Raw genomic sequence first — 57,671 nt, forward strand, 5'->3', positions numbered from 1 at the left:
CCACCATATATACTTTACCCCCAAATATGCATAACTTGACCTTTTTATTAGGTATACTGTGTATTCACAGCATTAACTCTCAGTCAGACTTGTTGGGCTAATGTCGGGCTAATGCCCGAATTGTTAAGACCCTTCTGCCTAGAAACAAGGCAGAAGGGTCTTAATCGGTTTATTTAACTAAACACTAGGAAACTACCGAGAAAAAACTCTGCTTTCCCTAACGCGTCCTCGTAAAACGAGAGAAACCCCCAAAACGGACAGACCCGACGCAATCGCTAGTAACCACCCAGGATTACTACCGGTAGCTGGAAGCGCCGGCTTCATGGTGCCTGGACGCTTTTCAGTTGGCTTTGACATTCCAGGTTTATTTGCACCCGCAGCAGTACCCGGCTTTTGCGGTTTTACAGTTTTATCCGGTGAAGACGGTGAGGGAGTCGAGGTCGCGGGCGGATTGACGGAACCACCCGGCTGGGAAGGATTTGGATTCTCCGGCTTGGGGGCAGCTTTCTGCGCCCATTTCGCATATACCGTCATATCCGTGCCTAGAGTAACCTGGGAAACCTTTTTAGTGAGACCTTGGTCAAGATACCAACCCTCGAAAGTAAAGCCCTCTTTAGTGGGGATATAGTTCTCGTCCTCTAAATCAACAACTGTGTTCTCTGGTTTAGTTACGGATTTAATTTTACTGCCACCATTGGACTCAAAAGTGAGAGTATGATTTGCGACAAGTGGGGGAAGATTAAAAGTTGCCTCGTGTTTGCCGGCATCATATTCGACAGCAGACCCCGCTCCCATGAGGGTAATTTTCTCCTTCGTTAAGCCATCAAAGTCATAACCGGTTTTAGCAGAAAAAGCTATCTTTATACGATATTTAAACTCATTGCTAAAAGTTCCCGAAGCCGCAGACCACGAAGTGCTGTTCTTGTCTTGCTGCTCCAGTTTCCAAGACTCAGCGAACACGTTACTGGTTTGTCCACTTATCTGTATTGAGGTTACTTTGTTGCCGAACTTATATTGTGGCACGCTAAAAGAAACCTCTGTTATATGCTTATCAGCTTGATTATCTACCGGAGCCGCCCAAGCTAATTGCGTAAAGCTAAGCCCTATAACCGCTGGAAGAACTAAGAATGCGGACAGCAGCACAGACAGCAACCGCCCAGATACTTTGGTTTTTTACATCTTTCTCCTTGAAGTGATTTGTAATTACTATTTTAAGATTTTAGGTAAGACTAACTGAATGCTTAATCTACTTATCTCGGCTTAACATTGTCAATTATTAACCTTAAGATAAGCTAGAAAACCCGCGTGGCTCCTTTGAACCGGACAAGCTCACATTTACGTATTAGCGCGAAATGGTGACCTTGCGAACCAATCCTAATACCAGTTTCGCCACTAAAGGCACATAACCTGCACTATCATCAATGACTTGCGCCGCATATAGCCGGGTCACTCGCTAGAGGTATCGCTAGAGAGATCAAAAATCTCGAACAGTAAATCCCCCATATCCACTTGAGTTCCCTCGGAAGTGAGATTCTCCAAATCCTCTGGGGTTGAATCCAAAACCACCACTGGACATAACGAAGAATGCTTAGCTTTCTCAATCTGGGTAACCGAAAAAGTTGTTACCGGATCGCCAACATTTAGTTTCTCATTTTCGATGGCATGACAAGTAAAACCTTCACCGCGCATTTTGACAGTATCGACCCCTAAATGAACAAGCACTATCTGTTCCCCACTGGAAACCATAAAAGCGTGTGGGAACAGTTTAATGAGCCTACCGGAGACGGGAGACACGGCAGTAATCTCGGTTGCCCCCGGATTGGGTTTCACCGCAACCCCAGCACCAACAATCATGCCGGAGAAAACCAAATCCGGTACTTGACTTAAACCAACGACACGTCCCGGAATCGGCGAACATATCTGTAAGGACTCTCCCGTCATTGCTTCACCCCGAATCCAGACCAATACTAACTTCTCTAACTAGCCTAGTCCGCCCTAGCCCTCGAGAAAAGCCAATTATTTCCCGAGGGAAAGGACGAAACCTACCTTAAAAGCGAAGCTAAACACCCCTTGACGGTCTACCTAGTAAATATCTAACTACCAGGCAGGCAACCATGAGAGCTGTCTTAGCTACGTTTTTGCGCGCGACGCTTCACCGTCACCCCGCAAGCGCCCAACAGTAGCGATACCATTACCATTTCCGGCACTCCAGCACCGGTTTGACCTAGCCCCTGTCTTCTAACCCTTGGGGCAGATTCCTTACCCTTGTCTGACGGTTTGTTCCCTGTTTGAGATGGAGAGCTGCTTTCCGAAGGACGAGGATTTGGCTGCTTGGAATTAGGGTTGGGGTTTTGGGGACTAGGGTTTCCCTCCCCTCCCGGATTCGGATTAGGATTAGGTTCACTCCCTGGATTCGCCTCTCCTCCCGGATTCGGGTTCGGCTCAACCCCAGGATTCGGATTTGGATTAGGATTTGGTTCCGGTTCCGGCTCTGGCTGTGGATTTGGATTTGGGTTCGGGTCTGGTTCTGGCTCCGGTTCCGGATTTGGTTCCGGCTCAGGCGCCGCCGCCTCCCTAAGCAACAAAATGCTTAAAGGTGGAACCGTTACCTTACCGTTTGAAGTGAGAGCAACCGGGTTCTGATAAACATCCAACCCCTTAATCATCACCTCATATTCTCCAGCTGGCAAAGGCGCCTCCCAAGCCTGGTTTCCAGCATTCACAAAAGCGAACGCATCGGCATTATCTTTACCGCTTTTAGTTTTTACCGGGAAAGCACTCTTTACGGTATACCCCACATGATTAGTAGCGATGCTTTCTTCACCAGGAATAATTTCATGCGTGTACTTCTGGTTTACAGCTTCGTAACTGCCCTGGCGCATAAAGTCATATTGCTTACGGAACTTGTTTAAATCCCGGAAGAACTTTACTTCCTTTTCATATTGCTTAGCCCGGTCATAGTCGAAAACATTAACCGAGTCCGGGGATTTATAGGAATTATGATCTCCCGCTTTAGTTCGTAAAAACTCCTGTCCTGCATGGATAAATACCGCCCCATTAGCTAAATACTGAGTACCGGTTCCTAGGGCGTGCCGCTGAGCTAGCTCACTGTCAGAGGTCGTTGCTGGCAAACTACCTTTCAATTTATCGAACATAGTGTAGTTGTCATGGGCTTCGTTATATACCACCGATTGATTCGGACTCAGGTAGTCTCGAACATATTGCGCGCCCTTGATATTGTTTAACAAATCCCACGAGCGTTGCACCTGATTTGCACCACTAATAAATCCCTTGTGCTTAAGCTCGAAGTTATCGCCTTTTACGGTGTCACGATACTGGTCATTAAAAAATGATATTCCGGGTAACTTCTTGGCATTTTCCTGATTAGCTGCTGCTACCCCTGCGGGATGGTTACCCATCTTCCAGCCTTCGCCAAGAATCACAATCGAAGGATCAATCTTATTGAGAGCTTCCCGTACCGCTTTCATAGTTTCCACGTCATGAATCCCCATAAGATCGAAACGGAAACCATCAATATCGTAGTTCTTTGCCCAATAGGTAACTGAATCAACAATATATTTACGCATCATCAGTTGCTCAGATGCAGTTTCATTCCCAACTCCGGTGCCATCTTGGAACTTACAGTTAGCATCCATCCGGAAATAATAGTTAGGAACAGTTTGCTGCAATGGGGACATTTCCGGTTTATGTACATGGTTATAAACCACATCCATAATCACCCGCATATCGTTAGCATGCATCGTCTCCACCATGGACTTTAGCTCCAAGATACGCGAGGTAGGATCGACCGGCTTGGTTGCATACGACCCTTCCGGAACGTTGTAGTTTTGAGGATCATATCCCCAGTTATATTGGGAATTAAACGAAAGGTCACCCTGCTCATCTACGGAACCGAAATCAAAAACCGGTAACAATTGAACGTGGGTAATACCTAAAGATTTTAGATAATCCAGTCCAGAAAGATTGCCGACCTTGGTTTTAGTGCCCGCTTCGGTTAGCCCCAAAAACTTTCCTTTATTGGTAATGCCGTTATCCGGGCCGATGGTTAAATCACGCACATGGGCTTCATAAATAATCGCATCTTTCATCGAGGTAAATGCGGGCATACGTTTACCGTCCCAGTTACGGGGGACAGTTTTTTCTGGGTCTATCACCACGGTGCGAGTACTATTTGCGGTAACTGCCCGAGCATAGGGGTCAATCGCTTCGTTAATTTTTCCGCCGTCAAAATGGAGACGATAACGATATTGCACACCCTTTTGGTCACCATTAAAAGTAATTTCCCAGGTTCCCTTTTCCCCTTTGGTCATGGCAGTAACTTTTCCGTCCTGGGAATAATTTACGAACTCAACCGCTTGGGCAGTGGGAGCCCACAGCCTAAAAGTGGTTTTTTCGGGGCTGTAAATCGCCCCTAACTCGCCCTCGTAATAGTACTTTTTATTGAATTCGGCAGAATGTAATTCTGTACAGTTATTTGTCGAATCTGGTTTGGGGATATCGGCTTGCGAATAATAGACTTTGGGGTCACCTTGGACAATCCAAACTTCCGCTTTACCCTGGGGGAACTTGGTAATAAAGAGGTCGTCAGGAGTGTTTTTCTCTGCCCATTCGTTTCCTGATTCCGAACGGCGTACAATCAGACCAACTTTTTCAATCCCATTTACATCTTTATGAGTAATCGTGGCGGTATGATTTCCATCGAAATTAACCCGGCTACCGTCTTTTCCGGGAACCCAAGTCCACACATTCCAGTTGTCATACTTATTGTCAGAGCGTAGATAGTGGACGGTAACAGTAACCTCTTTCGGGAGGGTATTCGGGTTTTCGGCAGGTTTTAGCTTGAAGCTGCTGTCTGTTTTTATCTCAATGCCACCGGGAACCGGGATATCTTTCAAATCAGAAGTCTGCCAAGCCCATTCCTTGGTCGCGGTTGAGCGACGCACAATTAGATTTACTTTCTTATTTGGCGCAGGTAGCGTCACTTCGGCGGTCAACCTGCCAGCTGCGTCCTTCCCAGTGAAAGGGGTGGAGTATCCGGCGGCTCCATCGGTCCACACCCACAGGTTATATTCCGATTCTGGCACATTAGGGTCAGGGGTGAAGCTAACTGCTAATTTGCAGTCCCGAACCGCTTTGAAAACATCACCTGGTTTGTAACTGTAGCTGCATACATCCCACTTTGTGTAAAGAGAATTACCGGGTTTTACACCGGAATAGGCAGGAGACTCCCACACCCGGTTTTCGCTCTGTCCCGGTTGTAAAGAGGTGGTGTCTGTGCGGTAAACCCGGAAATTCATAGGGTTGCCCGCTGCCAAAATATTGGTATTCAAATATCCGTCAGCTTGCTGACCGGAAAACATTTGAGTTTGTTTGGGCTGCCCGTCAGCCCAGTATTCAACGCGATAGACAGTCAAGGGTTTTTCAACCGTTGGGTCTGGTTTGAAGTTCAGATACATCACCTGATTATTGGAGCCAGCATGAGCTAGCGGGGTAACGCTACCTGCTATTACCAACAGAAAGGCAATAAAAAACCCAAATACTTTTCTACTTACTATTGATTTCACTGGTCCTCCTCGACCAATAGCGAATGTGGCGACCTCGCCGGAAACGTTTCCGAAACCATGATAGCCCACTCCAAATAAGATATGAAGATTGCTAAAATGCGAGCTTCCTCACGAAGCAGCTCTTCCACGAGCGGAGTTCCGAACCGTCCTAGCTATAAGTACCCCACCGGGCAGATAGCTTTCCCTTAAAAGGAAGTTCTCTCTGGCACGCAGACACGCTATTTTCACGAGTGAGTAACTGCTTTAAGCCCCCCAAGAACCCGACAGCTCAACCGGGAATAAGCACACACATCTACTTAATCGTGGGTATATCGCTTTCTGAGCCCTTCAAAACGGAAATTTGGAGTTACCGAGGAAAAATTAATCTAGATTGGCGGTAGCGGCCAACATTTTTTCCACTGCAGGGCGATATTTTCCGTCTGCGTTCCGGATTTCTCCGCTATCTGCTAGGTAGGTTTTCAAGAATTTTTCTAGAGGACGCGCCAAACCCTGCCCGACAAGGCTGCCGGTACTAGCCTCGATCCCGGCGTGAGCGCGTCCTCCGAAACTGAGAAGCCACATATCCTCCCCCACCGGCACGTCCGCACTCAGGCGCGGCATTGTAAAAGGAAAGTCCAGGTGCTTAGCGCCCAAGCGCCGGTAGAAATCCCAACGCCGCTGCGGATCCCCTCTATCTTCCGAGGGCGCATGGAGCTGCGGATCCTCAATCTCTCCCAGAATCAACAAGGGATTAACGGTAGCTTCCAGAGCAGAAATCGTTTCACGGAAAAGCTTAGAGCCCACCCCGTGACCGCGAGTGCGGGGACTGACCGCCAGCCAACTCAGCAAAGTCACTTCCCTAGTTGCCGGCCAGGCTATAGCTGCCCCTAACGGGCGCGCCCCCTCCCAAGCAGAAAAAACCTGGAACTGCCCTGCCTGCAGCTGAGTGATTAAATCTTCCGGCTCCCCCAGTTCTTCAAGGCCAAAAGCCTGTTCCAAAAGTTCACGAACCAGGATTTCTGACTGCCCCGGTTCCAAGTAGTTTTGATACTCAATTTGCACCCTTCAACCCTAGCCGAATCCTCTAGATAGCCATAGCTGCGGCGGTTATTGGTCGCTGAATCACCTTACAGTTCCCAAGGGTTGTTCCTAGGGATTTTTCTTATTTTTCATATAGGTCGTGTAGGGGGTATCTAAATCAAGAAATGCCACCTCGTGGGCAGGTTTTTGTTTGCTAGGAGGGGGAGGAGTTAGGTAGTCTCCGAACGCCATACGTAAATAAGAGTCGTATCCAATCGGAACTTTAATACTAGATTGACCGAAGGGCTTGCTAATAGCCTTAGAAAACCATTCCTGCCGGTATTCATTCTGCATATAGCCGGGACCAGAAGCTAGTTCAGTCGTATATTCAGAGGTATAAAAATTCCAACTAGCCATTTTCTTTTCACACCAGCGCCAGATTCTATATCTGAGCGCCGACCAAGGAACGACAGTCAGTAATAATTTACTGCCCAAAGCTACCATTCCCCCATGTTTTTCAGGTACGGACTGAGCACAAAACAGAGAAAATACCAGTGCCAAGAGCTTTTGTATCCGTCGAGCAAATGAACCGGGAGGGGGACAGCCATCAAGGGGAAGGATATCCATAGTGAGCCCTTGCGGCATTTTTTTATCAACTTGATAGGTGGTTACCAACGTAGTGTGAGCATCACAAATCTTAGCCATAAGATCACCGGTGACCATGTTCTTGTGCGAGCGAACATAAAGATATTGTTTATTAGCTGAATCTTTACACCACAAGCGGGCAAGTTTTTCATAATCTGGGCGTGGCATAAACACATCGATATCATCGTCCCAAGGCACAAAACCGCCATCACGGATAGCCCCAATACAACAACCACCACAGGCGTAATAAAGCAGACCATGGCGGTCACAAAAGTCGGCAAAATGCTGATACATCTGCCAAGACTTAAGCTGCATTTGCCGCAATTCGTCTTCCGTTAGCTCATGTGCCATAAAAGCCCCCAAAATACGAAAAAATCTAAACTATCACATCCGTCATTGCGACTGTTTAGCGGCTATCACCATATAGAACAGTATCTTCAGCTACCACATCGGCGTGTTCCTCTTCTAAAGCAGCTGGATCTACCTGGGGAACACTGGTGTGGGAAATAAGCGGGTGGAACGGACGTTCGTCCTTTTCGCCCTCGAAATGTAGTACTTCAGTGAGTTTCTCACCTGGGCGCATACCGGTAATTTCAATTGAAATCTGTTTACCGCTCATCTGAATCATCCGTTTTGCAACATCCATAATCTTCACCGGTTGCCCCATGTCAAGCACGAGCACTTCGCCCGCCCGTCCGATAGCTCCCGCCTGAATAACCAGAGCACAAGCCTCCGGAATCGTCATAAAGAAACGTTCCACATCGGGATGGGTGATAGTAATCGGACCGCCATGTTCAATCTGGGAGGTAAAAGTCCAAAGCACCGAGCCACGCGAACCTAAAACATTACCGAAACGCACGCTGACGTAACGCCACCCCCTTTCGGCAACCTGTTGGGAATAGTGAGCCACAATCCTCTCAGCTACCCGTTTAGACCGACCCAGCACGGTAGTTGGTTCAGCCGCCTTGTCAGTAGAGATATTAACTAGATTCTTTACCCCGTATTCGACCGCTAGTTCTACCACGTTCTTTGTACCTAAGACATTGGTTTTCCATCCCTCTTCTGGATACTGCTCCAACATTGGCAAATGCTTAAGTGCGGCTGCATGGAAAACAACTTCCGGGCGATGGGCTGCGAAAATAGCTCGCAACGCTTCCCTATCGCGAATATCGCATAATGCAAAGTCAGGGGTGTCCAACATTCCAGTGCCATACAAATCGAGTTGCATCGCGTGTAACTCGGACTCATCCCTATCGAGTAAGACCAGCTCTGCTGGACGCAGCATCTTTACCTGGCGACAAATCTCGGATCCGATTGATCCACCAGCTCCGGTAACTAGAACTCGTTTCCCCTCGATATATCCAGATATTTCTTGAAAATTAGTTTTGATTTCCCTGCGGCCTAACAGGTCAGTCACGTTAATTTGGCGGATATTATTCAAATCGACTTTTCCACCCAAAATGTCTCCCACTTGAGGAGCAACCAGCAGCTTAATACCCGCTTCCTTTGCAACCTGTGAATAGGCGGTTTTAACCTCACGTAGCTCTACCTCGGGACTTAGCGGGTTAGGGTGTTCATTGTTAATAGAGAAAATAGCGGTAGTAACCCCAAGTTTTTTAGCTACCTGCGGCAAATCTTTCATTTTCCCCCGTACGGGAACTCCCCGCAGTCGGAGATTCTTTTTCGCCGCGGCATCATCAATCAAGGCCACCGGCATATAGGGCGTTTTCGTATCAACCTGCATCTGATGAATCAACTGCTCACCGGCGATACCAGCTCCAATCACAATCACTGGTTCCGGATCGTCAGCCCCATGACGGCTAATCTTCTTTAAAACTCGCCAGCATACTCGAGCAGCCCCCATGATTAATAGGGCTAAGGCAGGGCTAGCAACCGCGACTACGATACTAACGAAACGCCCTGGATAAAGCAGGGTGAATAGGGCAGCAACTATCCCAGAACAGATAACCAAAGCTCCCAAGCTCACAGCTTCTTCAAACGAAGCAATCCAATAGCGATTTCTGTAGTGTTTTGAGACCAGTCCCACACTAATCTGCACAAAGATTGCTATCAGCACAAAAGTAACTATCGCGCACGAATCCAAGTCGCTAAGCACAAAGTTAAATCGAATCCAGGAAATAACTGCTACCGCTATAATCCAGCTAAAAATATCTGTAGCAAGTAAAATACCCCGTCGTAGCCAAGTCGGAATAAACACATATCCTCTTTTCTGCTCACTTAGAAAACCTAGCGCTATTTTACCCCGCAAATCCTAAAAATCTGAGGACAATACTCAACCTAAAAGGATAAAAAGGATTAGTGAGATAATGAAAGTAGAATTTTTAGCTACCAGAAAGGCAAGCATATGAAGGTGCCATTTTCTCCTCCTGATATTCGCCCTGAAGATATTGAGGAAGTAGTTCAGGTATTACGTTCTGGCTGGATTACCAGCGGCCCGGTCGGCGAGGAATTTCGTAAGGCACTAACAAGTTTTTCTGGTACCAGTGACACTATGTTGGTAAATTCGGCAACTGCCGGTTTAAAAAACGCCCTCCGCTTCTTAGGGGTGGGTTCCGGTGATGAAGTAATCGTCCCTGCCTATACTTATACCGCTTCCGCATCAGTGATTGCGCACGTGGGAGCGAAAATTGTAATGGTAGCCACCGCGAACGCTGACTATTTCCCCACCGCCGAGAGGATTGTGGCGGCCATTACTCCGCGTACTAAAGCCATTATTTTGGTTGATTTAGCCGGAAAGATGGTAGACACCAAGCCGATATATCAAGCTATTGCAGCAGCTCAAAGCGGTTTTTGCCCGGGCACTCCACAACAGGAACATTTAGGACGCATTGCCCTAATTATTGATGGAGCTCACAGCCTGGGAGCAACTGGATACGGAATGCGCGCAGGGCAGGCGGGCGATTTCACGGCGTTTTCTTTCCATGCTGTAAAAAACCTGACCACAGCGGAAGGAGGGGCGCTAACCTGGCGTAAAGAAAACCCTCTAGCTGAACAGATTAAACCGTTCATAAAACTGAACACTTTACACGGACAGTCTAAATCCGCTCTAGAAAAAACCAATACCTCTGGCTGGGAATATGACGTCATGTTTACCGGGTACAAAGAAAATATGCCAGATATTTTGGCTGCTCTAGGTTACTCACAGTTACAACGCTACCCGCAGACCATGAAGCGCCGTCACCAGATTATTGACTATTACAACCAGGAGTTAGCTCAACTGCCGGTAACACCGCTAACTCACCGCGGCCTAGACCAAGATGGTCAGCCTTTTTCCAGCAGTGGACACCTTTACCTACTTTCTTTAGACACCCTAGAACTTAATGAAAGAAATGATTTTATTGAACGTATGTTTGATAAAGGTATTTCTTGCAATGTTCATTACAAGCCCTTACCGATGCTAACTGCCTACAAGAATCTTGGGTTTAATCTACAGGATTACCCAAATGCCTACGCTGCCTATTGCCACGAAGTTACCCTACCTCTGCATACGGTATTGACTGATGAACAGGTAACTTTCGTTGCGGAAACTGCCCGCGACACCCTCCAGGAAATGACAAAATGACACTATCACCATCCCGGTTAGCCTATAGGTACTCCTTATGAACAGTAAAGAAATAATCGACCGCTGCCTATCGACTCTCGCTTTAGTTTTATTGAGTCCACTCTTCCTAATCATTGCAGTCGCAATAAAACTTGATTCTCCCGGTCCGGTTTTCTTTCGTCAAAAACGCATAGGACGCGGTGGGGTTCCGTTCAGAATTCACAAATTCCGCACTATGGCTAACAAAATTCCCAAAGTTAATATTTCTGCCACCGGTGATCCGCGAGTAACCAGGGTCGGTCGGATTCTCAGGAAAACTAAGCTCGATGAACTCGCGCAGCTTATAGATGTTTCCCGAGGATGTATGGCATTGGTAGGACCTCGTCCTGAAGTACCCGAATACGTTGCAGAATGGCCGGAGGAACTTCGCAATCTTATCCTCTCGGTTCGCCCGGGGATTACCGATCCCGCTTCGATTGTTTACCGTAACGAAGCAGACGAGTTGGCTCAAGCCCCGGATCCGGAACGCTACTATATAGAGGTTCTGATTCCGAAAAAGACTGCTATGTACGCTGATTATGTTCGCAACCGCAGTCTGTTAAAAGACGCGAAAATAATTCTTCGTACCATCACCACGGTGGTTAGCAAGTAGCCAATTCCTGATACTCTTTCGCATTAAGCTACCGGCAGGTAAGTTTTCTGTCTCCTCTACCCTGCGATGTGATTATTCCTCCTGGATAGGGCGCTTAAAAATTACCCCGGGGCGGGGAGATTTTAGGGTTATCCAAAATCTGGGTTAATCCTCAAAATCTCCCCGCCCCGGGATTTTTAGTCGCTATTCCGCCTCACGTACCATCAGAGTCGCAAGGTACTATTGGCTACTGCTTCCAGTAGTGACGCTGTTCGGATATTCCAACAACATATTCTTCACGAGCCTGCTGAGTGGATTCGATGCGAGAAACTTCCGGCACTACCACGTCCCAGTAGGAACAGTTCGGCGGGTTAGGTCCAAACAGATTGGTTTCAATATGAATCATCACTGCCTGCTCAGATTTCTCTGCCTGGCGATAGGCATCCCGGAACTCTGCGATAGTGTGCACCTTTAGCACCTTAATTCCCCAAGATTCCGCATTCTTGGCGATATCTACCGGCAGCAGCTCCCCGTCCTCGTTATGGGGGTTGCCATCACCCATCCGGTAGCGAGTACCGAAACGCTGGGAGCCGCGTGACTCCGAAAGCGCGCCAATCGACGAGAACCCGTAGTTTTGCAGCAAAACATAGATAACCTTGATGTTTTCTTGCACCACGGTGGCCAGTTCCATCGGTAGCATCTGGTAGGTGCCGTCACCGACAATCGCCACCACTTCCGAATCCGGCAACGCCATCTTGACTCCCATAGCTGCCGGGATTTCGTATCCCATACAGCTAAAGGCGTACTCTACGTGGTATTGTACCGGGGTCTTTGCCTGCCATAGGCACTGTAAATCACCTGGCATCGACCCGGCGGCGTTAATCAACACATCATTATCGCCCATCATGTCGTTAAGCGCGCCGAACACTTCGGTTTGCGCCGGTAGCTCTTGGTCATGGGCACCGTAGCATTCCGCGGTCTTTTCGAACCAGTCTTCGCGTTCGCTGGCAATTTCGCGGCTATATTCTGCGGATACCCGGTAATCCCCGAGTACCTCTTTCAAGGCAGCTAGTGCCAACTTGGCGTCAGCTACCACCATTTCACCGGCGTGTTTCGCCGCATCGAACGCTTTCACGTTGATGTTTATGAACCGCACATCCGGGTTCTTGAACTGGGTGTGGGATGCGGTAGTGAAGTCCGAGTAACGAGTACCCACCCCAATCACCACATCGGCTTTATCTGCCAAATGGTTCGCGCTATTGGCTCCGGTAGAGCCGACGCCCCCTACGGCGCATTCATGATCAAAGTTAATAGCGCCCTTACCCGCCTGAGTATCAGAGACCGGGATTCCGGTAGCAGTCGCCAAATCACGCAATTCCTGGGAGGCTTCCGCATAAATCGTGCCGCCACCGGAAATAATCAAGGGACGCTTCGCCGACTTTATAATCGCGGCTGCCCGCTCCATCTCGGTTTCAGATACTGCCGGACGGCGCACATGCCAAACCCGCTTTTCAAACATTTCTACCGGCCAATCGAAGGCCTCGGCCTGTACGTCTTGTGGCATTGCCAGCACTACGGCTCCGGTTTCTGCCGGGTCGGTGAGGACGCGCATGGCGTTCATCAAAGAGGGCATTAGCTGTTCGGGACGGTTAATCCGGTCGAAGAAACGCGAGACGCAGCGGAAAGCATCATTAACACTCACGTCCAAAGAACGTGGATCCTCTAACTGTTGGAGCACCGGATCTGGGTAGCGGGTAGCGAACTGGTCAGAGGGCAACAGCAATACCGGCACCCGGTTAGTGGTGGCCAGCGCCGCGCCAGTCACCATATTCAAGGCTCCCGGCCCAATCGAAGTGGTAACCGCGAGCGTCTGCAAGCGATTCTTGGCTTTCGCGTAGGCCGCGGCTGCGTGGACTGCACCCTGCTCGTTGCGCGGCATATAGTATTCCATTACTCCCCCATCTGGGGTGGAATCTAGTTCGTTTTGCAGCAGCGCCTGCCCGATACCGCACACGTTTCCGTGTCCGAAAATCCCGAAAGTGGCGGGGATTAGCCGGTATTCTTTGCCGTCGCGCTCGGAATACTGGTTGATTAAGAAGCGGATTGTCGCCTGCGCGGTCGTTAGGCGAACGGTCTCAAATTTTGCCATCTTTAGTCCTCCTTGATGGTGGCGTTGGTCATGGGCAGACGGGGGTCGGCTTCGCCGCCACCCCAATCTTCGGTGAGCCAGACATAGTCGGGATCAATGGTTACTAGCCAGGTCGCGTCCTCGGCTGGACCAGCCATTACGTTCAAATAGTACAGGTGGTATCCGGGGGCAGCCACGGACGGACCGTGCCAACCGTGCGGCATTACTACTACATCCCCGCTGTGCACCTCGGCGCACACATCAATAGTGTGTCCTTTAGAGGGGTAGATCCGCTGCAGAGCCATTCCGGTAGTGCCGTTAGCGGCTGGTTTTACCTGGTAGTAATAGATTTCTTCCAAAATCCGTTCAGTTTCGGAATGTTCATCATGTTTATGGGGAGGATAGGACGACCAGTTGCCACCGGGGGTAATCACTTCGGTGACTAGCACGTGGTCTACGTCTACCGGATTGCCCATCGTGTAGTTGTGGACTTCCCGGGTACAGTCACCTTTGCCCCGAATCATAGAGATGACTTCATGCTTGGGGCAGTAGCGCAGCGGTTTTTCGTTCTTGGCTACCGAGCTGGGAAGCGCAAACCGCCCGCCTTTTTCACTGCTCACCGTAAAGGTGGTGTTAATCGGTACGTACAGGTAATCGGTGATTTCTCTCCAAACATCTTTGCGACCTTTGATTTCGAAAGTTTCGCTGCCAACCGTAACCGTGCAGCCGCCCTCGAGCGGTAAAACCAGCAGTTCCGAGCTTGACGAGGTAACCTCCTGGCTAGCTCCGGCAGGCAGATTCAAGACCTTCAGTCCCGAGAACTCCCAACCAGCTTTTTCGGGGGTCAAATCTAGCTCAAACTGAGCGTTTTTTAACTGACCGTCGCGGAATAAATAGTTTTTATTATCGCTCATAGTAAACCTACCGTCTCGTCTACAGCCTGCGCCACGTCGTCGCCGACCGGGAATAATAGTGAACGTCCGATAACCAAGCCTAAGACATTTGGTAAGCGTAAAGCGTTACCCCATGACTGCAAGGCCGCGTCAGGATCGTTTGATACTTCTCCCCCTAGAATCAAAGAGGGAAGGGTGGTGGCTTCCATCACGCGTTCCATTTCGGCAACGCAAGGAAGTTTTAGCCAGGTATATGCACTGGTACGCCCGAGTCCGGAAGCGATAGTGATTGATTTTATTACCGCATCGGCGGTGAGGACGTTGCGTACGTTTTCGGCTGAACCAACCGAAATAAATGGCTCGACCATGGCCATGAGTTTGCGCTCTGCCAGTTCGTCTATGGCGCGGGCGCTCGCCTGCAAGGTGGCGACTGTACCCGCGTCTGCATAGTTAATCCGGGTTAGCATTTTCCCCCCGGCTAGACCGGCTTGTTCAATTCCTTGCGCATCATAGCAGTTGAAGCGGTCATCCATTCCGAAAGTGGCTCCCGCAAGTCCGGCGCGGTTCATCGAGCCGAACACTATTTTATTATCGAGCGCCCCTAGTAGGGTTAAGTCCTCAATCATGTCGGAAGTGCCCAAGAACCCGTTTACTCCGGGGCGGGCAAGTGCCTCACAACAGCGTGAGAGCAGTTCTTCTCTATCTGCCATTGCGGCCAGGTCACTTCCAGCCCCGAGTGCTCCGCGCGCGGGATGGTCACAGGCGATAACCATTAGTTTGCCTGAACAACCATCTTTTCCTTGCAGCACTTCTTTTAGCCTGGGGCGAGGACGGTCTTTTAGGGCTTGGCTGATTCGTTCCGGCTCAAAGGCGCGGATTTTAGCGAGTTTGGATATTAGTTGTCCCACGATATTACCTCTTTGTAACGATTGGCGCGGAACGCGGGTTTTTGGCAATCATGTTTAGGATTTCCGGTTCGGAGGGCATGGCGGTGGAGCATTCTAGTCGGGAGCTTACGATTGCTCCGGCGGTGGAGGCGGCGGAAATAATTTGGGGTAAATCCCAGCCGGAGAGTAGCCCGTGACATAGCGAGCCTCCAAATGAATCGCCCGCGCCCAGACCGTTGGTGACTTTTACCGGGGTGACTGGGACTTCGATACGTTCTTCCCGGGTTTTGCACAGGGTTCCTAGCGGACCTTGTTTTACGACTGCGATTTCGATTCCTCGCTCTAGGAGGGCGTCGGCGGCGCGGTCAGGTTCGGTTTCTCCCACTGCGATTCGACATTCTTCTTTGTTTCCGACGGCTACCGATACTTTTTCTAGTATTCGGTCTACTTCACGGTGAGCGGTTTCTTCATCGGTCCAAAAGTTTTCTCGGTAGTCTAAATCGACGATTGTCCATTTTCCGACTTCCCCTAAATCTCGCAGGTCGAGGGCGTGATGGTGGGCGCTGCGAGAGGGATCTTCGGATAGTCCGGTCACGGATATCCAAAATATCTTGGCGGCTTTTACTGCGTCCTCGGGAATATCTTCTTTCGTTAGCTCCAGGTCGGGGGTGGAGGGCTCACGGTAAAAGTAGAGGGGGAAAGTGTCGGGAGGGAAGATTTCACAGAAGGTGACCGGGGTGGCCAAGGCCGGGTTTTCTACCACGTAGGTGTCGTAGACTCCCAGGGAGCGCATCTCGGAGCGCACGAATTTTCCGAAAGGGTCTTTTCCTACTCCGGTAATAATTGCGGAGGAGTGGCGCAGTTTAGCGGCTGCTACTGCCACATTCATGGGGCTGCCACCGAGGAATTTTCCGAATTGTTCTACCTTTTCTAGTCCTACTCCGGTCTGTAGGGGGTAGATATCTATTCCTGAACGTCCGATGGTGAGCACATCCACGACTGGCATCTTGAAAGTGTTCATATCAGCTTTCCCTTTGTTGTTTATATAGACTGCACTGTCTGGGTCTGCCTGAAGCTAAAACACAAACCCTTTATTTGTACTAACATTCTAGCAAAGATTTCAGGGCAGGAAAAGCCTCTACTCATAAACCATAAACACAAAGTGTGCTCCCCGGCGACTATCCCGCGAGAACCCCAGTTAGAGGCAAAAATCTCCCGAAATTATTAACTTTAGGTGTATTCTGCTTAATGTCAGGCTTAATTAACATTACGCGTTAAAATCATCTGGTAATGCAGATTGGAAAAGGAGATTGCGATGGCAACCCCTAAGACCTACATAACAAACATTGACCTTGACCATAACTCCCCGATTCCTCTGTACCACCAGATTTCCGAACCGATAAAAGAACTCATTTTGAACGGAACGATTCCGGCAGGAGCCAAGCTAGAGGACGAGCTTTCTATGGCTTCCCGCCTGGGAGTTTCCCGCCCTACCGCCCGTCGCGCTCTGCAAACCTTGGTGGATTTGCGCCTGGTGGTGCGCAAACGCGCGGTTGGCACTATAGTTGCCCCCAAGGAAATTCATCGACAAGTTAAACTGTCTTCCCTGTATGACGATTTAAAAGAGTCTGGCCAAAAACCCACTACCCAGGTTATTTCTTATACGGAAGTCCCTGCCGACGAGGACGTGGCCAGAGATTTACACCTTAACAAAGGTCAGAGCGTAATCCAGGTAGTCCGTTTACGCCTGGCAAATAACGAGCCTTTGGCAATCATGACTAACCATCTGCCAATCGATACTGCCCCCAGCGAAAAGGAACTACGCTCCGGTGGTCTCTACGAGACTATGCATAAACATGGGCATGAAGTATTTTCGGCACAACAAACGATTTCAGCCCGTAAAGCCAGCCTTGAGGAGGCAGAGACTCTGCAAGAGCCACGCGGAGCAGCTATTTTGAATATGCGTCGCATCTCTTATAACCAGTCAGGCAGACCAATTGAGCTTGGCGATCATGTCTACCGAGCCTCTCGCTACAAGTTCACTATTAGCCTGTAGTTTTTCGCATTTCTCCAATTATCAGGACGAGACCGCGGGGACTCCACCCCCGCCACAGCACTCCTTCCTTAGGGACACCGGGAGTTTGTCAGGTCTAACCAACAAGGCTATCAACCCCTTTGATTACCGACCCTTACTCGCATCAGTCCAGATAAAAGCAGATTTAATGCCCTAAATATGATTACTGCCACCAAATTCTTTGCTCTATTGTTATATCAAAGTCTTGACGCTTAATAGTTTTTCCCTTACCCTGGAAGATAGCAGCACCGATGGCGGTGTCAAGCAGTTTCAAGGAGACAAAATGAGCGAGATTAAACCAGTATCCGGTCCGTTATTAGATGCAGCCAAGAATTCTAAAACTGCGCTATGGAACGATTCTTCCGACCTAGAAGAACTACGGCAGTCAATTTCTTGGGGCGGGGTAGGCGCAACCTGCAACCCCACTATCGCTTACACCACCATTTCTAAACATTTAGATATTTGGGCTCCCCGGATTAAAAAGATTGCCGAAGATATGCCCACCGCCACCGAGTCCGAAATCGGTTGGCAAGCAGTAAAAGATATGTCTATCGAAGCCGCAAAACTGCTGGAACCGGCATTCAAAGCCTCCAATGGTCGTAACGGTCGCCTCTCGGTACAAACCGATCCGGCGAACTACCGCAACGCCCAGGCATTAGCCGACCAGGCAGTAGAGTTCTCTGAAATGGCTCCCAACATTGTGGTAAAAGTACCTGCCACCAAGACCGGGATTGAAGCTATTGAGGACGCCACCTACCGCGGCGTATCCATAAACGTGACCGTCTCTTTCTCGGTAGCGCAAGCGGTTCGTTCCGGCGAAGCCATCGAGCGCGGTCTACAGCGGCGCGAAGCCGAAGGCAAAGACGTTTCCCAGATGGGACCGGTAGTTACCTTGATGGTTGGTCGCCTGGACGACTGGCTGAAGATTTGCGCTAATCGCGACAAACTGGTGCTAAATCCCGGACACCTGGAATGGGGCGGAATCGCTGCCGTAAAGAAAGCGGTCGCCGAATTTGAAAAGCGCGGTCTTAGAGCCCGAATGCTAGTAGCCGCCTTCCGTAACACTATGCAGTACACCGAGCTAGTTGGGGGAGATATCGTGATTTCTCCGCCTTTTGCTTGGGCAAAGCGTATTCAAGAATCAGATTACAGCTATGAAGACCGGTTTGAACAGCCAGTATCAGAAGAAATTATGGAAACCTTGATGAAGGTGGAAGATTTCCGCCGCGCCTACGAGGTAGACGGCATGAGTGTAGACGAGTTCGCTACTTTCGGTCCCACCGTGCGGACGCTGCGCGGATTCCTCAAATCGAACACCGATTTACAAGAACTGGTGCGGGATGTGATTTTGCCTGCGCCAAAAGAAAAGTAGTTCAGCGTAGTTAAATAACAGCAAAATAGTTTTAAGGTCGGGGGCGAGTTTTCTCGCCCCCGACGTCGCATATCCGCCACAGTTTCCAGTTAGCTACTGCGATTACAGTTGTACCAAAACACCGGGCACCCTTAATAGAGCCACGAAGGCGACGTTAAGGGGCTAATTGCCAAAAACATGAATCGGCGGGGTCGGATTTCTCCAACCCCGCCGATTATTTAACAGCTATTGTTTACGCGGCAAACCCCGCATAAACGAGGCTAATAACTAGCGCTCTACCTTTGCCAAAATATCTCGAGCAGAAAGAATCAAGTATTCTTCGCCACCGTATTTAACTTCGGTGCCGCCGTACTTGGAGTAAATAACGCTGTCGCCCTCGGCAACATCCATCGGAACCCGGTTACCCTGGTCGTCGATGCGACCTGGGCCTACGGCGATTACTTTACCTTCCTGCGGTTTTTCTTTGGCAGCATCGGGAAGAACCAGACCGGAAGCGGTCTTTTGTTCCGCCTCTGCCTGCTGAATCACGACGCGATCTTCTAATGGTTTAATGGAGACTGACACTGCAGACCTCCCTTTCTTTATCCAAAAAACTTTCGGTTGTTGTATCGGAGCGTTGGCGTCGCGGGTGCCATCTTTCCGATACTGTTTCAGAGTCTCGCAACTCCAAATGCACTATTTAGCTTAAGTGCATTCTGGCACTCAATCAAGCTGAGTGCCAGTTTATGCTTACGCCCTGCGCGAATATGCGGCTGCCGAGGTAGCTTCGCCAATACCTAAGTTCCTAAATCCTCAGTTAGACTAAAAACAATAGAGGGAGAAAAGATGTTAGCAGCCAAAACGCCACTTAGCTTTCGCGAAATGAAACAGCTAACCTCCCACTTGCCACCTTGCGAAGATTCGATGATTTCCACGCTAACTACCCAAGAAGGATGGGAGTTACTCCAAAAGTATCCTCACCCTTGCCAACTAGAAGCCCCAATGATTGCGAAACAGCTACGTAAACGCTACCCCGCCGCCCTGGTTGCCTCTTTACAAACCCAATGGATATTGCGGGAAAAAGCCCAAATAAAGCTCGGTGACGAAGCCAAAAATAAACTATTTACCCGCGAAGGTCTAGAACAAGCTAGCAGAAAAATAGTATCTATACAGCGGGCAAAACGCTTTACTGATGCCGGTATCGACACCCTAATCGATGTCGGGTGTGGAATCGGCGCGGACTCGATGCAATTAGCATCTAGCTGCCAACAATTGCGGGCAGTAGATATTAGCCCCACTGCCGCCACCTGCGCAGCACTTAACCTTTCTGAGATACCTTCCGCGCAAGTCTATTGCGAGAGCGCACAGCAGGTAACCATCCAAAACCCCCTGCCCGCCCTATTTTTTGATCCTGCCCGCCGCCTCCCAACCGGACGCGCCCTCTCCCCTGATTCCTGGTCACCCCCACTTTCAAAAGTCCTTGCCTGGGGAGGACGCGCATCGCATTTAGCGGTAAAAATGGCGCCCGGAATCGACCTTAGCTATTTACCAGATAATTACCATGCGCAATGGGTTAGCGTAGATGGGGACTTGGTTGAATGCGCCCTCTATTCCCTGAATTTAGCCCCCGAAGGCGCGGGACGCTCTGCGCTGATTATTCAGGGTAATCAGGTAAAAGAGTATTTATGCGCTAGCGCTTCCCGCCCGGGAGATAACCATGTGCAAGTTCCGCCCGCATCCGGCTTAGGAGATTACCTGTTCGACCCTAATCCCGCGATTATTCGCGCCGGAATTATTCCCGACCTTTGCGAAAAAATACTGGCAGCGCCCATAGCTAACGGGATTGCCTATCTGAGCGGGAACAGTATGCCCCTTCCCGAGGATTCGTTAGCCACAACTTGTTACCGCATAGTTGAGGATTTACCGCTGAAAACAAAAACCGTCAGTTCCTATCTACGCACCATCCAGGCAACCCGCCTGGACGTGCTAAAACGTGGGGTCATCCTCGATATTGCGAGCTGGCGCAAAAAAGTAATGCCCAAGAAAACCAGAGGATTCTCGCCGCGAACCGTGACCGTAGCACTCACCCGGGTAGGCGCAGGTCATCGTTGCTTAGTATTGGAGCCCTGTAAATAGCCGCTTATCCTAGCTTGTTTTACCTATCACCAGGAGTGAGCGGTGATAGGTAAAACACCCTGGTTAGCGCAGGGCTAGGATTTAGGCTCCACATCGTCAGGCGGTTCTACCGTTACCGATGGCTCATTGGAATCGGTTTTCCGCGCTTGTGAGCGTTCCTGCAAACGCTGCTGAGCCTGTTTAGCGTATTCACGCCCTTTCTCAACCGCCTGTTCGGCATATTCTTTGCTTTTTGACGCGGCTTGCTCCATGTAGGGGCGCGCCTTTTCCATGGTTTCTTCCGCGTACTCTTTACCCTTCTCAGCGGCCTGTTCCATATAGGGGCGCGCCTTAAGCACATAGGGGCGTGCCTTTTCTGCCACCTGTTCCACATATTCTTTGCTTTTTTCAGCTGCCTGATCCATATAGGGGCGCGCTTTCTCTAGGGTTTCTTCCGCATATTCGCGTCCCTGTTCTACTAAAGGTTTAATCCGGTCAGCGGCTTTTTCAGCAGCTTTTTCAAATTCCGGGCGCATCTGGTCAAATGATTTCGCCATGTTTTCTTTCACCTTTCGATAGATGCTTTCCGTTTCTGCCCTTTTTCCTTGGGCATTATTGCTTGCGGTCTGGGATTTTTCCGTATCGTTGTGGCTAGGAGCCATATAAATCTGGGTGAGCGCCATCTGAGAGTCAGGGCCAAAATCTGTCGGCGAGGGCGGCATTCCCGCTTTCACTAGCGCCTCGCCTAGGGCAGCAATTTGAGCGCCATTGTCGGTACAGAACCGAATCGGAGGAATCCGCACGGTTATCCCCGCCGATTCGGCGCGCTGGGCGAGGAGTTCGCGCAGACGCGAGTTAGCGGAAAAACCGCCCCCCACCACGATCTCGCGGCAATCAAAATCCTGAGCCGCCTGGACTGCTTTCTTGGTCAGGGAATCATTTACTGCTTCGGAGAATCCGGCGCAAATGTTTTCCCGGTTAATGCTTTCCCCGGCCGCCTCTAGACCCTCGATATAGCGGGCGACCGCAGTTTTTAGACCTGAGAAAGAGAAATCATAGCGGTGACGCTCTTTGTCTTTACCGGCCGCCAGTCCCCGCGGGAAACGGATAGCTTCCTTATCCCCCGCCTGCGCCAAGCGGTCTACATGCGGACCTCCTGGATAGGGCGTATTCAGCAGACGCCCTACTTTATCGAAGGCTTCCCCGGCGGCGTCATCCAAGGTACCGCCAAGTTCGGTAATATCGCGAGCCAGATCGCGCACCAGCACCAGATTCGAGTGTCCACCCGAGCAAATCAGCCCAATAAAAGGAGGATTAAACTCCCCTTCTACCAGGGCATCTACCGCCAGGTGTCCGATTACGTGGTTTACGCCGTACAGCGGTTTATCTAAGGCGAGTGCCAAGGCTTTAGCCGCCGAAATACCTACGGTCAGCGAGCCTACTAATCCCGGGCCTGCCGCGCAAGCAATCGCGTCTACCTCGCTTAACGCCACCCCGGCCTGTTCACAGGCAGCCTGTAAGGTGGGCAGGAAGGATTCCAGGTGCGCCCGGGAAGCAATTTCGGGGATGATTCCGCCGTAACGAGCATGTTCATCCATCGAGGTGGCAGTACAATCTGCCAATAGTTTCCCCCCGCGCACCAGCGCCACGCCAGTCTCGTCGCAGGTAGACTCGATTCCCAATATTAACGGCTCACTCATACTCCCATTTTACCCACACCTAGATTTGCGACCTAACGATATCGCCTCTAGCTGTAATAACTCTCTTGGAATATGATTCGGACATTGCCTCCGCTGACAATGAGACTTTGCCAAAAAACAGGACATTGGGTCTAAAAACCAGGACATTGAATGGGCAGGAATACGCAAACCTCAGCTAAAATGACACTAGCAGCAGGAGGTGTGATGACAGATAGAGGCGGGATTGGGGAACCCAAAGAGGATCCATTTGCCCATTATGTACGCCAGGGATCCCCGTCTCAACGCGCTCTGACTGCTGCTTGGCAGGCAGGAATTGGTTTACAAGCTGTAGATGGTTTAGCGCCCTCACCGTATCTAATAACTACCGCTAGGAGCTCCATCGAAGGCGAAATCACTTTAGATGAAGTTCAATGCCTGGTTAATTCCTACTATCAGCAAAACCCTCAGCGAGGCGTAAACCGAGTAGAGGAGGCCGATAAGGTAGCTACCCGGGTTGCGCAAGTATTATCTGAGGACGGATTCGTCTTCTCGGCTGCGCAGTATCTGGCGATACACCGCCGGCTTTTTGCAGGAATCTATCCTCAGGCCGGAAAAGTTCGCACCTACAATATCTCCAAGCAAGAATGGGTGCTGGACGCAGATACTGTCACCTATGGGAATGCTGCCGATTTAATGGTTACCCTGGAATACGATTTAGCTTTAGAGCGCGCTTTTAGTTACCGAGGGCTGAGTACCGCCGAAATTATTGGACACCTAGCTTCCTTTGTGGCTAGATTGTGGCAAATCCACCTATTCGATGAGGGAAATACCCGCACGACCGCCGTATTTTTCATCAAGTATCTCCGTACTTTGGGTTTCACTGTCGATAACACCGCTTTTTCGAAACATGCCTGGTATTTTCGAAACGCTCTGGTGCGCGCGAACTACGAAAACCTGACTGCTGGGATTCACGAAACTAACGAATACCTAGTCAAGTTCTTGCAAAACTTGCTGCTAGGAGAAGAAAATGAGTTGAAAAATCGGTATCTGCATATCAGCGGTTTAGTTAGTACTGCAGAGAATCAGGCTTTTGAGTCTGACAGGCAGGAAGTTTCCCCGGAAACTCAGGACATTACTTCCGCTGACGATGGGACTTTATCGAAAAAACAGGATATTGGGGCTAAAAACCAGGATATTAGACTAGAAAATCAGGATATTGCCTGGAAAGGTCTTAGTCCAGTCTCGGCTCGGCACGCCCAAAAACTCTACGATTTCTTCGGGAATGAGGGCGTTTTCTCGCGTTCGCAGGTAACAGAGATATTGGGGATAACCCCCTCCCCGGCCTCTGAACTTTTGCGGAAACTCCTGGCTGCCTCCCTGATTAGTAAAGTTAAAGGCAAAGGAAAAGGCAAGTACCGTTTCACTCCCCTTCAGCCCGAGGGCGGGGCTAACTAACTATTTCTCCCACCGAAGTAGCGCGGGATTCCAGGTCATTTTCCCTAAGCGCATCTTAACTGCTGGACTAAGTAAAGCTTCAGCGAGCTTTACTGCTCCCCTAACCGTTTTCAGAGACTCAGGTAGACCAGTTTGTAACCACATTTTTTCGTACTGCTTTTCTTGTGGCTGTCCCCACTCTTCTGGAATCTGAAAGCTTTCAGGCAAGGCGATATGGCGTACGGAGCTTGTCCACCTTTTAAGACAAAGGTGGTATTTTCCGATGAAAACACGCGACAGAGAAGCCGATGGAAATAGAAAGACGTGATTGCACGTCCAGTCTCGACTGGCGACAGTGCCGCGGCAGCTTTAACCGCCATTTCGAGGGCGGCGGAAGTGCTATATCTGGTCACGTTCCACCTTTTCAAGAAGCCCCGCTTCGGAAAGTAGATTTATATAAATCTGACTCGCTTTATCTTCCCCATATTCCTTTATCAGCAGCTGCTCAAGTCTGCTAAAGCTAAATCCTCGATTGGCATACCAGGCATCGTAAAAGGCATTCCCTATTAAAGAAAAGTCTTCATTATCGAGTATTAGGTCAAAAATAGTGCGTTCGGGGCGAGTAACCGGAATGCCCTTTACGAACGCGACCTGGCTGCGGGAAACATTTCGTCTACCGAAGTTTGCAGCGCGATTTCTGGTGTTAAATCTTTTTGGCGAATACAACCGATACGTAGACAAATGAAAATCACCGACTTCTAGCAATGACGCCGCCGTAGAGCCCCCCACTACCACGCCATCCCAAGTCGATGTTTTCATGCGCTCATAGGTGAATTTTGCGGGATTAGTCAGTTTCCATACTGCTATTAGCTCATCCACATAAGTTACCCCCGCTCCCACCATGCGATAGGCGCCGCGCATAATTCTTTCAAGCCGCCCCGCCTTCACCGCGTCATGTAGCGCGTCCCGAGGTATCCCGGTACGCTCGGCTTGCGCAGTGGTGAATACCCCCTCAGATTCTGATAGCTGCGCAATAGATGCGACCCAATTTGAAACTTGCATGTTGCAATTGTAGGCTATTTCCCGACATTTGCAACAGGTTATCGCTATTTCTTGGAATTATTTACGAGGGCGAGGGTGGGGTTTAGCGTTTATCGGTAAATAACGGGCTAAGTAACCTTACGGTAAGAGGGCGACCATCATTCTGGAAAGCGCAAAGGCGGGCTCGGAGATTTTTCTCCGAGCCCGCCTTGAAGTTTTAGCGAACCGCTAATTCTTTTCAGTGCTCGCAGCTGTTAGCTGCCATGAAACCTCTGAAAAGAACTGTTTGGTATCGCTTTAGCTTCTCCGGCGTCTGGCGGTCAAAGTACCCATACCGGCGAGGGTTAACGCCAATGCCAGCAGGGACAATCCCAGGATGGGAGCACCAGTCTTTGGTAGACGAGAACCGGGCACCACATCTTGCGACTCACGAGCAGCCGACTTGATAGTCACCATGGTTTCAACCTTGGTGCTACCGGGCTTCTTGGCTCCATCAGGCGCAGTGTAGTCAATCGAAATAGTTACCTTTTGACCAGTTACTATCTCGGTTGGAGTACCACTAATCACGCAAGCGGAGCGTTTTTCGTCCCACTTAATGCTCAAACCTTTAGGTAGCCCCTCGGCTTTGCAGCTAGTAATTGTGGCTTTACCAGGATTATCTACCGGAACAACCACCGGGGTTAGCGGTTTATCTTTCTGCCCCTCGATGTTGGGAATAACCGGGACGCTGGGCGCTAGAGCGCAACCGTTCTTATCGACTGTGGCACCTTTCGGGGTGTTAGCACATTTATCCTGGTCGTCAGCTACTCCGTCACCGTCACCGTCTTTTGCAGGATCGGTAATAGTAACGGTGGTTTCGCCACTTGCTTTCCCACCGGGGTGCTCATCGGTCTTATCTTGCGGAGTGTAGTCGACAGTAATCGTAACTTTCCCGTCGGTTACCTCTTCAGTGGGGGTACCACTGATTACGCAGGCTTGTTTGCCCTCGTTCCATTCGATAGTTAGACCGGCAGGTAATCCGGTGGCCTGGCAAGCGGTGACCTTGGTTTTACCGGGATTCTTTACCGGCACATCAACCGGGTCGATCGCTTTGCCTTTTTCACCGGTAATCTTAGGCACGTCCGGCAAGCTGGGAGCCACTGAGCATCCATTCTCGTCCACCTTGGCACCTTGCGGGGTTCCGGCGCATTTGTCTTTATCGTCGGCAACACCGTCACCATCATCATCACCTGGTAGGGCAATCATGAACTTGGCATTCACCTTATCGATAGTGCCATCCTTATAGGTCACTTCCACCGGGATCTCGGTGTTTCCTTGAGCTGGTTTATTCCAGGTAATAACCCCGGTCTTAGCATCAATGGAGACTCCCGCCGGTGCGTCCTTACCCAAAGCAAACACGGTTCCCTCGGGAGCCGCAGCTTTCTCGTCCTTATCTTTGGTAGTTACCTCATCAAAGAGCGGAGCCGTAGAAACCGCTGGCTTCCCTACCTGACCATTAACATCAGCATAGGACGGATCCCAACGATCAGCCAGAGTGCAACCGAACTCGTCTACCTTATCTTTATCGGCAGCCGGAGTTCCTGGACACAAATCATCCCCGGCTTGCGGGTTCTCCGGATCAACCGGATCTGGCTTACCGTCACTGTCTTTATCGGTGCGAACCTTAACGGTCACGGTAGCGTTATCTGCCGAGTTATCCGCATAGTTCACCTTTACCGGAACAGTAATTTCCTCACCATTCTTAGCGGTATCAGGAATGTTCAACGTAACCTGCCCAGTTTCAGCGTCAATGCTTGCCCCTTCAGGAGCATTATCGCCAAGGACGTACCGAGCGGTGTCGGGAACGTTCTTATCTCCCGTTTGCGAGGCTTTAACGCTTTCGCCTGGTTTCCCAGTTACTGCCGGGTATGCCGGGTTGTAGCGATCAGCATCAGTCAGGTTGTCTTTGATAGTTACGCTGGTCTTACCTTGAATATCACCACCAGGGTGGTCGGCTGATTTATCTACCGGTTCAAAGCTGACCGTGACGTTCACGTCCTTACCAGGATCCACTATCTCGGTGGGGGTACCGCTGATTACGCATGCTGTCCTCTCTTTGTTAAGGGCAATGGTTAGCCCTGCCGGCAGCCCTTCGGCTTTGCAAGCAGTAAGTTTGCTCTTTCCGGGGTTATCTACCGGGACAGTAACCGAGGCAATCGGGCTATCCTTTTCACCTACAATCGGGTCAATCTTGCCTACTGTAGGCGGTACAGAGCACCCGTCGTTGTCTACCGTTGCGCCTTTAGGAGTTCCCGGACACTTGTCCTCGCCAGCAACCGGGTTGGCCGGATCCTTCGGATCAGCAACCCCATCACCATCATCATCCTTAGCCACATAGGCACTACCGCTCTTCTTAACCGTACCAGTATCTTTAGCCCCATCAGGATGCTTAAAGCCGACAGTTAAATCCACCTGCTTATCAATACTCTTTGTAGGAGTACCACTAATAACACAAGCAGAAGACGCAGCATCGAACTTAACAGTCAAACCAACAGCCGTCAGCTCATCAGCTAAGCAAGACAAATCAATAGCCTTACCATCATTAGTAACCTTCACACTCACAGGAGAAATAGCCTTACCAACCATCCCCTTAACCGCGAAATCACCAACAACCGGAACTACCGCACAACCATCAGCATCAACCTTCGCGCCCGCAGGCGTACCAGCACACTTATCAGAAGCATCCGGGACACCATCACCATCAGAATCCTTATTAGGATCAGTAATAGTAGCAGTAGTATTCACCGGGATACTACCAGCAGGATTACTAGTATCATCACCATCTTGCGGATCATAATTCACATTAATAGTAACCGCTTTGTCCTTAACTTCCTCACTAGGAGTACCACTAACAACACAAGCCTTCTTCTCCGAAGAATACTTAACACTCAAACCAGCAGGCAAAGAATCAGAACTACAAGTAACAGCAGCCATACCCGGATTATCAACCGGAACCACCACTACCTCAGTAATCTCCTTACCCTTCTGCCCACTAATAGCAACCGGTGTACCAACCGTCGGCTTCACCGCACAACCATTAGCATCAGCCTTCGCGCCCGCAGGAGTACCAGCACACTTATCCTTCGAATCAGGAACAGTATCACCGTCACCATCGGCTTCAGCGCTAATAGTTGCTTTAGCAGTGCCGGTAACATCTCCGCCCTTATGCTGATCAGTCTTATCAACCGGCTCGAAACTGACTTTAACAGTGACCGCTTTATCCTTGGCTTCCTCACTAGGAGTACCAGAAATCACGCAACCATCTTTTTGCTCATTCAAAGCAATAGCCAAACCAGCCGGCAAACCCTCAGCCTTACAAGCAGTCAGCTTAGCTTTACCAGGATTATCAACCGGAACATTCACCGGAGTAATTTCCTTATTAACCTGACCAGCAATATCCGGAACCTTACCCACAGAAGGCGCAACCGAGCAGCCGTCGTTGTCTACCTGCGCGCCCACAGGAGTACCAGCACACTTATCCTTCGAATCAGGAACAGTATCACCGTCTTCATCGGTATCGACTTTCTGGGTTACTTCCAGCTCAACAGTGTCGATAACGGTGCGGGTAACAGCTTTACCGTCAACTTGCTCTTCAACCTGGTATTGAACTTCCAGAGTATGTTTACCAATTGCAGCCTGTTTGGTGACAGTTACCGTCCCGTCTTGTGCGAGAGTTATCCCGTCTACCGCTGTCTTAAGCGTAAAGTCTTTCGTTTTAGCTCCGTCTGGCATTCCTGCCACGCTCAAATTGGTAGTTTGATCAGCGCTGTTAGCATCCACCGCGAATTTGTCTTTTTCAATGGACAAATCCAGGATAGACAAAGTGTCCTCGAACGGGATTGTCAATGGCTGGAACTGTTGATCTTTAGCCTCACTGTTATCGGCTTTAATCGTGCCGGTGGCAGTAGCTAAAATGCGTACATCATAATTGCCGGCCTTAGTGGGAGTACCCACCAGTTTCCAACCGTCAACCACTCCATCTTTATTGGTGGTGGTTTCAACCTTCCAGCCTTCCGGTAGCGGTTTGCCATCCGCAGTGGTGAAATTCCACTGGACATCGACCTTCTTCGAGTCAAAAATCGGCAGGGAACCGGTTGCTTTTTCGCCCTCGATAACGGTCACGTCAGTATCATCCGGATACGGCTTTCCAACCTGCCCCCACGGGAAAGTCGGCTGGTCGGTAACGTAGGCGGTAAACCCGTCAATGCCGATGGGTTGCGAAACCGCAACTCCATCCGGGTTGATTTTAGTCATCACCGCAATATAGGTAGTGGTTTCCTTTAAATCACTAGGCACGGTGAAAGGACAATCTGGAATTTGGCCTTTAACATCGGCTGCGGAAAGTTCACATTCTTTTAGAACCTCTCCGACCGTGTTCGTACCGGCGTTGTAATCCGTAGTCCACACAATCTTGTATTTACCGGAAGTAGCTAAAGCCCCTTCGTAGGGCAGTCCCCCGGTATTGGTATGCGCAGTATCTCCTGGTTTCGCCCAGTTAGAGGTGGCGTCGTAGGGGGTAACGTCGAAAGTAATCATGTTGGCACTGATACCAAAATTAGTATTCGTCTGGTTGCTGTAAAGCGTAGTGCCATGGGTATCCCAGCCACCGGAGCTGTTGGGAACCCAGCCACCACCTTGGTTAGCCATATCAACCTGACCCCAACCGGTGAAGTTGTTGTACATATAGGGACCGACCGCTATCGCGCCCTCTGGTACATCCTGTACGGATACGTACAGCCAGTCGCGGTTAATATGCTTCGGGTTTTTCTTGTCCCCAATATGAACAACATGGGTATTAACCCAGGAGCCTTTTTCATAGGTGGGAGCCAGGGTATGCCAACCATATTCGCTGGCTTTATCGTGGTTTACTTCTCCTTCACCCTGAAAACAGGTGTTGTCAGGAGTTACTTTCGAATCGTATCCGCATTTGTCCCAGGATTCACCCCAGGTCCCCCGGAACTGAATCGCATATTCCCCATCGCTATTGGTTTTAGCCCAAGCAGTCTCGGCATACCATTTTTCTGCGCCCTCAGCTTGTATTTGCTCTTTAATCCATTCTTGTAAAGCCGCTTCTTTCTGCCAGTCCCAGCCAGCTCCGCGGACTTTTCCGCTACCATCGGCTTTCATTCCAGCGTTCTTCATTTTTTCGCTCTTCGGAGCATCGCTGTGAATCTTGGCAACCGCGTAATCGGATAGATAGGTGGCTTTCACCACCATATTGGGAGCCGGATTATCACCCTTCTTTGGATCATATCCCAGCCACGCCCCAACGCCCGGAGCTTCCCAGTTAGTACCGGTATCCCGGAAGTTATTCCAGATTACCCGGCCATCTACAGTTCCGCTGGGAGTAGGAGACGTTATTTTTACCCCCTCAGAAGAGCTGTAGCCCTCCTGTCCCTCTTTGAGGTGCATGAAATCGTTTTTAGGCTTTTCTTGATACCAGATTTTAGCGGTTTCGACTACGTTAGGATCGATCCCGATATTAGTTCCCGCTTGGATTTCATAGGTGACCGACTGCGGGTAAATTGAAGCGTTCCCGTAAGTATAGGCGACCGCTAAATCTGGGTAACAAGCGGTGTCCCGACCGTCTCCGAAGAAATCAGTTTTCTGGGGACAGTTATCGGACCAAACCCGCCATTTTTCACCCTCGGGAAGATTGGGGTCAGCATCAAACTTGGCTACTTTACCGTCGGGCATGAGGAACGGCTGCATGGATATGCCCCACTTGCCGTCATCACCAGAGGTAGTGGTATACACCGGGGAGGCAACGTAGGTTTTGCCGTTCTTTTCGTACCATTGCGCATAGACCCGGATACCTTTTAGTGGCTTATATTTACTGATACCGACGATGTTATCCCCATAGGGAACGCCGGTGAGACCCACTATGGAGTCACCTTTCTTGGCCGAACCTGGAGATTCAATTGCCTCGCGGGTGGCAATACCGCCTGGAGCTTTAGCGCCCCCCCCTGCCGGATTATTAGCCTCTTCAGCCCATGCACTTACCCCCAGGGACACTCCGGTGATAGCAACCGCAAATCCTGCCAAAGTTGCTAAAACAGAGCGCATCCACTGGGGAATCCTCTTAAAATACGTTTTCATATATCCCTCATCAAAACCTTGCCATTAGCGCCTTTTCTCTGCTCGAGGTTTCGGGCGCAAACCTGCCTGCAAGAAGAAAAAAGGAACAGCTATTACTTTAACGTTCCTATAATACAACTATGCATTTATCGTTTTAAAGGTATCGGTAAGGAAACACTGCTGGTTGTCCCAGAAAATAACCGCAGTAGCTGGACTTTAATTCTCTTAAGCCCCCTAGGCTTTAAGAATCATCACACCAGATAATGACAAACAGAGTGCGGCATAAGAACTCACAGAAAAAAGCAAGACAAATATCAGCCCAGAAGATGTGAAGAGTATGGATTCGCGCTGGCGCGCGCAGCCAACCGGAAAGAAGACCGCTTTTTATTTATACCCCAGCAGGCACCGCACATATGGAAGGCGGGCTCGGAGATTTTTCTCCGAGCCCGCCTTGGCCATGCAAAAGAACGGCTATTTAACTGTTAGCTGCAGATTTAAACTCCAGACAGAACAGCTTTTCCGAGCTGTCGGTTTAGTACCGCGATAAAGTCCAGCGGAACCTGCTTGGGGCATACCGCCGCACATTCACCAAAGTTGGTGCATCCACCGAATCCTTCAGCACCCATCCGGTTAAGCATCTGGGTAACCCGCCGGAGATTCTCCGGTTTACCTTGCGGCAAAAGACCCAGGTGAGTCACTTTCGCAGCAGTAAATAGCATCGCCGAACCATTCGGGCAAGCAGCCACACACGCTCCACAACCGATACAGGCCGCGGCCTCGAAAGCCCGATCCGCATCTTTCTTGGGAACCGGAGTGGAATGTGCATCCGGAGCGGCGCCGGTATTAACCGAAATGTATCCGCCCGCCTGAATAATACGATCCAAAGCGTTCCGGTTAACCACCAGATCCTTAATGATCGGGAATGCTTTTGAACGCCAAGGCTCAATGGTGATAGTGTCCCCATCCTTGAAGGAACGCATATGCAGCTGGCAGGTGGTGGTGTTATCTTTCGGATCCGGGGAATGGTTTCCATGCGGAACCCCGTTAATCACCAGGCCGCACATACCACAAATTCCCTCGCGGCAGTCCGAGTCAAACGCGACCGGCTCTTCCCCGCGAGCAAATAGATCCTCATTGAGGATGTCCAGCATTTCCAGGAAAGAGGAATCCTCGCTAACTCCGTGGAGCTGATATTCGTGGATAGCTCCCTCGGCGTCTGGGCCAGCCTGACGCCAGATTCGCAAAGTGATGTTCACTTGTAGCTCCTTGTCTTGACCTCGATATTGTTGTAAATCAGATCCTCCTTGTGCAGCACAGGGGGCTGATCCTCACCTTTCCATTCCCAAGCGGCTACATACATGAAGTTTTCATCGTCACGCATAGCCTCTCCTTCCGGAGTTTGGTGCTCTTCCCGGAAGTGACCGCCACAGGATTCTTCACGATGCAACGCATCAATACACATCAGCTCACCCAGCTCAAGGAAGTCAGCCAAGCGACCGGCGCGTTCAAGTGACTGGTTCATCTCGCCACTCTTCTTGCCCGGGATTCGCACATTGGTCCAGAACTCGTTACGCAGGTTCCGAATCAAGCCGATAGCTTTCTGCAGCCCCTCGCGGGTACGGGACATGCCGCAGTATTCCCACATAATGTGGCCGAGTTCCTTGTGGATAGAGTCCACCGAGCGGGTACCATCAATCGCCATCAAGCGGTCAATACGCTCTTGCGCCTGGGCTTTGGCAGCTACCACATCAGGATGATCTTGCGGAAGATCTTCCCAATCCAAGGTATGAGCCAGGTAGTCATTTACCGTGTTCGGCAACACGAAATAACCATCAGATAGTCCCTGCATCAAAGCAGACGCACCCAAGCGGTTAGCGCCGTGATCAGAGAAGTTAGCTTCCCCGCCCACGTACAGACCCGGGATAGTGGTCTCTAAGTCATAGTCAACCCAAACCCCGCCCATGGTGTAGTGCACCGCCGGGTAAATCCGCATCGGAACCTCATAAGGATCGTCATCGGTAATCCGCTTATACATATCGAACAAGTTGCCGTACTTGGCAGATACGGCTTCCTTGCCCATACGTTCAATCGCATCCGCGAAATCCAAGTAAACGCCGCGAGCGACACCGTCAATCTCGGGGCCTACCCCGCGACCCTCATCGCACATATTCTTGGCTTGTCGTGAAGCAATATCACGGGGAACCAAGTTGCCGAAAGAGGGATAGATACGCTCTAAGTAGTAGTCGCGATCTTCTTCCGGGATCTCCCGCGGGTCTTTCTTGCAATCCTCTTTCTTCTTGGGAACCCAAATACGTCCATCGTTACGCAAGGATTCACTCATCAAAGTGAGTTTAGATTGCTGATCACCATGCTGCGGAATACAAGTCGGGTGAATCTGGGTGTAGCAAGGGTTAGCAAAATAAGCACCCTTACGGTGAGCACGCCAAGCAGCAGTACCGTTACACCCCATAGCGTTGGTGGACAAGAAGAAAACATTCCCATAGCCACCGGTCGCCAAAATAACAATTGAGGCAGTGAAAGTTTCCAGTTCACCAGTTTCCATATCGCGAGCCACAATCCCGCGCGCCCGACCGTCCGAAACGATAAGTTCCACCATTTCATGACGGGAGTGAGAAACCACGGTTCCCGCGTTGACCTGACGCTGCAGCGCCTGGTAGGCGCCGATCAGCAGCTGCTGCCCCGTCTGACCCCGGGCGTAGAAAGTACGGGAAACCTGCACCCCACCGAAAGAACGGTTATCTAGCAGGCCGCCGTATTCGCGGGCAAAAGGCACGCCCTGCGCTACACACTGGTCAATAATGTTAGCGCTGACCTCGGCCAGGCGGTAAACGTTAGTTTCCCGAGCGCGGTAGTCCCCGCCCTTAACCGTGTCATAGAACAGGCGGTAGTCAGAGTCGTTGTCATTGCGATAATTCTTCGCCGCGTTAATCCCGCCTTGAGCCGCAATCGAGTGTGCCCGACGAGCAGAGTCTTGGTAGAAGAAGGCATCGACGTGGTAGCCCATTTCGCCTAGCGAAGCCGCAGCGGCGCCCCCTGCCAGGCCGGTGCCCACCACGATCACTTTGATTTTGCGGCGGTTAGCCGGGTTAACCAGCGCCGCATTAAACTTGCGTTGCTTCCAGCAGTTTTCAATCGGTACATCTAGCGGGGCTTTCTGGTCAGCAATCGGTTCACCGACAGTGTAGAGACCGTCGACTAGGTTTTGTTGTTCAGTCATCTTACGCATCCTTCCCTAACTAACACGCCACCGGAGCGGGGTTGGTGATTACCAGATACAGCGGTGGGATGGCGAACATGGCGAACAGCAATAGCCCCACGATCCCGGAAATATAAACGGTCGCTTTATGCGTGTTTTCCCGGATCCAACCCATTGTTTGCAGGGCGGACCATACGCCGTGTCCCACGTGCAGTGCCACAATAGCTACCGCACCCAAGTAAATAATCAAGGTCCACCAGTTAGCTGGCGAGAACGTGGTCACCATCATGTTCCATGGTGCTACCGGAATCATCTCTTCGCCAACCTTACAGGTAGCAGAGCTATAGGCTTCCCCTGCGCCAATCTGCACCCACTTCGTGGTGAAGTGGAAAATATGGAAGAAGATGAACAGTGCTAGCAACACGGATCCGACACGCACAGTTCGAGTCGCGTAGTTGTTAACCACGTTCTGTTTGACTACGTACTTCTGAGAGCCTCGTCCCTTGCTGGCGCGATGCCACAGGTGGAAGGCACATACCATATGGATAATCACGCAGGCTAAAAGCAGTACGCGCAAAATCCAAAGCAAGCCTTCATAAGGCAGGATAGGGGCACCGAAGACCCGCAAGTGGTGGGCATAGCCGTTATAGGCATCAGCACCCGCCAGAATCTTCAAGTTGCCGTAGGAATGCATTAACACAAACAGCACAAAAAATACGCCGGTAACGGCCATGCACTGTTTCGCGAAGACCAGGGTGTTCCAGCTTCGCTTCTTCTGAATTTCTTTTGTATTGGCCACGGTCAATAGGCTAACTCACCGGTTTGGACTCACCTAGGAATTAGGGTCTATACGCAGACGACTAAGGAAACCCATTCAGAAATAAAAAACACTAAAACCGGTTTTACCTGCTTCTTTAATCTACTAATTCAGGAGAGGAAACCGAAAACATTTAGGAAAAAAGAGCTCTCTTTCCAAAAAAGAATCAGATAATTGTGTTGCAATTGGGAAAGCGTAAAGTTTCAAAATACCTTCCACCCAAGGTTAAGGGGAGGTCACCTCCGCCCCAATAGGCCCAGGAGAAGGACGTGCCAGGCGTTTTTGCATTACCAAAGCATCTTCGCGGGGATGGGAATAATATCCGCGGCGCACACTCAAAGAAACAAAACCGGCGCGTCCATAAAGCGCAATCGCCGCCTGGTTAGAGCGACGCACTTCCAGAAACATTTCAGTTGCCCCCCGCCTCCGAGCCACGCGCAGGGCAGATTTTAAGAGGACGACTCCTAGCCCTTGGCGACGTTTTCCGGGTAGCACCGCCAGGGAATGTAGCTCAGATTCCGGAACCAGCACCTCCAGCAATGCTGCCCCCAGCAAAAGAGAATCCTCCCAAATCCCAATAGCTACCCCATAACGGGCAGATAGCAATTGCCGCAGCTGCGTGTCCTTAAAAGCCTCTCCCCCAAAACAAGAGCGCTCCAGGGCAAGCAGCGCAGGCACGTCCTCGATACTTAAAGGAACGCAACGAGTCACGAAGCTATTTTACCTGGCTAGGAGGCTGCACATCCGGTCGGCGCAAATACAGCGGAGAAACTGTTTCCAATAAATCCGCAGGTAAAACCCAATTAAGACGAACTTTGGCAATGCGACCCAAGACCGCTGCCTCCACCTGGGTAGGCAGTCCCGACTCCGGAGGTAAATCTTGCGGATAAAGCTCCGCGCCCGCACCAGCCACAATCAAACCTGGTTTAGCTGCCCGATTAGCAAAATCACTGGCTGAACCCACTTCTGGTCCCCAAAGTAGGCAAACATCATCCGGTCCATCCGCGCGATACTGGGCGCAATAAACCTCTTTACGACGCGCATCAGTAGCCACTAAGACCTCTTTATCTGGCGACACCAAATCTAAAACCGCTCGCGCAAGCGCATCCAGCGAACTAATACCAATCACCGGAATTCCCAACGCAAAACCAATCGTGCGGGCAGTTACTAACCCAGAACGCAACCCGGTAAAAGGAGCTGGGCCACGTCCTACCGCCACCGCCTCAATACCAGCTTTCGCGAGGGCGCACCCACAAGCCTCCTGTATAACCTGACTGACCAGGTCAGATAGATGCTCTGCATGAGAACGTGAGTCAGCACTAGAACGGGAAGCCAAAAGCGGAGTAGGCGAACAGTCATCCCAAAGCGCAACCGAAGCCCCTAATGAAGTATCAATACACAATATCCGCATATTTCTAACCTACTTTTCTTAACCCTTAAATAAACTGGTAAAACACCTGTTCCCAATCAGTTTCTTGCCACCGCTCACCAACAGATCTGATAGTGATATCTCGTTTACCATCATCCATTTCCGCGAGGTCAATCACGCCATTATCACTGGTAGCGCTCCCTCCCTGTTGTCGGTTAATTGTAATCTCCAGCCGAGAACCCGACAGCTGCTCGGTTTTACCCTCTCCCCATTCGATAACCGTAATCGCTTCGTCCAAAGTTGAATCTAAATCGAGAGTCTCCAAATCGGTCAAATCCTTGATTCGATAAGCATCGGCATGAATCAGGTCAGCTCCACCCATCAGGGACGGGTGCACCCGCGCCACAATAAAAGTAGGGGACGAAATCCGCCCTTTAACCTGCAAACCAGCACCAATGCCCTGAGTAAAAGTAGTTTTACCAGCTCCCAGACCCCCCGAAAGCATCACTAAATCACCGCGCCGAAGCTGCTTGGCTAATAGCTCTCCGACTGCGCGCGTTGAATCAGGTGAATTGACTCTGATAGTAAAAGGCACGCTTCCTCCTAAATATAAATTCGCGGCACCCGGGAATTAAGGGCAGTAACAATCGTATAGTTTATGGTGTCGGCAGCCCCAGCCCAATCGTCGGCGGTAGGCTCCCCCTGAGAGCCATCCCCCCAAAGCCGTACGGTTTCTCCCGGCTTTAATGGCGGCTGCCCATCCGGAGTGTTACCTAAGTCCACCATAAACTGATCCATGCAAATCCGACCTACCTGCGGATATTTCTGCCCGTTGGCGGCGACCCAGATTTTTCCGGAGGCATGGCGGTCAATTCCATCCGCATATCCCAGCGGCACGATCCCGATATAGGTATCGCGCGGGGCTACCCAAGTTCCCCCATAGGAAACCGGGTGACCAGCTGGGATTCTCTTTACGCTGATAAGGTCAGCTTCCAAACGCATAATTGGGGTGAGCTGCAAACTGGCGGTAGTCGCCCGTGCCGGATTCGGAGTGAGACCATACATGGCGATTCCATACCGCGCCAGGTCAAAATGTGCCTGTGGATACCACAGCAGTCCCGAAGAAGCCGAAAGGTGACGAATCAGCCGGGTAAATCCACGCTGCTCCGCAGCTTTACACGATTGCCCAAAACGCGAAAGCTGCCTTAAAGTAGCATCTTGCCCAGCCCCGACCTCATCTGCACGCGCCAAATGCGACCAGATTCCGACAATCTCTACCGTTCCCTCGTCACTGGCGAGCTGCGCCGCCGACAGCAAGGGAGATAGCTTATCGGGCAGCGCGCCCTCACGCCCCATCCCGGTATCAATCGTTAAATGAACACGCGCTGTTTTACCTACCGCACGAGCAGCACTGACAAGACGGAGTAAAGTTTCAGGATTTGATACTGCAATATCCAAATCAGCTTTGATTGCGGTTTCTAAATCCGCGTCCGGACTGAAAATCCAAGTAAAAATACGGGCTTGTGGAAAACCAGTAAGACCTGCTCGCAACTCGATAGCTTCCGCCAGTTGCGCCACCCCGAACCATTTCACCCCGAACTCCAAGGCGGCGCGAGCAATCTGCACCCCTCCATGCCCATAGGCATTGGCTTTCACAATTGCCATTGCCGAAACATTAGAGTCACATTTGCGCAGCTGATTTAGGTTTTTTTCCAGTGCCGACAGGTCAATAACTGCGCGCGCCGGAAAATCAGTACCCATGACCATGACTATACCGCCCTAAATCCTGGCCAGCGCCCAAGCAATCGCCTGCGGAATCGCCCTAGCAATATCGCTAGCCACAATCGGCGTCCCCAGAGCAGTTAAACCCTTAGCCTCCGGCTCCTCTGATAGGGAAAGCCCCGCCGCATTTCGCGCCGCCATCGCGTGCACCCAAGCAGCAGAGGCAACCGCAAAAGAAACCTGAGAAGCAGACATATGATGACCAGACTGTTCCGCGCGGGCTTGATGCTGAGCCAAAACAGAGGCAACTATCCCCGCAAGCACATCCCCCGAGCCCGCCGTACCCGCCCAAGGCGGGGCTCCCGCCTGACTAAACATAGTTTCATTAGCGCTGGCAATCAGAGTCACCGCCCCCTTAAGCAGCACCGTAGCCTGGGTTTTATCCGCTAAGAACTGTGCCCAGGCAGCCGGAGAAGCCTCCACCTCGGCGCGAGTAACCCCGCCACGTCCTCCCCCAGCGCCAAGCGCTGAAAGTAGGCGCGCCGCCTCCCCCGCGTGAGGAGTAAGTACTGCCCGGTGGCTAAGATGTCCGCCGGGAACTTGCGCCACAATTTCGGGGTAGAAATCAATAGCTCCCGCATCTAACACCAAAGGAATCCCGCTGGTAGCTGCTTGAACAGCCTGATTTACCGCTTCGCGCACCCGAGAAGAATCTTTTGAATCAATACCCGGTCCCACCAGTAGACACTGATGCTTCCCCGCACCTACTACCGCTTCGGGAAAGCGCGAAAGAATCGCGAAAGCCGCCTCCTCGGGGCCCACATAACGCACCATCCCGGCTCCGGTTCGACCCGCGCCTTCCACACACATCACCCCGGTTAAGGGAAAAGAGGACGAACCTGCCACGACCTGCACTACCCCGCGAGTATATTTGTGATCTTGCGCCCGAGGCAGAGCCCAAAACTCACCCACATCCCTAGCCTGTAGGCGAGCAAGCCGGGGTTCACTGAGCTGTAACCCCAAATCCACTAAGCGCACCTGCCCAAATTCATAGGCTGCCGGTGGCAGTAAACTCGCAGACTTGAGCGCCCCCATAGTTACAGTGACATCTGCCCCCAAACATACCCCAGGAAGGCGACCATCATCTGCGAAAACACCAGAGGGAATATCAATAGCAATCCGTAAAAACTGACGAGGATGCGATGCAGAAATCCGGGTAAGCTCCGCAACTACCTGCGATAACGGTTCACGTAGTTTCCCGTTTATCCCGGTTCCTACCAGTCCATCAATCCATACCTTGGCGGCGCGGGCACGCCGGGAAGCCAGGCGCGCAACCTGGCGGGCATTACCAGCTAAATCCACCCGCTCGATGGTTACCTGTGCTTTTTCTGCCGCTGCCAGTGCTTCTAGGTGCGGCTTATCGGAAAGAATCAGCGCTAGACAAGGGTAACCTAGTTTTGCCAGATAGGCCAGGGCGTACAGACAGTCCCCGCCATTATCTCCGCCCCCGACTAACCCCAGAATCGGGCTTTCCGCTACCTTTACTCCGCGAGCAAGCAATAATTCGATAACGGTATCACTGACTTCGCCAGCCGCTTTTTTCATCAAAGTCCCGTGAGGATGCGCAGCCACCACCTGGGCTTCAGCCCTCCTGACTGTTTGTTTCTCGAATGCCTCAATCATGCTGCCCGTCCTTTTACCTGACCTTTATTCTACCGTCACCGATTTAGCAAGGTTACGCGGCTGATCTACGTCGTATCCCTTGCTCTTAGCCACCTCACAGGCAAAGACCTGCAAAGGAATCACGCTGAGCAAGGGCATATATAAGGTAGGAGTAACAGGAACCCGGAAAATATGGTCGGCATATTTATCGACTTTATCGTCGCCCTCTTCCGCTACTACCAAGGTGATTGCGCCGCGAGCGCGTACTTCCTGCAGGTTGGAAATCACTTTTTGATGCAGCTCGGGGCGGCGTGGGGTGGGAACTACCACAAATACGAACTGCCCCGGCTCGATTAGGGCGATAGGACCGTGTTTGAGTTCCCCGGCAGCGAAGCCTTCCGCGTGTGCATAGGCGATTTCTTTAAGTTTCAGCGCCCCCTCCATAGCCACCGGATAGCCCACGTGACGACCTAAGAAAATCGTGGATTTCAGGTTCTTGCCGTAGCGTTTAGCGACCTCTACTACCGGCTGAATTTCGTTTAGGAGCGTCTGCATTTTACGGGGAACTTCCGATAGCTTTTCCAGGTAATCTGCGATTTCATCGATATACTTATTGCCGCGCACCTGTGCTAAATACAGTCCCAACAGGTAGCAAGCAGTGATTTGGGCAGTAAACGCTTTCGTGGAGGCGACCGCGATTTCCGGACCGGCATGGGTTAGCAGTACTGCATCAGATTCGCGCGGAATAGTTGAACCGGGAGTATTCACAATCGCCAGCACTTTCGCCCCCTGTTCACGCGCGTGTCGCACCGCCATAATGGTGTCCATAGTTTCCCCGGACTGGCTAATCGCCACCACTAGGGTGCGCTGATTAACTACCGGGTCACGGTAGCGGAATTCGCTGGCCAGCTCGACTTCTACCGGAATCCGACACCAATGCTCAATCGCATAACGGGCAACCTGTCCAGCATAGGCAGAAGTGCCGCAAGCGATAATCACCATTTTGTTTACTTGCCGCAACACATCTTGACTAATGCGCAGCTCATCTAACGTCAGATACCCTTGCGAATCAGTTCTATCTTGCAAAGTGGCAGTAACTGCCTGAGGTTGTTCATGGATTTCTTTTTCCATGAACGTCCCCCACTCGCCCTTAGAAGTACGATCTACCGAAAAATCTACCGTGAACTGTTTGGGGGTTAAAGCCCGTCCCCGATTGTCAGCTACCTGTACTTGATTAGCGGTCACCATTACCAGTTCATCTTGCCCAATTTCTAGGCACTCCTTGGTGTAATCAGTGAAAGCTAAAACGTCCGAACCAAGGTAGTTGCAATCTTTACCTACCCCGATTACCAGCGGAGAGGAACGCCGTGCGGCAACCACCATTCCGGGGGCATTTCGGTGAATCGCCAAAATCGTGAAAGTACCTTTAAGCTGCGACATCGTAGCCAAAAGCGCTCTCGAAAGACGCGCCGCCGCCCGGTGCACCCCCGCAGCCACTTCGGCACAAACCTGCGCATTATCGAGGACGGGAGCAGGTACCTCAGCTGCGCCCTCCCCCAGAGACGTACCCGCGTCCTCGTCAGCTAAATAGGACGCTGCCAGCAGGTTCGCGATTACTTCCGTATCAGTTTCAGAAACGAAACTGAACCCCTGTTTTTCGAGGACGCGGCGCAAATTATCGGCATTTTCGATAATGCCGTTATGAACTAGCGCGAGTTGCCCATCGGAAGAAACATGGGGATGAGCATTAATATCTGTCGGTCCGCCGTGAGTAGCCCAGCGGGTGTGACCAATCCCTGCAATCGCCTGAGGCAGAGGATTATCCTGCAAATCTGCCCGCAGATTAGCGAGCTTTCCGCTCTTTTTACGGATTTGTATCCCGCCGGGGGTAGAAAGCCCAATCCCCGCTGAGTCGTAGCCTCGATACTCTAGGCGAGCCAAGCCCCCGATAATCACTTTTTCTGTATCTTTAGTGGGCTCTAGCCCAACCATTCCTAAGATTCCACACATGAAATTGATTTTGGCACGACTTCAGCCGCATTGCTATCCAGCCAGTTATCCCGCCTGCATTAGCACCGATAATCAAAAACAGTATCTGGGGGAGATTACCGAAAAGCATTGCTGTCTCTACAGAGAGTCAATCAGGTCATCTCCAATATAAAATATTGGTTAGCCTTACCATTGTTTTTTACCGAAATCGCTGCTAATGTCACCTCAGAAAGATAATACAGTGAGAACGGTGAGGTATCTATATCCCGAAAGGTAATCAACTGGGACGAGTAATCTACAACGGGGAAGGTTAAATCAATGGAAAACATTCTAGAACCAACATGGTTTGAGCTATTACTATTTTTTGGAGGATTTATATTTTTCACACTATTAACCATTGTTTTAATAGCAACACTAATAATAGCATTAAAAACAATTCATTTATGTAACAAAACGATTCATCTGCATAACGAAGAAACAACACCAGCAAAACAACCCCAATAATTCTGCCAGACCACCCAAAAGAAAATAAGCAAAGCTTTCAAGTGGGGTAGGCTGAGAAAGTCAGATTCTGCTAGTTGAAAGACAGGTAAAATGGGCAGACTTTTTGGAACCGATGGAGTACGCGGTCTAGCCAATCAAGAGCTAACCCCCGAATTGGCTTTAGAACTAGGGCGAGCAGCAGCGAAACAAATCCGCAAAGACGCGCCTAAAGGTCGCAAGCTGCGAGCAATCGTTGCCCGCGATACCCGTATGTCCGGCGATTTTCTTGACCACGCGATTTCGGCGGGTCTTGCTTCCGAGGGAGTAGACGTAAACCGTATCGGGGTAGTCACCACCCCCTGCGTCGCCTACTTGACCGCAAAAACCGATGTTGATTTGGGGGTAATGATTTCCGCCTCCCACAATCCCATGCCTGATAATGGCATCAAATTCTTTGCCCGGGGCGGCTATAAACTCCCCGACGCTATCGAAGACCAAATCGAGCAGCTCCTAGGAGATGAAACCGACCGTCCTATAGGTGAAAGCGTAGGTGAAATCAATGCCGAACGTGAAAGTGCGGAAAAGCTCTACATTAAACACCTGGTACGGGCGGCAGGAGACCTATCTGGACTGCGCGTAGCGGTAGATTGCGCCAATGGAGCCGCCAGCCGACTCGGCCCGGAAGCACTCCAAGAAGCCGGGGTAGACACGGTAGTAATAAATGCCTCCCCCGATGGACGCAACATTAACGATAACTGCGGCTCTACCCACCCTCAACAGCTACAAAGCCAAGTAGTGGCTGCCGGATGTGATTTCGGAGTGGCTTTCGACGGAGACGCGGATCGCTGCCTGGCGGTAGATTCCGCCGGTAACTTGATTGACGGCGATAAAATCATGGGAATGCTGGCGGCTTCTTTCAAAGAAAAGGGCGAGCTGACAGGAAATACCCTGGTAATCACGATTATGTCGAACCTGGGTTTAATCTTGGCGATGAAAGAAAAAGGGATTAACACTGTACAGACCGCTGTCGGTGACCGCTACGTCCTCGAAAAAATGCGCGAGCAAGGTTTTGTCCTGGGCGGGGAACAGTCCGGACACGTTATTAACGCCAACCACGCCACTACCGGAGACGGGATTCTGACCGCGCTATGCATTGCCCGCGCAGTTAAAGACGCTGGTCAGCCTCTAGAGAAGATTTGCGAGTTCGTAAAGCGCTTACCGCAAACCCTGATTAATGTACCGAACGTGGACAAGACCCGCACCGATGATGCCGGGTTGCGGGCAGAAATCGCGAAAGCCGAGGAAGAGCTGGGCGATACCGGACGGGTAGTGCTGCGCGCTTCCGGAACCGAACCGCTGGTGCGGGTAATGGTAGAAGCTGCTACCCAAGAACAAGCCGATGCGGTTTGTGAACACCTAGCAAGCGAAGTAAAGAACCGCCTATCGTTATAGGACAATGTCATGCCGCCACTGCCGGGTTCTACCAGGCAGTGGCGGCATAGGGATTAAAACAGCGCGAGAAAGCATTGCGGAGCCAGAAATATGACGGCTAAATCCATTTACGAAGAATTTGACCGAACCTCCTGGCGTGCCCTCGCCACCAAAACCCCAATGCCGCTGACCGAAGCGGATTTGCGTTCCCTGGCAGCGTTGGGTGACCCGATTGATTTAGAGGAGGCAGACGCAGTATATCGCCCCCTGTCAGCGTTGCTGCGTTACCGGGTTTTACATTCTCGCGCCCTCGCTCAAGACCAACAAGATTTTTTTGGTCGCCCCCATAAACGCCGGATTCCCTTCATTATTGGGGTTGCCGGTTCAGTAGCGGTTGGTAAATCAACCACTGCCCGCATTTTGCAGAACCTGCTTAGTCGCTGGCCGGAGACTTCTCGGGTAGCTCTGGTAACTACTGATGGATTCTTGTATCCGAACGCCGAGCTGGAACGAGCAGGATTAATGGCTCGCAAAGGCTTCCCTGAGTCCTATAACCGACGCGCCCTCCTGAATTTTGTCAGCCAGGTGAAAGCGGGAGCAGAAGAGGTAAAAGCCCCGGTTTATTCGCACGTCACCTATGACGTGGTTCCGGGGAAGTTTATCAAAGTTGCCAGTCCTGATGTGTTAATTCTCGAGGGCATAAATGTGTTGCAGCCAGCCTGGGTTTATCGAGGACATCAAGACCTTCCTAACTTGGAAAAACGCCTTGATCAAGAGGACGGGCGAAGCGGGTTAGATGACCACAAATCTTTGGCGGTCAGTGATTTCTTTGATTTTTCAATCTACGTAGATGCCAAAACCTGTGATATTGAGAAATGGTTTATTGAGCGGTTCGTCTCGCTCAAGGAATCTGCTTTCCAAGACCCAGAATCTTATTTCCAGGTTTATGCCGGGATTTCCGATTCGGTAGCCCGCCAGATTGCTCACGATATTTGGACCTCTATAAATCTGCCCAACCTGGAGCAACAGATTCGCCCCACCCGAGGGCGGGCAACTTTGATATTGCGTAAAGACGCTTCGCACCGCCTAGAAAACGTCTACCTCCGCAAAATCTAAACTATCAAGATGACTGCCGAACGTAGCTTTGAACATCTCGCTTGCCGTAGAAGACACGAACTACATTAACTGCGGACGTATCATTGTTGATGGTGTAGAACGCAATAAAGTTATCTACCGGCATTTGTCGCATTTCGAGGCTATGCCAGGGCTCCCATGTCACCACTTTGTTGCGAGCCGGAAATTGCTCAAGGCTGCGTATGCTCTCACGAATCCGGTTCACTTGCCCAACAGCTATCCCCGGTTCTCGTAGCTGGCTAGCAATGTATTCAAAGATATTTTTCAAATCCTGCAGGGCTTCATCTGAATATTTGATGAGGTAGCTACCCATTAGATGCCATACTCTCGGTTCATGATTTCATCGACCTCGTCTACAGAGTACGATTTGCCCGAAAGAATGGAATCGTAACCTTTCTGCAGTTCGGCATTTAGCTGTTCCCTAGTTAGTTCAGCCAGGGAAAGCGGCTCTTTAGCAGGAAGTTTAATCCCGAAGGGAATACTTCTGGTCAGTTTAATCTGACTGTAGAGCATTTGCACCACCGAGGAGGGCGTAACACCCAAGCGAGAAAGAATATCCTCTACGTCTGCTTTGAGCTGTGGATCTATACGTGCATAGACTGCTGCTGTATTTGCCATATATCTACCTTCCTATTCTCGAGTTCAGATTAACACCAGACGAAAGTTTTTGTATAGAGATTAGCAAACAATAGCAAGTGTTATTTATTGCTTATAGCAATCTCCGCCCCTATGGCCGCACCGCATTATTTCGATATAGTTTTGCCCGGTAAGGGCGATATAAACCGCCTTTACCGGGCAAAATATATAAGCGTGAAAGATTAACGCTTGGAGTATTGCGAAGCCTTACGTGCCTTCTTGAGACCGGGCTTCTTACGCTCAACGGCGCGTGAATCGCGGGTTAGGAATCCCGCCTTCTTTAGGGCAGGACGGTTAGCTTCCCGATCGATTTCGTTCAGGGCGCGGGCAATGCCCAGACGAACTGCTCCGGCTTGACCGGAGATTCCGCCGCCAGAGACCCGAGCGATAACGTCGAAACGTCCTTCTAGGTCAAGTAAAGTGAACGGTGCCCGTACTAGCTGCTGATGCAACTTGTTCGGGAAATAGTTCTCGATAGTTCTGCCGTTGATTTTCCATTCGCCGCTGCCCGGCACCAACCGGACACGCGCAATCGCGCTTTTACGGCGTCCCAGCCCAATGCCGGGAGCGGTCACGGACTGTCCGGAGCCGGTCTGCTCCGACTGGGTTTCCGTGGTGTAAGAGCTGGGGGCATTCTCCTCCAACAGCTCTTCATTTTCGGTGGTATCAGCCACAATTCTCCTCAGGGTTTTGGCTCAGGGCTACTGGGCGATTTTTTTAATTTCGTATGGTTCTGGCTGCTGTGCCGCGTGGTTGTGTTCTGAACCAGCGAATACATGCAGCTTCTTCATTTGGGCACGCCCCAACCGAGTGTGGGGAACCATGCCGCGCACAGCCTTTTCTACTGCTACCTCTGGCTTCTTGTCTAGCAAGTCACCATAGGACACAGATTTTAAGCCACCGGGGTAACCAGAGTGGCGGTAGGCGCGTTTCTGCTGGCGTTTGTTGCCAGTAAGTCCGACCTTGGCAGCGTTCACGATAATGACGTGATCGCCCATATCCTCGTTAGGGGTGTAGGTCGGCTTATGTTTGCCACGCAGCAGCTTGGCGGCAACTGCCGCCAGTCGTCCGAGGACGACGTCTTCAGCGTCGATGACATACCATTTCTTGTTTAGGGTGTCACCGGCTTTCGGATTATAAGTTCGCACGGGCTTAAGCCTTCGTTTCTTCTTTGGGGGTAGAAATCCTGCGGGCGCAGCAACAAAACGGCGTAAATACCAAGAGTGTTGCGGACGCTGCCGTAGTGTTTTCCACCCGACTGTTTACTGTCTTCCGTCTAGCGTCCCGTTTTTGCCAATGCTGCAGGTAGATAACCTGCGCCTGGATTGTTCCAGGACACACAACATTTAGTATTTTACGGAACCGTGTCTACCTGGTCAAAGTAATCTCCTGTTGAACTGCCCACATACGCTCGTGATGCCCCCGCAATGCACCATCGCATAATTTGTATTTTTTGGACAACGAGTTTGGAATTCTCTGATAAGCACGAAAGTAATCAATCATACATATTGCGCTCTTTCCCCTAAGGAAGCTGTCGATTTATTGCCAAAACCTATCGGAATCAGCAGCAGGGAAATAGTCAGAGTTCAGGGCATGTACCCTTATTTGATCCAAAACACCATCTAGGGCGTAACGAATTCCCCCAAGAGCTACAGCCCGCCTCCCTAAAGTGGATACCACAATTGAGGGAGGGAATGGACAAAGTTTTCTGATGGTCTGCTCCATTTTTGGCAAAAATAGATTCGCATAGTCACAAAATTGTCCCCCAAGTACCACACACTCAGGGTCAATAACCGCAATCATACTGGCAGTTCCCAGCCCCAATATCTCACCGAATCTCGCTGCGCCGGCAATCGCCAGTTTATTTCCTTCTCGCGCCTGCCTAAACATACTTTCTCGATTGGGGGGTTGGTTAGGACTATAGATACTTTTTGCGAAACTTTCCGCTTCTAACTCCCTCCATCTCAGTTGCGGAATTTCTCCAATTAGACCTGCGGCTCCCCGACTCCCCGCTCGCACCCTTCCGTCAAGAACACTGGCCGCACCAGTGCGAATTCCCGCTAAGATGAAGACAACGTCGTTATGTTTGGAGGCTGCACCAACCCAGGATTCCCCTCTAGCCCCCAGGGCGCAGTCTCCAACAGTAGTCACTTTAACCCCAAGCTCCTCAGAAACCACCTGATCAAGTTGCAGTCCCTGCCAGCCCGGCATACCTTTACCCCCAAAATATGCAACCTTTCCCTGATACTGAACCCCGGGGCTTCCGGTCACACAGACCCAGGTTTTGCCACAATTGGTCTCTTCCAAAGTTTTTTTACTAACAGTTAAGGCAGCTTCTATACGCATTTTTGTAGGTGTATTCTCAGCTAAATCGTCAGTATTTTCAGCGAGAATATTCCCGCTTAAATCTGCTGTGAGCGCACTGACGTGATGAGCTCCGATATCTAAGGAAAGGACATGCCCAGCCTGAGAAGAGAGTTTGTAGTAGGCAGCCGGTCTGCCCATTGCGATTACCCCTTCGGGGGTGGGCACATTCTCAACCCAGCCAAGTTTAACCAGGTCAGCCACAATTGATTCAGCCGCCGGGCGAGTTACCCCAATTTGTTTTGCAACATTGGCAACAGTATCCGAGCAGCCTGTCAGGTAACGTAATGCAGCTTCCATATTGGTGCGCCGCTGAATTCTTCGCTGAGCATTCACACTGGTAAACCCCCATTTACTGAAAACGCTTGACTTACTAAAGAAACTAACGTAATAATTGCTGTGACGCAAGTCTTACTAGCTGAGGAGTCGAAGATGACTGCTATCGGATTTATAAATAGTGAGGACGCTGCTGAGACCAGCACGTCTGAAACTAAAATGACTAATACTCTAGACTTTTCAGGTAGGAAGCCTAGCAAGTTAAAGCTAGCAGAGAAGCGAGCCGGATACCTTTTCATAGCCCCTGCCGTAATCGGATTCCTAGTATTTTATCTGGTTCCCATGATACGAGGTCTAGCTATAAGTTTTACAGATTGGGATTTAATTTCTCCTGCGAAGTTCGTAGGGTTTGCAAACTATCAAAAGCTACTGACCGACCATCATTTCGTTCATGCACTTTTAGTGACCGTCATCTACGTTCTCGTCAATATCACCACCCAAACCATAGCTGGTTTAGGAATAGCCGTGCTAATGCAACGTATCAGCAAATCCAGCTTAGTACGTTCGCTCTTACTTATTCCCTGGCTAGTACCAAACGTCACTATTGCGGTAATCACCTTATTTTTACTAGATCCTAATGTTGGTCTCGTGAACCATTTATTAACTATGATTCATAGCGAACCCATCGCTTTTTATGGCAATCCTGATATTGCTATCTTTACGGTTGCACTCGTGAACTCCTGGCGAAACATGGGGTACACAGCACTACTAATTTTCGCGGGAATGCAAATAGTTCCAAAAATGATTTACGACGCCGCGCAAATAGATGGAGCTAGCACCACTAGAAGCTTCTTCTCTATAACCTTGCCACTGATACGCCCCATCCTAGTGATGGTGATAGTGGTTTCTATGATTGGGTCCTTCCAGATTTTTGACACTGTAGCCGTAGCAACCAAAGGGGGACCGCTGGATTCCACTCGGGTTATTTACTTTTATATCTACGAAAAAGCTTTTCAACAAGGTCAAATGGGATATGCAGCCGCAATGGCTGTCATCTTACTAATCATCATTTTAGTTATGACTATCGTCCAACTGCGTTTAACGAAAGCTAGCGAATCGGACTTGGGATAACTTGAGGAATAACAATGAAAAATAGTAATTTTTTACGCAAGCTAAGCACGGAAAAAATACTCGGATGGACTACCTTAATACTTATTTTGATAGTCACCCTACTCCCCTTCGTATGGGCAATCCGCACAGCGCTAACCCCTAACTCGCAAATTTTTAACGGCGATTATTCTTTAATCCCGACTGATGCCAGCTGGATAAATTTCAAGCGGGTACTCGGATTTGCAACCACCGAAGAAGACTTAGCGGCAGGAGGATCAGGGGCAAAGATTTATTTCTGGCTCTACCTGCGTAACTCTCTAATATTCACTTCGATATTGGTACTTGGACAAGTTGTAACTTCCACGATGTCCGCATACGCTTTCGCCCGTTTACATTTCCCCGGACGAGATAAAATTTTCGCAATCCTCCTCACAGGAATGATGATTCCCCCAATTTTCATCGTGCTACCGAACTTTGTATTAATAAAAAATCTGGGACTTCTAAACACTTTCACCGGCCTCTTAGCACCCTATGTTCTAGTTTCACCTTTCGCCATTTTCTTTTTGCGACAGTTCTTTCTATCGATTCCTCGAGAGGTAGAAGAAGCTGCTCTTTTGGATGGGGCGAACCGATGGACGATATTTAGCAAGGTAATTGTCCCTATCTGCAAATCACCCATCACTACAATTGCAATTATTCAGGCCGTTTTTGCATGGAACGAATACTTATGGCCACAACTGGTCGGTAAAGAACACGCCGTTCGACTACTAAATGTCGCTCTGGCTACCTTTCAACAAGCTTCCCCCTCTACTAAACCAGACTGGGCAGGTCTCATGGCAGCTGCAACCTTGCAGACAATCCCTATGTTGATCTTACTTTTAGTAGTTGGGAAGAAACTAGTTAATTCAATCGGTCTTACTTCGGCGAAGTAGAACCGTCCCTAAGGAGAATGAAATGAAAAAGACAATCGCATTGACCTGCGGTGTGGCTATATTTGCCACAGCCGGTCTAGCGGGGTGTGCCCCACAGGAAACAAAAGGAAGCGACACAGATAATAACAAGGTTACCTACAGTTTATGGGATCCTAATCAGAAACCAGCTTATGAGGCGTGTGCTGCCGAATTTAAAAAGAAAAGTGGGATTAGCGTAGATATTCAACAAACCGGGTGGGACGATTACTGGAAGAATTTGACAGTCCAATTGTCTTCAGACGAGGCTCCGGACGTCATTACCAATCACGTAGCTCAATACCCTGAACTAGCCGCTAAAGGGGTTTTGACCGACCTTAAACCATATATCCAAAAAGATAAGATTGACATGAGTCAATACACTGGCGATTTGGCGTCCCTATGGAATTACGAAGATAAAACTTTTGGGATTCCGCAAGACTGGGACACTATAGCTCTCGTCTATAACGTAAAGGACGTTAAAGACGCCGGAATTGATGAAGCTAGTTTACAGAAATTAGATTGGAATCCCCAAGATGGCGGTAGTTTTGGTAAAGCCATAGCGCACTTGACTATAGATAAGAACGGAAAACGCGGGGACGAGGTCGGGTTCGACAAGAACAATGTTGAGACTTACGGCTGGGGACTGGAAACTAATTCTGGAGTAGTAGGTCAAGGTCCGTGGTCGTGGTTCGCCCTTTCTAATGGTTTCAACTACTTGGATAAAAATCCGTTTGGTCGCCATTACAACTTAGATTCTCCCAAACTGATTGAAGCCATGAAATGGTGGCAGCGACAGATTCAGGCCGGATATGTTACCCCAGTTGAAAAGGCAGGCGACCTTGGTCTAGAACCTATGATGGAACAAAATAAAGCAGCTATAGTACCTGACGGCTCCTGGAGAATTAATACTTGGTCTCAATCAAAGACTCAAAAGTTCAAGTTCGCTCCTCTTCCCAAAGGACCTATGGGACAAAAGACCATAATCAATGGTCTCGCGCCCTCTATAACCAAGAATGCCAAAGATAAAGACAAAGCGTGGCAGTGGGTCAAATTCCTAACATCTACGGAGTGTCAGAGCATCGTTGCGAAGAAAGCAATAGTGTTCCCCTCAATAACCAGTCAATCAGAGGCAGCAGCTAAAGCTCATGAAGCCAACGGAGTCGATGTCAGCGCTTTCTTGAATATCACCAAAGACCCCAAGAATCTGGTCTACTATCCGATCACTTTTAAAGCCGAAGAAATTAACTCTGAAGCTAACAAAGTTTTTGAAGGAATTGAACGCGGAAGCGAAGACCCCGCTAAAGCGCTTCCAGAGTTAAACAAGAAAATAAACGAGCTCCTGGCAGAAAAGTAATACACAACGCCCCCACCACGAGGAACGGGATCATGAAGATAAAATACCAGCACGGAAAGTTTATTTTTCCGGAACAGATTTCTAAATTAGCTGTAAATATCTCTTGCAGACAAGTTGATGATGAGAGTAATCAACAGCCTCCTACCGGCAGAGGTGCCTCAGTAACCTGCTCGGAAATTCAGGTATCCTATCCTGACCTTAAAAATGGTGAATTTTATCGACATGGCTGGAATTCTTGGTCCCCGACCTCGTGGTGGTCGGTTGATAAACCTCCTTACCGGGTTTGGAATAATCCCCCGCGTTCTCTAACAGCCGAGGATGCGTATTCTGATGACCCCGAAGTCCATCAGTCTTATCTATTAACTGCAATCAAGTTAGATTCGGGAAAAGATTTCATCATGCTTATCGGAGCCTTAGGAGGAGAATCTGGATATTTTGAAATTGGAGAACATCTATTAACCGCAAGAAAGTTACCAGATAAAACCGGTTATTCTGCGCATAATGCCCCAGCAAACTGCAATAAAGACAGTGACGTCTCCTGGTGGATTGGGATTGGTAAAGAACTGAGTGTTTTCAGCGCTTATGCCACTGCCCTTAGAAAATCTATAGATAGCAAGGCTAAACGAGCAAACCGTTATCCAGGAGGTATTTGGTCATCATGGTATTCCTGGTTTGAAGAAATCAGCGAAGAAACTATTGAAACCGAAATTATTCCTGCCACACGCAGCGGATATCAGGTACTTGAAATAGATGATGGTTGGGAAAAAGGAATAGGAGATTGGCAACCGAACGCAAAATTTCCCTCCGGCTTAGAAACCTTGGCTAATAAGATAAGAAGTCACGACCTTACACCCGGAATCTGGGTTTCACCTTTTATTGCCTCAGGTAACAGTGCAATTGTCCACGAGCACCCCGAGTATTTCATTCATGATTTTTCCGGAAATTTGGAACCTGCTGGCTATAACTGGGGAGATTTCTATTATGGATTAGACTGCACCCACCCGGGAGCAAAATCTTGGCTCAAAGAAATCCTTACAACTATTTACGGGTGGGGATTCAGGTATTTCAAACTGGATTTTCTCAACGCCGCCGCAATAGTTGGCCGGCGTTATCAAACAGTTTCACGGGAATGCGCCTATCAAGAAGGACTGAAAACAATACGTGAAACACTTCCCAATGCGTATCTAATGGCCTCGGGAGCACTGATTGGGCCGTCTTTAGGTCTAGTCGATGGAATGAGGGTTGGACCTGATACCGCTCCTTATTGGGATAACACTGAACGTAAACGAGACCCCTCCGGTCCTGCTGTCCGCAATGCGGCTTTAAACTCGCTGTCTCGCTATTGGTTAAAGCCCCTTGTAGCGTTAGATCCGGATGTAGCTTTTACTCGCTCACGGGGTTCTCTACTAAGCCCAGAAGCGAATGAGCTTACACAGAATCTAGCGAGAGTATGCGGTATTTTTAGCTGTTCCGATCCGTACACTTGGCTAATTGATTCCGAAAAGCACCAGGTAAAAGAGCTTTGTACGGAATTTAAGATTCCGCCCTCAGTTAATCAGATTTCCCGATTCAGCTTTCGTAGTGGAACTAAAGAGGTTGATTTTACCCCGTGGCTATACCCGACTGGACGAGTATCAGATCGTATTTTAGCAAAGTAAATACGTCTAGCCTCTAGCTGGAATCTTCAGGGTAGTTCGTCAAGGTGCGCACTACTTTTGCTTTTGCGGCTTGGGAGGCGTATTCGTCCTCCGGAGGGTAGGTAACCTCCCAAAGGGTTAATCCCCGCCCAGCGGCAAGCGGAACCCGCTGGTCACGCACACCGGCAGCCAGCAGCTCCCCTATCCAGTCAGGGGAATATTTCCCTCGCCCTATCTCCATTAGCGCCCCCATCATGAAACGAACTTGCGAATGACAAAACGCATCCGCACAAATCATGGCCTGCACGATTCCCGGTTGGGGTCGGGAAACAGTAAACGAATGGAGGGTACGTATGGTAGTCGCGCCCTCCCGCGGCTTCGCGAAAGGCAGAAAATCATGCTCGCCACATAACGCCTGTGCTGCCACCTGCATTTTTTCGGCATTTAACGGAGAGGAGGTGCGGGTAGTATCTAAGCGGCAAGGATTTACCGCGCGGGCATCATCACAAATCAGATAGCGATAGGTGCGAGAAAGAGCCGAAAAACGGGCATCAAAATCCGCCGCTACTACGGTTATCTGTTTGAGCGCCAAAGCTCCGTTCAAACCGCGTCCCGCTAATCCTTCTAGACGAGCCCTCAATCGTTCCCCTCGCGTCTGGTCGCTTTCCTCGCGTCCTCTGGATAGGGAAAGCCAAAACTCTTTCGGCACATCGAGGTGGGCTACCTGTCCGCGGGCGTGCACCCCCGCATCGGTACGTCCCGCCACCGTCAGCTGCGCCACCTGGCGAGTAATTAAAGTCAAGGCTTCCTCAAGGCAGCCCTGCACCGTCAGCAAACCCGGCTGACGCGCCCACCCGTGGAAAGGTGCGCCCCGATAGGCCAGGTCAATACGTAAACGAACCATTTGAGACATTAAGTCATTAATTCCCATGCGCGAACCCCGCCGCGAACCCCGGCATCATTAGGCACTATCACCACTTCATCACCCAAAGTTTTCCTGACCGATTCGGTGATGTGCGCAGAGTTACCTCCCCCCAAATAGAGACGATCCCACATGATGGCTTCGCGCAGTACCCCTACCACGCGGCGAACTCGCCGCGACCAGTGCGCATCTCCCATACGAATCCGTTCCGGCTCACCCACATAGTCATCAAATAGCAACCCCCAACGAGCAACCATATGAGAAAGCTCCATATGTGGAGCCAGGCGACCACCGTCCCAAATCGAGTTACCTAGACCAGTGCCTAAAGTAATTATCATTTCCATACAACTACCAGAAATAACGCCAGCACCAGCAACTTCGGCATCATTTAACACTAAAGACGGCAGAGCTATTTGGTCTTCTAAAGCTGAAGCTAAATCAAAGTTTTGCCAGGCTGTAACCATTTGCGGAAGGACCCGGGTGCGCGGCCCGGAGCGGCAAACATAGTGAGGAGTAGAAATCACCACTCCATGCCGAATCATACCGGGCATTCCCACAGTCACGCGGTCCGGAGCAGCCTTTAGGTCGGTCTGAAACTTTTGGATAATCTCAATCAAAAGCTCTGGCGGGAGCGGATAAGGGGTTGGAACCCGCAAAGAGGGAGCGACCATTGTACCTCGATAGTCAAGGACTGAGGCTTTGATGCCTCCACCCCCGCAATCAACCGACAAGGTGAAGGGTCTTCTCATCTGTATTCCCATAATCAAAGCTTATCGGTAGTTTTGGGTATTATCCCTAATTTTCCGGCCAGCCATAACCCAAAATCCGTATCCTTATCGTTCCGGACCCATTGCGCTTTGTAAATCCAGAACCCATATAAAACGAGTCGATATAAATAAGCGGGCAGTTAGCGGTTTTATTCCCGCTAACTGCCCGCAACAAGTCCCTATCACCTAGCAGACAATTCTGCCTGTTCTGTGGTGTGCACTATTTATCTTCAGACTCTTCAGTTTCCTCAGAGCTATCGCCCTTATCGGCTTCATTAGCTTCTGCAGATTCTTCAGCTGAAGTAGCTTCGGCAGCAGACTCAACCTCTGCTTCCTCAACTTTTTCTTCGTCCTTATTCACTTTGTCGGCATCTTCTTTAACCGACTGAACTTTCGCTTTGGCTTCTACCTTTTCAGTTACCAAGGAAATCTCTGCCATAGGAGCGTTATCTCCCCGGCGAGCAGGTAGCTTCACAATCCGGGTGTATCCACCCTGACGGTTGGGATCCAAATCGGGAACTACCTCATCAAATAGGGTGTAAACTGCGTCAAAACCCCGGGTATATTTATCCACCTGAGTACCCAGTTTACGAGCAACCATGCGGCGATTGTGAATATCGCCCTTCTTTGCCTTGGTAATCAGTTTCTCAATATAGGGTTGCAGGCGGCGGGCTTTAGCCTGGGTGGTGCGAATCGAACGGTGCTCAATCAGAGATTTAGCCAGATTCGCCAGAATTTTACGCTCATGCGCAGGACCGGCTCCTAAACGCGGACCTTTAGATGGCTTAGGCATTTTTATTCCTTTACTTTCCTAAAAAACTTTATTGTTTCAGCGCCGAGAAAACCCGACTTAGTCATCAGAGAACTGCAGAGAACTGGGGGTGGCAAGGTCATCAAGACTAACCGAAGTTGGTAGCGGAGAGTCTTTAAGAGCCATACCCATTTCGGCAAGTTTCTCTTTGATTTCCTCAATTGACTTCGCACCGAAGTTGCGGATATCCAAAAGATCAGCTTCTGAACGGGCGACAAGTTCGCCAACAGTGTTGATTCCTTCCCGCGTCAAAGCGTTATAGGAACGAGACTGTAAGCCCAGGTCATCAATAGACAGCGCTAAATCTTGAGCCAGAACCTGATCAGTTTGCGGAGCGCCAAGTTCAATACCTTCAGCTTCGATATTCAGTTCCTGACACAAACCGAACAGTTCTACCAGGGTCTTACCCGCCGAAGCCAAAGCATCACGCGGAGCAAGCCCCGGTTTAGTTTCCACATCAACAATCAAGCGATCAAAGTCGGTGCGCTGCTCTACACGAGTAGCCTCTACCTTGTAGCGAACTTTAACCACCGGGGAGTAGATGGAATCAATCGGAATCCGAGAAATCTCGTGCCCCTCAGACTTGTTCTGATCAGCAGAAACATAGCCGCGACCGCGTTCAACTGTCAGCTCAATTTCTAACTTTCCGGACTCGTTCAAAGTCGCCAAATACAAATCCGGGTTGTGAATCTCCACTCCGGCCGGAGGGGTGATATCGCCAGCGGTAACCTTTCCGGCACCAGCCTTACGTAGATACATCACCACCGGTTCGTCATTTTCTGAAGAAAGCACAATCTGCTTGATGTTCAGAATAATCTCGGAAACGTCCTCCATTACTCCCGGGATGGTGCGGAACTCATGCGGCACCCCCTCAATACGAATAGAGGTGACCGCAGCTCCCGGAATAGAGGAAAGCAGGGTACGCCGCAAACTGTTTCCCAGAGTATGCCCGAAACCGGGCTCTAGGGGTTCAAGGGTGAAGCGGGAGCGCTGATCGCTTACAACTTCTTCCGATAGCACGGGTCGCTGTGAAATAAGCAACGTGTTGTCCTTTCTCTCGCCCAGCCCGCCATATGACTGGAACGAACGTTCTGACCTAAAGTCAGCCTTTTAGACAAAACTGCGAAATCTCCCAAATGACGGCTTGGAGACCCACAGAAGTGTTTTACTATCTTCTATTTTCTATTTCAGTTAGGGCGCGTTATACGCGGCGACGCTTCGGAGGACGGCAGCCATTGTGAGCGTGCGGAGTAACGTCCTGAATAGACCCAACCTCAAGCCCGGTAGCCTGCAAAGACCGAATCGCGGTTTCGCGACCAGATCCCGGTCCTTTAACGAATACGTCAACTTTCTTCATGCCATGCTCTTGTGCCCGCCGAGCAGCCGCCTCAGCAGCCATCTGTGCTGCAAAGGGCGTAGACTTGCGGGAACCTTTAAAGCCCATCTGTCCAGCAGATGACCAAGAAATAACTGCTCCCGAAGGATCAGTAATCGAAACGATAGTGTTATTGAATGTAGACTTAATGAACGCTTTTCCCTGAACAACGTTCTTACGCGCAGCCCGACGCGGCTTACGGCTCTTTATAGAACTAGCAGCCATATCTTCCTTCTTTTCCTCAGATCCAGCAGGTGATACCTGCGCTTACCTTATGCAGCCTTCTTCTTGCCAGCAACAGTGCGTTTGGGTCCTTTGCGGGTACGCGCATTGGTTTTGGTTCGCTGACCACGCACCGGCAAATGGAAGCGGTGACGCAATCCCTGATAGGAACCAATCTCAATTTTGCGGCGAATATCGGCCTGGACCTCACGACGAAGGTCGCCTTCAACCTTGTAATTCGATTCTATGAAGTCGCGTACTTTAATCAAATCTTCTTCAGAA

The 57,671-nt window shown here is 50.2% G+C and carries 46 protein-coding genes and 1 pseudogene (1 of these 47 running past the window's edge); 13 read left to right on the plus strand and 34 right to left on the minus strand.

What is annotated here, in order from left to right; genetic code table 11:
* Positions 1-192 precede the first annotated feature (192 nt).
* The 6 genes from QZT94_RS06775 to QZT94_RS06800 all read right to left on the minus strand — a co-directional run bounded on the left by QZT94_RS06775 (position 193) and on the right by QZT94_RS06800 (position 9,447).
* A complete protein-coding gene (locus QZT94_RS06775; RefSeq protein ID WP_296760784.1) occupies positions 193-1,143 on the minus strand; it encodes an InlB B-repeat-containing protein in 951 nt (316 codons plus the stop codon).
* A 303-nt stretch (positions 1,144-1,446) separates the two neighbouring features.
* Positions 1,447-1,941 (minus strand): PTS glucose transporter subunit IIA, encoded by a 495-nt coding sequence (locus tag QZT94_RS06780; RefSeq protein ID WP_270626961.1) that lies wholly within the window; start codon positions 1,939-1,941, stop codon positions 1,447-1,449.
* A 185-nt stretch (positions 1,942-2,126) separates the two neighbouring features.
* On the minus strand, positions 2,127-5,585 hold the full coding sequence (gene pulA, locus QZT94_RS06785; RefSeq protein WP_296773315.1) for a type I pullulanase: 3,459 nt from the start codon (positions 5,583-5,585) through the stop codon (positions 2,127-2,129).
* 360 nt (positions 5,586-5,945) lie between these two features.
* The gene (locus tag QZT94_RS06790; RefSeq protein WP_296760788.1) at positions 5,946-6,626 is read right to left on the minus strand and encodes a GNAT family N-acetyltransferase; all 681 of its coding nucleotides are present in this window, start codon (positions 6,624-6,626) and stop codon (positions 5,946-5,948) included.
* Positions 6,627-6,713: 87 nt separating this feature from the next.
* Positions 6,714-7,580: a LicD family protein gene (locus tag QZT94_RS06795; RefSeq protein WP_270626953.1), complete on the minus strand. Its 867-nt coding sequence runs from the start codon at positions 7,578-7,580 to the stop codon at positions 6,714-6,716.
* A 55-nt stretch (positions 7,581-7,635) separates the two neighbouring features.
* On the minus strand, positions 7,636-9,447 hold the full coding sequence (locus tag QZT94_RS06800; RefSeq protein ID WP_296760790.1) for a nucleoside-diphosphate sugar epimerase/dehydratase: 1,812 nt from the start codon (positions 9,445-9,447) through the stop codon (positions 7,636-7,638).
* A 147-nt stretch (positions 9,448-9,594) separates the two neighbouring features.
* On the opposite strand from QZT94_RS06800, the gene QZT94_RS06805 reads away from it, so the two are divergent.
* Positions 9,595-10,812: a DegT/DnrJ/EryC1/StrS family aminotransferase gene (locus tag QZT94_RS06805; protein WP_296773317.1), complete on the plus strand. Its 1,218-nt coding sequence runs from the start codon at positions 9,595-9,597 to the stop codon at positions 10,810-10,812.
* 37 nt (positions 10,813-10,849) lie between these two features.
* Positions 10,850-11,443 (plus strand): sugar transferase, encoded by a 594-nt coding sequence (locus QZT94_RS06810; protein ID WP_296760793.1) that lies wholly within the window; start codon positions 10,850-10,852, stop codon positions 11,441-11,443.
* 226 nt (positions 11,444-11,669) lie between these two features.
* Here the strand turns inward: QZT94_RS06810 and iolD are convergent, their stop codons facing one another.
* The 4 genes from iolD to iolC are packed head-to-tail and all read right to left on the minus strand — an operon-like array spanning position 11,670 to position 16,351.
* The gene (iolD, locus tag QZT94_RS06815) at positions 11,670-13,571 is read right to left on the minus strand and encodes a 3D-(3,5/4)-trihydroxycyclohexane-1,2-dione acylhydrolase (decyclizing) (RefSeq protein WP_296760794.1); all 1,902 of its coding nucleotides are present in this window, start codon (positions 13,569-13,571) and stop codon (positions 11,670-11,672) included.
* 2 nt (positions 13,572-13,573) lie between these two features.
* Positions 13,574-14,464, minus strand: a complete 891-nt coding sequence (gene iolB, locus QZT94_RS06820) for a 5-deoxy-glucuronate isomerase (protein WP_296760796.1) — start codon at positions 14,462-14,464, stop codon at positions 13,574-13,576.
* Positions 14,461-15,351 (minus strand): deoxyribose-phosphate aldolase, encoded by an 891-nt coding sequence (locus QZT94_RS06825; RefSeq protein ID WP_072510260.1) that lies wholly within the window; start codon positions 15,349-15,351, stop codon positions 14,461-14,463. The genes iolB and QZT94_RS06825 overlap by 4 nt, the downstream gene beginning before the upstream one ends.
* A 4-nt stretch (positions 15,352-15,355) precedes the next feature.
* Positions 15,356-16,351, minus strand: coding sequence for a 5-dehydro-2-deoxygluconokinase (iolC, locus tag QZT94_RS06830; protein WP_296760798.1), 996 nt, complete (start codon positions 16,349-16,351; stop codon positions 15,356-15,358).
* 294 nt (positions 16,352-16,645) lie between these two features.
* Here iolC and QZT94_RS06835 point away from each other — a divergent pair, with 294 nt between their 5' ends.
* Positions 16,646-17,386, plus strand: coding sequence for a GntR family transcriptional regulator (locus QZT94_RS06835; RefSeq protein WP_072510262.1), 741 nt, complete (start codon positions 16,646-16,648; stop codon positions 17,384-17,386).
* 301 nt (positions 17,387-17,687) lie between these two features.
* A complete protein-coding gene (locus QZT94_RS06840) occupies positions 17,688-18,776 on the plus strand; it encodes a transaldolase family protein (RefSeq protein ID WP_296760802.1) in 1,089 nt (362 codons plus the stop codon).
* Positions 18,777-19,043: 267 nt separating this feature from the next.
* On the opposite strand, the gene groES is transcribed toward QZT94_RS06840, so the two are convergent.
* Entirely contained in the window at positions 19,044-19,340 is a 297-nt protein-coding gene (gene groES / locus QZT94_RS06845) for a co-chaperone GroES (RefSeq protein ID WP_072510264.1), read from the minus strand.
* A 261-nt stretch (positions 19,341-19,601) separates the two neighbouring features.
* On the opposite strand from groES, the gene QZT94_RS06850 reads away from it, so the two are divergent.
* On the plus strand, positions 19,602-20,891 hold the full coding sequence (locus QZT94_RS06850) for a methyltransferase domain-containing protein (protein WP_079985917.1): 1,290 nt from the start codon (positions 19,602-19,604) through the stop codon (positions 20,889-20,891).
* A gap of 632 nt (positions 20,892-21,523) precedes the next feature.
* On the opposite strand, the pseudogene tsaD reads toward QZT94_RS06850, so the two are convergent.
* Positions 21,524-22,570, minus strand: a pseudogene (tsaD, locus tag QZT94_RS06855) (tRNA (adenosine(37)-N6)-threonylcarbamoyltransferase complex transferase subunit TsaD); the annotation flags it as partial.
* Between the two features lie 204 nt (positions 22,571-22,774).
* On the opposite strand from tsaD, the gene QZT94_RS06860 reads away from it, so the two are divergent.
* The gene (locus tag QZT94_RS06860; RefSeq protein ID WP_296760807.1) at positions 22,775-24,004 is read left to right on the plus strand and encodes a Fic family protein; all 1,230 of its coding nucleotides are present in this window, start codon (positions 22,775-22,777) and stop codon (positions 24,002-24,004) included.
* 378 nt (positions 24,005-24,382) lie between these two features.
* Here QZT94_RS06860 and QZT94_RS06865 read toward each other — a convergent pair whose 3' ends face one another.
* The 11 genes from QZT94_RS06865 to glmS form a co-directional block, all read right to left on the minus strand.
* Positions 24,383-25,045, minus strand: coding sequence for a type IV toxin-antitoxin system AbiEi family antitoxin domain-containing protein (locus QZT94_RS06865; protein ID WP_296760809.1), 663 nt, complete (start codon positions 25,043-25,045; stop codon positions 24,383-24,385).
* A 276-nt stretch (positions 25,046-25,321) separates the two neighbouring features.
* Positions 25,322-31,162, minus strand: coding sequence for a YPDG domain-containing protein (locus QZT94_RS06870; protein WP_296760811.1), 5,841 nt, complete (start codon positions 31,160-31,162; stop codon positions 25,322-25,324).
* 473 nt (positions 31,163-31,635) lie between these two features.
* Positions 31,636-32,397 carry a succinate dehydrogenase/fumarate reductase iron-sulfur subunit gene (locus QZT94_RS06875; protein WP_296760813.1) on the minus strand — a complete coding sequence of 254 codons (762 nt, stop codon included), beginning with the start codon at positions 32,395-32,397 and terminating at the stop codon, positions 31,636-31,638.
* Positions 32,394-34,379, minus strand: a complete 1,986-nt coding sequence (locus QZT94_RS06880; RefSeq protein ID WP_296760815.1) for a fumarate reductase/succinate dehydrogenase flavoprotein subunit — start codon at positions 34,377-34,379, stop codon at positions 32,394-32,396. The genes QZT94_RS06875 and QZT94_RS06880 overlap by 4 nt, the downstream gene beginning before the upstream one ends.
* A gap of 19 nt (positions 34,380-34,398) precedes the next feature.
* Positions 34,399-35,157, minus strand: a complete 759-nt coding sequence (locus QZT94_RS06885; RefSeq protein WP_296760817.1) for a succinate dehydrogenase — start codon at positions 35,155-35,157, stop codon at positions 34,399-34,401.
* Positions 35,158-35,400: 243 nt separating this feature from the next.
* The gene (gene rimI, locus QZT94_RS06890) at positions 35,401-35,886 is read right to left on the minus strand and encodes a ribosomal protein S18-alanine N-acetyltransferase (protein ID WP_296760818.1); all 486 of its coding nucleotides are present in this window, start codon (positions 35,884-35,886) and stop codon (positions 35,401-35,403) included.
* A gap of 4 nt (positions 35,887-35,890) precedes the next feature.
* Entirely contained in the window at positions 35,891-36,586 is a 696-nt protein-coding gene (gene tsaB, locus QZT94_RS06895; protein ID WP_072510273.1) for a tRNA (adenosine(37)-N6)-threonylcarbamoyltransferase complex dimerization subunit type 1 TsaB, read from the minus strand.
* A 25-nt stretch (positions 36,587-36,611) separates the two neighbouring features.
* Entirely contained in the window at positions 36,612-37,139 is a 528-nt protein-coding gene (gene tsaE, locus QZT94_RS06900; RefSeq protein ID WP_296760820.1) for a tRNA (adenosine(37)-N6)-threonylcarbamoyltransferase complex ATPase subunit type 1 TsaE, read from the minus strand.
* Positions 37,140-37,147: 8 nt separating this feature from the next.
* Positions 37,148-38,311, minus strand: coding sequence for an alanine racemase (alr, locus tag QZT94_RS06905; protein WP_072510275.1), 1,164 nt, complete (start codon positions 38,309-38,311; stop codon positions 37,148-37,150).
* Positions 38,312-38,323: 12 nt separating this feature from the next.
* Complete coding sequence (locus QZT94_RS06910; RefSeq protein ID WP_296760822.1) at positions 38,324-39,949, minus strand: bifunctional ADP-dependent NAD(P)H-hydrate dehydratase/NAD(P)H-hydrate epimerase; 1,626 nt, start codon at positions 39,947-39,949, stop codon at positions 38,324-38,326.
* Positions 39,950-39,973: 24 nt separating this feature from the next.
* Positions 39,974-41,938: a glutamine--fructose-6-phosphate transaminase (isomerizing) gene (gene glmS / locus QZT94_RS06915; RefSeq protein ID WP_296760823.1), complete on the minus strand. Its 1,965-nt coding sequence runs from the start codon at positions 41,936-41,938 to the stop codon at positions 39,974-39,976.
* Positions 41,939-42,235: 297 nt separating this feature from the next.
* Between glmS and QZT94_RS06920 the strand changes: the two genes are divergently transcribed.
* The 3 genes from QZT94_RS06920 (at position 42,236) to coaA (ending at position 44,947) form a co-directional block, all read left to right on the plus strand.
* Positions 42,236-42,421 (plus strand): hypothetical protein, encoded by a 186-nt coding sequence (locus QZT94_RS06920; protein ID WP_270626602.1) that lies wholly within the window; start codon positions 42,236-42,238, stop codon positions 42,419-42,421.
* Positions 42,422-42,511: 90 nt separating this feature from the next.
* Positions 42,512-43,852 carry a phosphoglucosamine mutase gene (gene glmM / locus QZT94_RS06925; RefSeq protein ID WP_296760826.1) on the plus strand — a complete coding sequence of 447 codons (1,341 nt, stop codon included), beginning with the start codon at positions 42,512-42,514 and terminating at the stop codon, positions 43,850-43,852.
* A 90-nt stretch (positions 43,853-43,942) separates the two neighbouring features.
* The gene (coaA, locus tag QZT94_RS06930) at positions 43,943-44,947 is read left to right on the plus strand and encodes a type I pantothenate kinase (protein WP_072510279.1); all 1,005 of its coding nucleotides are present in this window, start codon (positions 43,943-43,945) and stop codon (positions 44,945-44,947) included.
* A 4-nt stretch (positions 44,948-44,951) separates the two neighbouring features.
* On the opposite strand, the gene QZT94_RS06935 is transcribed toward coaA, so the two are convergent.
* The 5 genes from QZT94_RS06935 to QZT94_RS06955 all read right to left on the minus strand — a co-directional run bounded on the left by QZT94_RS06935 (position 44,952) and on the right by QZT94_RS06955 (position 48,301).
* Complete coding sequence (locus tag QZT94_RS06935; protein WP_270626598.1) at positions 44,952-45,278, minus strand: type II toxin-antitoxin system RelE/ParE family toxin; 327 nt, start codon at positions 45,276-45,278, stop codon at positions 44,952-44,954.
* Complete coding sequence (locus QZT94_RS06940; protein WP_270626596.1) at positions 45,278-45,583, minus strand: type II toxin-antitoxin system RelB/DinJ family antitoxin; 306 nt, start codon at positions 45,581-45,583, stop codon at positions 45,278-45,280. Before QZT94_RS06940 ends, QZT94_RS06935 begins: the two co-directional genes overlap by 1 nt.
* A gap of 200 nt (positions 45,584-45,783) precedes the next feature.
* Positions 45,784-46,275, minus strand: coding sequence for a 30S ribosomal protein S9 (gene rpsI, locus QZT94_RS06945; protein WP_072510282.1), 492 nt, complete (start codon positions 46,273-46,275; stop codon positions 45,784-45,786).
* A 27-nt stretch (positions 46,276-46,302) separates the two neighbouring features.
* Entirely contained in the window at positions 46,303-46,749 is a 447-nt protein-coding gene (gene rplM / locus QZT94_RS06950) for a 50S ribosomal protein L13 (protein ID WP_296760832.1), read from the minus strand.
* A gap of 391 nt (positions 46,750-47,140) precedes the next feature.
* Complete coding sequence (locus QZT94_RS06955; protein WP_270626592.1) at positions 47,141-48,301, minus strand: ROK family protein; 1,161 nt, start codon at positions 48,299-48,301, stop codon at positions 47,141-47,143.
* 96 nt (positions 48,302-48,397) lie between these two features.
* Here QZT94_RS06955 and QZT94_RS06960 point away from each other — a divergent pair, with 96 nt between their 5' ends.
* Genes QZT94_RS06960 through QZT94_RS06975 form a run of 4 tightly spaced genes read left to right on the plus strand, consistent with a single transcriptional unit; the run spans position 48,398 to position 53,313 of the window.
* Complete coding sequence (locus QZT94_RS06960) at positions 48,398-49,372, plus strand: sugar ABC transporter permease (RefSeq protein WP_270626590.1); 975 nt, start codon at positions 48,398-48,400, stop codon at positions 49,370-49,372.
* A 14-nt stretch (positions 49,373-49,386) separates the two neighbouring features.
* A complete protein-coding gene (locus QZT94_RS06965) occupies positions 49,387-50,283 on the plus strand; it encodes a carbohydrate ABC transporter permease (RefSeq protein WP_270626588.1) in 897 nt (298 codons plus the stop codon).
* Between the two features lie 22 nt (positions 50,284-50,305).
* Positions 50,306-51,655, plus strand: coding sequence for a sugar ABC transporter substrate-binding protein (locus QZT94_RS06970; protein WP_270626586.1), 1,350 nt, complete (start codon positions 50,306-50,308; stop codon positions 51,653-51,655).
* 32 nt (positions 51,656-51,687) lie between these two features.
* Positions 51,688-53,313 carry a glycoside hydrolase family 36 protein gene (locus QZT94_RS06975; RefSeq protein WP_296760836.1) on the plus strand — a complete coding sequence of 542 codons (1,626 nt, stop codon included), beginning with the start codon at positions 51,688-51,690 and terminating at the stop codon, positions 53,311-53,313.
* Positions 53,314-53,326: 13 nt separating this feature from the next.
* Here QZT94_RS06975 and truA read toward each other — a convergent pair whose 3' ends face one another.
* From truA to rpsM, 6 genes are all read right to left on the minus strand, one after another.
* Entirely contained in the window at positions 53,327-54,223 is an 897-nt protein-coding gene (truA, locus tag QZT94_RS06980; protein WP_296760838.1) for a tRNA pseudouridine(38-40) synthase TruA, read from the minus strand.
* On the minus strand, positions 54,205-54,963 hold the full coding sequence (locus tag QZT94_RS06985) for an ROK family protein (RefSeq protein WP_296760839.1): 759 nt from the start codon (positions 54,961-54,963) through the stop codon (positions 54,205-54,207). Before QZT94_RS06985 ends, truA begins: the two co-directional genes overlap by 19 nt.
* Before the next feature lie 238 nt (positions 54,964-55,201).
* Entirely contained in the window at positions 55,202-55,774 is a 573-nt protein-coding gene (rplQ, locus tag QZT94_RS06990) for a 50S ribosomal protein L17 (RefSeq protein ID WP_270626582.1), read from the minus strand.
* 57 nt (positions 55,775-55,831) lie between these two features.
* Complete coding sequence (locus QZT94_RS06995) at positions 55,832-56,833, minus strand: DNA-directed RNA polymerase subunit alpha (RefSeq protein ID WP_270626580.1); 1,002 nt, start codon at positions 56,831-56,833, stop codon at positions 55,832-55,834.
* A 160-nt stretch (positions 56,834-56,993) separates the two neighbouring features.
* The gene (gene rpsK, locus QZT94_RS07000; RefSeq protein ID WP_024059742.1) at positions 56,994-57,392 is read right to left on the minus strand and encodes a 30S ribosomal protein S11; all 399 of its coding nucleotides are present in this window, start codon (positions 57,390-57,392) and stop codon (positions 56,994-56,996) included.
* Between the two features lie 47 nt (positions 57,393-57,439).
* Positions 57,440-57,671, minus strand: partial view of a 30S ribosomal protein S13 gene (rpsM, locus tag QZT94_RS07005; protein WP_072510292.1) — the 3' portion only. Its footprint extends 146 nt past the window's final position; only the last 232 of its 378 coding nucleotides appear in the window; the start codon falls outside the window, past its right edge; it ends in the stop codon at positions 57,440-57,442.

The organism is Varibaculum sp. (assembly GCF_008661855.1).
GTDB classification, from domain to species: domain Bacteria; phylum Actinomycetota; class Actinomycetes; order Actinomycetales; family Actinomycetaceae; genus Varibaculum; species Varibaculum timonense_A.

What these genes read in the sequence shown, in the direction of transcription:
- QZT94_RS06780 (WP_270626961.1), bottom strand. Translation starts at nt 1,941, where the DNA reads ATGACGGGAGAGTCCTTACAGATATGTTCGCCGATTCCGGGACGTGTC.
- QZT94_RS06795 (WP_270626953.1), bottom strand. Translation starts at nt 7,580, where the DNA reads ATGGCACATGAGCTAACGGAAGACGAATTGCGGCAAATGCAGCTTAAG.
- QZT94_RS06805 (WP_296773317.1), top strand. Translation starts at nt 9,595, where the DNA reads ATGAAGGTGCCATTTTCTCCTCCTGATATTCGCCCTGAAGATATTGAG.
- QZT94_RS06810 (WP_296760793.1), top strand. Translation starts at nt 10,850, where the DNA reads ATGAACAGTAAAGAAATAATCGACCGCTGCCTATCGACTCTCGCTTTA.
- iolD (WP_296760794.1), bottom strand. Translation starts at nt 13,571, where the DNA reads ATGGCAAAATTTGAGACCGTTCGCCTAACGACCGCGCAGGCGACAATC.
- iolB (WP_296760796.1), bottom strand. Translation starts at nt 14,464, where the DNA reads ATGAGCGATAATAAAAACTATTTATTCCGCGACGGTCAGTTAAAAAAC.
- iolC (WP_296760798.1), bottom strand. Translation starts at nt 16,351, where the DNA reads ATGAACACTTTCAAGATGCCAGTCGTGGATGTGCTCACCATCGGACGT.
- QZT94_RS06835 (WP_072510262.1), top strand. Translation starts at nt 16,646, where the DNA reads ATGGCAACCCCTAAGACCTACATAACAAACATTGACCTTGACCATAAC.
- QZT94_RS06840 (WP_296760802.1), top strand. Translation starts at nt 17,688, where the DNA reads ATGAGCGAGATTAAACCAGTATCCGGTCCGTTATTAGATGCAGCCAAG.
- QZT94_RS06850 (WP_079985917.1), top strand. Translation starts at nt 19,602, where the DNA reads ATGTTAGCAGCCAAAACGCCACTTAGCTTTCGCGAAATGAAACAGCTA.
- QZT94_RS06860 (WP_296760807.1), top strand. Translation starts at nt 22,775, where the DNA reads ATGACAGATAGAGGCGGGATTGGGGAACCCAAAGAGGATCCATTTGCC.
- QZT94_RS06865 (WP_296760809.1), bottom strand. Translation starts at nt 25,045, where the DNA reads ATGCAAGTTTCAAATTGGGTCGCATCTATTGCGCAGCTATCAGAATCT.
- QZT94_RS06870 (WP_296760811.1), bottom strand. Translation starts at nt 31,162, where the DNA reads ATGAAAACGTATTTTAAGAGGATTCCCCAGTGGATGCGCTCTGTTTTA.
- QZT94_RS06880 (WP_296760815.1), bottom strand. Translation starts at nt 34,379, where the DNA reads ATGACTGAACAACAAAACCTAGTCGACGGTCTCTACACTGTCGGTGAA.
- tsaB (WP_072510273.1), bottom strand. Translation starts at nt 36,586, where the DNA reads ATGCGGATATTGTGTATTGATACTTCATTAGGGGCTTCGGTTGCGCTT.
- alr (WP_072510275.1), bottom strand. Translation starts at nt 38,311, where the DNA reads ATGGTCATGGGTACTGATTTTCCGGCGCGCGCAGTTATTGACCTGTCG.
- QZT94_RS06910 (WP_296760822.1), bottom strand. Translation starts at nt 39,949, where the DNA reads ATGATTGAGGCATTCGAGAAACAAACAGTCAGGAGGGCTGAAGCCCAG.
- glmS (WP_296760823.1), bottom strand. Translation starts at nt 41,938, where the DNA reads ATGTGTGGAATCTTAGGAATGGTTGGGCTAGAGCCCACTAAAGATACA.
- QZT94_RS06920 (WP_270626602.1), top strand. Translation starts at nt 42,236, where the DNA reads ATGGAAAACATTCTAGAACCAACATGGTTTGAGCTATTACTATTTTTT.
- glmM (WP_296760826.1), top strand. Translation starts at nt 42,512, where the DNA reads ATGGGCAGACTTTTTGGAACCGATGGAGTACGCGGTCTAGCCAATCAA.
- coaA (WP_072510279.1), top strand. Translation starts at nt 43,943, where the DNA reads ATGACGGCTAAATCCATTTACGAAGAATTTGACCGAACCTCCTGGCGT.
- QZT94_RS06935 (WP_270626598.1), bottom strand. Translation starts at nt 45,278, where the DNA reads ATGGGTAGCTACCTCATCAAATATTCAGATGAAGCCCTGCAGGATTTG.
- QZT94_RS06940 (WP_270626596.1), bottom strand. Translation starts at nt 45,583, where the DNA reads ATGGCAAATACAGCAGCAGTCTATGCACGTATAGATCCACAGCTCAAA.
- QZT94_RS06960 (WP_270626590.1), top strand. Translation starts at nt 48,398, where the DNA reads ATGACTGCTATCGGATTTATAAATAGTGAGGACGCTGCTGAGACCAGC.
- QZT94_RS06965 (WP_270626588.1), top strand. Translation starts at nt 49,387, where the DNA reads ATGAAAAATAGTAATTTTTTACGCAAGCTAAGCACGGAAAAAATACTC.
- QZT94_RS06970 (WP_270626586.1), top strand. Translation starts at nt 50,306, where the DNA reads ATGAAAAAGACAATCGCATTGACCTGCGGTGTGGCTATATTTGCCACA.
- QZT94_RS06975 (WP_296760836.1), top strand. Translation starts at nt 51,688, where the DNA reads ATGAAGATAAAATACCAGCACGGAAAGTTTATTTTTCCGGAACAGATT.
- truA (WP_296760838.1), bottom strand. Translation starts at nt 54,223, where the DNA reads ATGGGAATTAATGACTTAATGTCTCAAATGGTTCGTTTACGTATTGAC.
- QZT94_RS06985 (WP_296760839.1), bottom strand. Translation starts at nt 54,963, where the DNA reads ATGAGAAGACCCTTCACCTTGTCGGTTGATTGCGGGGGTGGAGGCATC.
- rplQ (WP_270626582.1), bottom strand. Translation starts at nt 55,774, where the DNA reads ATGCCTAAGCCATCTAAAGGTCCGCGTTTAGGAGCCGGTCCTGCGCAT.
- rpsK (WP_024059742.1), bottom strand. Translation starts at nt 57,392, where the DNA reads ATGGCTGCTAGTTCTATAAAGAGCCGTAAGCCGCGTCGGGCTGCGCGT.